Annotated in this window: 59 protein-coding genes and 1 pseudogene (2 of these 60 cut by a window edge); 33 read left to right on the forward strand and 27 right to left on the reverse strand. The window is 61.6% G+C overall.

The annotated features are described in order from the left end of the window. Window positions 1-180, forward strand: the 3' end of a protein-coding gene (locus tag FX984_RS18280) for a class I adenylate cyclase (protein ID WP_108573445.1). It extends 2,661 nt beyond the left edge of the window; only the last 180 of its 2,841 coding nucleotides appear in the window; its start codon lies off the left edge, out of view; its stop codon occupies window positions 178-180. Here FX984_RS18280 and rnk read toward each other — a convergent pair. The 3 genes from rnk to cyaY all read right to left on the reverse strand — a co-directional run bounded on the left by rnk (window position 177) and on the right by cyaY (window position 1,272). Then, window positions 177-587 carry a nucleoside diphosphate kinase regulator gene (gene rnk, locus FX984_RS18285; protein WP_043293860.1) on the reverse strand — a complete coding sequence of 137 codons (411 nt, stop codon included), beginning with the start codon at window positions 585-587 and terminating at the stop codon, window positions 177-179. The two genes, FX984_RS18280 and rnk, sit on opposite strands and share 4 nt — an antisense overlap. Window positions 588-718: 131 nt before the next feature. Beyond that, window positions 719-937, reverse strand: a complete 219-nt coding sequence (locus FX984_RS18290; protein ID WP_027608322.1) for a DUF1289 domain-containing protein — start codon at window positions 935-937, stop codon at window positions 719-721. A 2-nt stretch (window positions 938-939) separates the two neighbouring features. Then, a complete protein-coding gene (gene cyaY, locus FX984_RS18295) occupies window positions 940-1,272 on the reverse strand; it encodes an iron donor protein CyaY (RefSeq protein WP_027608321.1) in 333 nt (110 codons plus the stop codon). Between the two features lie 238 nt (window positions 1,273-1,510). Between cyaY and lptM the strand changes: the two genes are divergently transcribed. From lptM to FX984_RS18325, 6 genes are read left to right on the forward strand one after another with little or no spacing between them, the layout of a single operon-like run. Then, window positions 1,511-1,681, forward strand: coding sequence for an LPS translocon maturation chaperone LptM (gene lptM, locus FX984_RS18300; protein ID WP_010207449.1), 171 nt, complete (start codon window positions 1,511-1,513; stop codon window positions 1,679-1,681). A gap of 9 nt (window positions 1,682-1,690) precedes the next feature. Continuing rightward, on the forward strand, window positions 1,691-2,938 hold the full coding sequence (gene lysA, locus FX984_RS18305; RefSeq protein ID WP_092355839.1) for a diaminopimelate decarboxylase: 1,248 nt from the start codon (window positions 1,691-1,693) through the stop codon (window positions 2,936-2,938). 3 nt (window positions 2,939-2,941) lie between these two features. Continuing rightward, window positions 2,942-3,772, forward strand: coding sequence for a diaminopimelate epimerase (gene dapF, locus FX984_RS18310; protein WP_027608319.1), 831 nt, complete (start codon window positions 2,942-2,944; stop codon window positions 3,770-3,772). 13 nt (window positions 3,773-3,785) lie between these two features. Next, a complete protein-coding gene (locus tag FX984_RS18315; protein ID WP_027608318.1) occupies window positions 3,786-4,505 on the forward strand; it encodes a DUF484 family protein in 720 nt (239 codons plus the stop codon). A gap of 2 nt (window positions 4,506-4,507) precedes the next feature. After that, a complete protein-coding gene (gene xerC / locus FX984_RS18320; RefSeq protein ID WP_027608317.1) occupies window positions 4,508-5,407 on the forward strand; it encodes a tyrosine recombinase XerC in 900 nt (299 codons plus the stop codon). After that, the gene (locus tag FX984_RS18325) at window positions 5,404-6,099 is read left to right on the forward strand and encodes an HAD family hydrolase (RefSeq protein ID WP_027608316.1); all 696 of its coding nucleotides are present in this window, start codon (window positions 5,404-5,406) and stop codon (window positions 6,097-6,099) included. Before xerC ends, FX984_RS18325 begins: the two co-directional genes overlap by 4 nt. A gap of 195 nt (window positions 6,100-6,294) precedes the next feature. On the opposite strand, the gene sutA is transcribed toward FX984_RS18325, so the two are convergent. The 4 genes from sutA to glnK all read right to left on the reverse strand — a co-directional run bounded on the left by sutA (window position 6,295) and on the right by glnK (window position 9,060). Next, window positions 6,295-6,621, reverse strand: a complete 327-nt coding sequence (sutA, locus tag FX984_RS18330) for a transcriptional regulator SutA (protein WP_027608315.1) — start codon at window positions 6,619-6,621, stop codon at window positions 6,295-6,297. Between the two features lie 102 nt (window positions 6,622-6,723). Further along, complete coding sequence (locus FX984_RS18335) at window positions 6,724-7,149, reverse strand: secondary thiamine-phosphate synthase enzyme YjbQ (protein ID WP_027608314.1); 426 nt, start codon at window positions 7,147-7,149, stop codon at window positions 6,724-6,726. 199 nt (window positions 7,150-7,348) lie between these two features. Next, window positions 7,349-8,686 carry an ammonium transporter gene (locus FX984_RS18340; protein WP_027608313.1) on the reverse strand — a complete coding sequence of 446 codons (1,338 nt, stop codon included), beginning with the start codon at window positions 8,684-8,686 and terminating at the stop codon, window positions 7,349-7,351. 35 nt (window positions 8,687-8,721) lie between these two features. Next, the gene (gene glnK, locus FX984_RS18345; RefSeq protein WP_002555808.1) at window positions 8,722-9,060 is read right to left on the reverse strand and encodes a P-II family nitrogen regulator; all 339 of its coding nucleotides are present in this window, start codon (window positions 9,058-9,060) and stop codon (window positions 8,722-8,724) included. 422 nt (window positions 9,061-9,482) lie between these two features. Between glnK and FX984_RS18350 the strand changes: the two genes are divergently transcribed. Then, the gene (locus FX984_RS18350; RefSeq protein ID WP_027608312.1) at window positions 9,483-9,743 is read left to right on the forward strand and encodes an accessory factor UbiK family protein; all 261 of its coding nucleotides are present in this window, start codon (window positions 9,483-9,485) and stop codon (window positions 9,741-9,743) included. Window positions 9,744-9,957: 214 nt separating this feature from the next. Then, the gene (locus tag FX984_RS18355; RefSeq protein WP_092355842.1) at window positions 9,958-11,454 is read left to right on the forward strand and encodes a YifB family Mg chelatase-like AAA ATPase; all 1,497 of its coding nucleotides are present in this window, start codon (window positions 9,958-9,960) and stop codon (window positions 11,452-11,454) included. Window positions 11,455-11,513: 59 nt separating this feature from the next. Here FX984_RS18355 and FX984_RS18360 read toward each other — a convergent pair whose 3' ends face one another. Then, on the reverse strand, window positions 11,514-13,490 hold the full coding sequence (locus tag FX984_RS18360) for a methyl-accepting chemotaxis protein (protein WP_027608310.1): 1,977 nt from the start codon (window positions 13,488-13,490) through the stop codon (window positions 11,514-11,516). A 178-nt stretch (window positions 13,491-13,668) separates the two neighbouring features. Next, window positions 13,669-14,589 (reverse strand): LysR substrate-binding domain-containing protein, encoded by a 921-nt coding sequence (locus FX984_RS18365; RefSeq protein WP_027608309.1) that lies wholly within the window; start codon window positions 14,587-14,589, stop codon window positions 13,669-13,671. 152 nt (window positions 14,590-14,741) lie between these two features. On the opposite strand from FX984_RS18365, the gene FX984_RS18370 reads away from it, so the two are divergent. Then, a complete protein-coding gene (locus FX984_RS18370; protein WP_027608308.1) occupies window positions 14,742-16,154 on the forward strand; it encodes a NorM family multidrug efflux MATE transporter in 1,413 nt (470 codons plus the stop codon). Here FX984_RS18370 and FX984_RS18375 read toward each other — a convergent pair. Further along, window positions 16,151-17,824 (reverse strand): putative bifunctional diguanylate cyclase/phosphodiesterase, encoded by a 1,674-nt coding sequence (locus FX984_RS18375; protein WP_027608307.1) that lies wholly within the window; start codon window positions 17,822-17,824, stop codon window positions 16,151-16,153. The two genes, FX984_RS18370 and FX984_RS18375, sit on opposite strands and share 4 nt — an antisense overlap. Window positions 17,825-18,078: 254 nt before the next feature. On the opposite strand from FX984_RS18375, the gene rep reads away from it, so the two are divergent. After that, window positions 18,079-20,088, forward strand: coding sequence for a DNA helicase Rep (gene rep, locus FX984_RS18380; RefSeq protein WP_027608306.1), 2,010 nt, complete (start codon window positions 18,079-18,081; stop codon window positions 20,086-20,088). A gap of 58 nt (window positions 20,089-20,146) precedes the next feature. After that, window positions 20,147-20,719, forward strand: coding sequence for a xanthine phosphoribosyltransferase (locus FX984_RS18385; RefSeq protein ID WP_025856334.1), 573 nt, complete (start codon window positions 20,147-20,149; stop codon window positions 20,717-20,719). Window positions 20,720-20,788: 69 nt separating this feature from the next. Here FX984_RS18385 and FX984_RS18390 read toward each other — a convergent pair whose 3' ends face one another. From FX984_RS18390 to dadA, 6 genes are all read right to left on the reverse strand, one after another. Further along, window positions 20,789-22,711 carry an acetyl-CoA hydrolase/transferase C-terminal domain-containing protein gene (locus tag FX984_RS18390; RefSeq protein ID WP_092488220.1) on the reverse strand — a complete coding sequence of 641 codons (1,923 nt, stop codon included), beginning with the start codon at window positions 22,709-22,711 and terminating at the stop codon, window positions 20,789-20,791. Window positions 22,712-22,847: 136 nt separating this feature from the next. Beyond that, window positions 22,848-23,258 carry a c-type cytochrome gene (locus FX984_RS18395; protein ID WP_043293857.1) on the reverse strand — a complete coding sequence of 137 codons (411 nt, stop codon included), beginning with the start codon at window positions 23,256-23,258 and terminating at the stop codon, window positions 22,848-22,850. A gap of 181 nt (window positions 23,259-23,439) precedes the next feature. Further along, window positions 23,440-23,988, reverse strand: coding sequence for a cupin domain-containing protein (locus tag FX984_RS18400; protein ID WP_003176893.1), 549 nt, complete (start codon window positions 23,986-23,988; stop codon window positions 23,440-23,442). A 116-nt stretch (window positions 23,989-24,104) separates the two neighbouring features. After that, the gene (alr, locus tag FX984_RS18405; protein WP_065926701.1) at window positions 24,105-25,178 is read right to left on the reverse strand and encodes an alanine racemase; all 1,074 of its coding nucleotides are present in this window, start codon (window positions 25,176-25,178) and stop codon (window positions 24,105-24,107) included. Between the two features lie 79 nt (window positions 25,179-25,257). Further along, window positions 25,258-25,611 (reverse strand): RidA family protein, encoded by a 354-nt coding sequence (locus tag FX984_RS18410; protein WP_027608302.1) that lies wholly within the window; start codon window positions 25,609-25,611, stop codon window positions 25,258-25,260. After that, complete coding sequence (dadA, locus tag FX984_RS18415) at window positions 25,583-26,884, reverse strand: D-amino acid dehydrogenase (protein WP_027608301.1); 1,302 nt, start codon at window positions 26,882-26,884, stop codon at window positions 25,583-25,585. The genes FX984_RS18410 and dadA overlap by 29 nt, the downstream gene beginning before the upstream one ends. Window positions 26,885-27,040: 156 nt before the next feature. Between dadA and FX984_RS18420 the strand changes: the two genes are divergently transcribed. Continuing rightward, complete coding sequence (locus tag FX984_RS18420) at window positions 27,041-27,529, forward strand: Lrp/AsnC ligand binding domain-containing protein (protein ID WP_003176896.1); 489 nt, start codon at window positions 27,041-27,043, stop codon at window positions 27,527-27,529. Here FX984_RS18420 and FX984_RS18425 read toward each other — a convergent pair. Continuing rightward, window positions 27,526-27,879 (reverse strand): YkgJ family cysteine cluster protein, encoded by a 354-nt coding sequence (locus FX984_RS18425; protein ID WP_098480721.1) that lies wholly within the window; start codon window positions 27,877-27,879, stop codon window positions 27,526-27,528. The genes FX984_RS18420 and FX984_RS18425 overlap by 4 nt on opposite strands. 115 nt (window positions 27,880-27,994) lie before the next feature. On the opposite strand from FX984_RS18425, the gene FX984_RS18430 reads away from it, so the two are divergent. Beyond that, window positions 27,995-29,287 (forward strand): NAD(P)/FAD-dependent oxidoreductase, encoded by a 1,293-nt coding sequence (locus tag FX984_RS18430; RefSeq protein WP_146476968.1) that lies wholly within the window; start codon window positions 27,995-27,997, stop codon window positions 29,285-29,287. On the opposite strand, the gene FX984_RS18435 is transcribed toward FX984_RS18430, so the two are convergent. Beyond that, window positions 29,288-29,512, reverse strand: a complete 225-nt coding sequence (locus FX984_RS18435; protein ID WP_146477008.1) for a DUF1127 domain-containing protein — start codon at window positions 29,510-29,512, stop codon at window positions 29,288-29,290. 165 nt (window positions 29,513-29,677) lie between these two features. Between FX984_RS18435 and FX984_RS18440 the strand changes: the two genes are divergently transcribed. Both FX984_RS18440 and FX984_RS18445 read left to right on the forward strand, forming a co-directional pair. After that, window positions 29,678-31,102 (forward strand): aminotransferase-like domain-containing protein, encoded by a 1,425-nt coding sequence (locus tag FX984_RS18440; protein WP_092355848.1) that lies wholly within the window; start codon window positions 29,678-29,680, stop codon window positions 31,100-31,102. Between the two features lie 62 nt (window positions 31,103-31,164). Further along, window positions 31,165-32,730: a phospholipase D family protein gene (locus tag FX984_RS18445; RefSeq protein ID WP_146476966.1), complete on the forward strand. Its 1,566-nt coding sequence runs from the start codon at window positions 31,165-31,167 to the stop codon at window positions 32,728-32,730. A 12-nt stretch (window positions 32,731-32,742) separates the two neighbouring features. Here FX984_RS18445 and FX984_RS18450 read toward each other — a convergent pair whose 3' ends face one another. After that, window positions 32,743-33,885 carry an MFS transporter gene (locus tag FX984_RS18450; RefSeq protein ID WP_146476964.1) on the reverse strand — a complete coding sequence of 381 codons (1,143 nt, stop codon included), beginning with the start codon at window positions 33,883-33,885 and terminating at the stop codon, window positions 32,743-32,745. A gap of 147 nt (window positions 33,886-34,032) precedes the next feature. Then, window positions 34,033-35,526, reverse strand: a complete 1,494-nt coding sequence (locus tag FX984_RS18455) for an aldehyde dehydrogenase (protein ID WP_027608295.1) — start codon at window positions 35,524-35,526, stop codon at window positions 34,033-34,035. Between the two features lie 230 nt (window positions 35,527-35,756). Between FX984_RS18455 and FX984_RS18460 the strand changes: the two genes are divergently transcribed. After that, window positions 35,757-36,119, forward strand: coding sequence for a cupin domain-containing protein (locus FX984_RS18460; RefSeq protein ID WP_027608294.1), 363 nt, complete (start codon window positions 35,757-35,759; stop codon window positions 36,117-36,119). A gap of 69 nt (window positions 36,120-36,188) precedes the next feature. Here the strand turns inward: FX984_RS18460 and rpmG are convergent, their stop codons facing one another. Beyond that, window positions 36,189-36,344 (reverse strand): 50S ribosomal protein L33, encoded by a 156-nt coding sequence (gene rpmG, locus FX984_RS18465; protein ID WP_003176906.1) that lies wholly within the window; start codon window positions 36,342-36,344, stop codon window positions 36,189-36,191. 11 nt (window positions 36,345-36,355) lie between these two features. Beyond that, window positions 36,356-36,589 (reverse strand): 50S ribosomal protein L28, encoded by a 234-nt coding sequence (gene rpmB, locus FX984_RS18470; protein ID WP_003176907.1) that lies wholly within the window; start codon window positions 36,587-36,589, stop codon window positions 36,356-36,358. Between the two features lie 458 nt (window positions 36,590-37,047). On the opposite strand from rpmB, the gene FX984_RS18475 reads away from it, so the two are divergent. After that, window positions 37,048-38,640 (forward strand): ABC transporter substrate-binding protein, encoded by a 1,593-nt coding sequence (locus tag FX984_RS18475; RefSeq protein ID WP_092355854.1) that lies wholly within the window; start codon window positions 37,048-37,050, stop codon window positions 38,638-38,640. Window positions 38,641-38,668: 28 nt separating this feature from the next. Here the strand turns inward: FX984_RS18475 and radC are convergent, their stop codons facing one another. Beyond that, window positions 38,669-39,343, reverse strand: coding sequence for a RadC family protein (gene radC / locus FX984_RS18480; RefSeq protein WP_027608292.1), 675 nt, complete (start codon window positions 39,341-39,343; stop codon window positions 38,669-38,671). A 143-nt stretch (window positions 39,344-39,486) separates the two neighbouring features. Between radC and coaBC the strand changes: the two genes are divergently transcribed. From coaBC to argB, 4 genes and pseudogenes are all read left to right on the forward strand, one after another. After that, window positions 39,487-40,695 (forward strand): bifunctional phosphopantothenoylcysteine decarboxylase/phosphopantothenate--cysteine ligase CoaBC, encoded by a 1,209-nt coding sequence (gene coaBC / locus FX984_RS18485; RefSeq protein ID WP_027608291.1) that lies wholly within the window; start codon window positions 39,487-39,489, stop codon window positions 40,693-40,695. A gap of 5 nt (window positions 40,696-40,700) precedes the next feature. Continuing rightward, window positions 40,701-41,156, forward strand: coding sequence for a dUTP diphosphatase (dut, locus tag FX984_RS18490; protein ID WP_027608290.1), 456 nt, complete (start codon window positions 40,701-40,703; stop codon window positions 41,154-41,156). 240 nt (window positions 41,157-41,396) lie between these two features. Further along, window positions 41,397-42,818: pseudogene (locus FX984_RS18500) on the forward strand (phosphomannomutase/phosphoglucomutase); the annotation flags it as partial. A gap of 18 nt (window positions 42,819-42,836) precedes the next feature. Next, the gene (gene argB, locus FX984_RS18505; RefSeq protein WP_015886532.1) at window positions 42,837-43,742 is read left to right on the forward strand and encodes an acetylglutamate kinase; all 906 of its coding nucleotides are present in this window, start codon (window positions 42,837-42,839) and stop codon (window positions 43,740-43,742) included. 62 nt (window positions 43,743-43,804) lie between these two features. Here the strand turns inward: argB and pyrE are convergent, their stop codons facing one another. Beyond that, complete coding sequence (gene pyrE / locus FX984_RS18510; RefSeq protein WP_027608288.1) at window positions 43,805-44,452, reverse strand: orotate phosphoribosyltransferase; 648 nt, start codon at window positions 44,450-44,452, stop codon at window positions 43,805-43,807. 82 nt (window positions 44,453-44,534) lie between these two features. On the opposite strand from pyrE, the gene crc reads away from it, so the two are divergent. Further along, on the forward strand, window positions 44,535-45,314 hold the full coding sequence (gene crc / locus FX984_RS18515; protein WP_003195493.1) for a catabolite repression control protein Crc: 780 nt from the start codon (window positions 44,535-44,537) through the stop codon (window positions 45,312-45,314). Window positions 45,315-45,372: 58 nt separating this feature from the next. On the opposite strand, the gene FX984_RS18520 is transcribed toward crc, so the two are convergent. Together FX984_RS18520 and rph are read right to left on the reverse strand one after the other, a co-directional pair. Then, entirely contained in the window at window positions 45,373-45,741 is a 369-nt protein-coding gene (locus FX984_RS18520) for a DUF4870 domain-containing protein (RefSeq protein WP_027608287.1), read from the reverse strand. Window positions 45,742-45,763: 22 nt separating this feature from the next. Continuing rightward, the gene (gene rph / locus FX984_RS18525; RefSeq protein ID WP_027608286.1) at window positions 45,764-46,486 is read right to left on the reverse strand and encodes a ribonuclease PH; all 723 of its coding nucleotides are present in this window, start codon (window positions 46,484-46,486) and stop codon (window positions 45,764-45,766) included. 204 nt (window positions 46,487-46,690) lie between these two features. Between rph and FX984_RS18530 the strand changes: the two genes are divergently transcribed. The 6 genes from FX984_RS18530 (at window position 46,691) to FX984_RS18555 (ending at window position 51,987) form a co-directional block, all read left to right on the forward strand. After that, a complete protein-coding gene (locus FX984_RS18530) occupies window positions 46,691-47,554 on the forward strand; it encodes a YicC/YloC family endoribonuclease (RefSeq protein WP_098480717.1) in 864 nt (287 codons plus the stop codon). A gap of 10 nt (window positions 47,555-47,564) precedes the next feature. Then, on the forward strand, window positions 47,565-48,185 hold the full coding sequence (gene gmk, locus FX984_RS18535; RefSeq protein ID WP_027608284.1) for a guanylate kinase: 621 nt from the start codon (window positions 47,565-47,567) through the stop codon (window positions 48,183-48,185). A gap of 167 nt (window positions 48,186-48,352) precedes the next feature. Further along, window positions 48,353-48,616 carry a DNA-directed RNA polymerase subunit omega gene (gene rpoZ, locus FX984_RS18540; RefSeq protein ID WP_003176920.1) on the forward strand — a complete coding sequence of 88 codons (264 nt, stop codon included), beginning with the start codon at window positions 48,353-48,355 and terminating at the stop codon, window positions 48,614-48,616. Window positions 48,617-48,676: 60 nt separating this feature from the next. Further along, a complete protein-coding gene (spoT, locus tag FX984_RS18545; protein ID WP_005792489.1) occupies window positions 48,677-50,782 on the forward strand; it encodes a bifunctional GTP diphosphokinase/guanosine-3',5'-bis pyrophosphate 3'-pyrophosphohydrolase in 2,106 nt (701 codons plus the stop codon). A 24-nt stretch (window positions 50,783-50,806) separates the two neighbouring features. Beyond that, a complete protein-coding gene (locus FX984_RS18550) occupies window positions 50,807-51,187 on the forward strand; it encodes a RidA family protein (RefSeq protein WP_003176922.1) in 381 nt (126 codons plus the stop codon). 56 nt (window positions 51,188-51,243) lie between these two features. Further along, entirely contained in the window at window positions 51,244-51,987 is a 744-nt protein-coding gene (locus FX984_RS18555) for a hypothetical protein (protein WP_092355863.1), read from the forward strand. A gap of 29 nt (window positions 51,988-52,016) precedes the next feature. On the opposite strand, the gene FX984_RS18560 is transcribed toward FX984_RS18555, so the two are convergent. Next, window positions 52,017-52,868: an SDR family oxidoreductase gene (locus FX984_RS18560; RefSeq protein WP_098480716.1), complete on the reverse strand. Its 852-nt coding sequence runs from the start codon at window positions 52,866-52,868 to the stop codon at window positions 52,017-52,019. Window positions 52,869-53,057: 189 nt separating this feature from the next. Between FX984_RS18560 and exbB the strand changes: the two genes are divergently transcribed. The 4 genes from exbB to FX984_RS18580 form a co-directional block, all read left to right on the forward strand. Then, entirely contained in the window at window positions 53,058-54,038 is a 981-nt protein-coding gene (gene exbB / locus FX984_RS18565; protein WP_027608281.1) for a tonB-system energizer ExbB, read from the forward strand. A gap of 6 nt (window positions 54,039-54,044) precedes the next feature. Beyond that, window positions 54,045-54,470: a TonB system transport protein ExbD gene (gene exbD, locus FX984_RS18570; RefSeq protein WP_003195519.1), complete on the forward strand. Its 426-nt coding sequence runs from the start codon at window positions 54,045-54,047 to the stop codon at window positions 54,468-54,470. After that, the gene (locus tag FX984_RS18575) at window positions 54,467-55,216 is read left to right on the forward strand and encodes a TonB family protein (protein ID WP_027608280.1); all 750 of its coding nucleotides are present in this window, start codon (window positions 54,467-54,469) and stop codon (window positions 55,214-55,216) included. Before exbD ends, FX984_RS18575 begins: the two co-directional genes overlap by 4 nt. A 142-nt stretch (window positions 55,217-55,358) precedes the next feature. After that, window positions 55,359-55,464 carry the start of a hydrogen peroxide-inducible genes activator gene (locus FX984_RS18580; protein ID WP_015886540.1) on the forward strand. The gene runs 815 nt beyond the window's last position, so the window shows 106 of its 921 coding nt (coding positions 1-106); its start codon is at window positions 55,359-55,361; its stop codon lies off the right edge, out of view.

The raw sequence follows: 55,464 nt of genomic DNA on the forward strand, positions 1-55,464 counted from the left end.
TTTGCGGTGGTCGCCCAGGAAATCGTCGGGCAACGCCGGGAAACCGAGCGCTACCGCTGCTACATCACCGACCTCGACCTGTCGGGGCTGCTCGGTGATGTGCAAAGCCCAAGCAATTTGTACCTGCGCTACAAGGCCGAGCTGGAGCTCGCGCTGAATGAGGCGCTGAGCCAGGTCTAGAGAGGGAAGGCGCCGCCATCCTCGGGCTGACCATCAACACTGAGCAGCTCAAGCTTGAGGGTCTTGCCGCCCGGTGCCGGCCAATCGATGTGCTGGCCTACCTGCAGGCCAAGCAAGGCACTGCCCACCGGGGCCAGGACCGAAATCTTGCCTTCATCGGCATTCGCATCTTTCGGGTAGACCAGGGTCAGGTGGTAGTCCTTGCCGCTGCCTTGCTCACGGCAATGCACGCTGGAGTTCATGGTCACGACCGTTGCAGGCACTTCATCGTGGCCAACCACTTCTTCGGCGCGGTCGAGTTCGGCTTGCAGTGCAATAACGCCCGGCTGCGTCTCGTCCATACGGTCGATCAATTGCTCAAGACGCTGCACATCAAGACGGGTGAGGATGATGGAAGGTGCGGTCATGATTCAGGCAGACTCCTTTTTTCTGCACAAAAAAGCAAAACCCCGCCAGGAAAAGGCGGGGTTCTCACGGGCCTCGATGAGTTGAGGCGTATCCGGACACTACCACAGCACCGTAAATAAACAAGACGGGCTCAAGGCGCGGCCTTGCGTTGCTCGGCCTGGGCCACGATCACTCGGCGCCGCTGATCATCGGCGGAGCGCCATTCGCGGATGTCTTCCACATGGCGGAAGCAGCCGAGGCAGACTTTTTGCTCGTCCAGGCGACACAAACTGATACAAGGTGACGGCACCGCCGGGCTGACATTACTGAACAGCGGCTTGGGCGGGCGTACGGGCGCAGGCTGGGTCACGGTCAGATCTCGTCGAAATCCAGCTCGGCGCCGGTATATTCGTGGACCAGGCGCGCGAGCATCTCGCCCAGCAACTCTTCACTCTTGTCGCACTGCCATTTGCCGCTTTCTTCGTCGTAGTCGAAGTGGACGCCACCGGAGCGCGCCGCCAGCCACAGCTGCCGCAGCGGTTCCTGACGGCTGAAGATCAGTTGCTGGCCGCTCTCGAACTTGACGGTCAACACCCCGGCCGAGTTTTCCAGATCCACGTCCAGGCCGCTGTCGTCGAAAATATCTTCCAGCGCCTGCTGGGTCGCATCCACCAGGTCGTGAAAACGGGCTTCGGTCAAACTCATTGTGGCAACCTCAAAAGTGTCTGGTTTTGCTCAAGCGCCGCACGATACGGGCGAGCCCCGCCGATTGCAAAGGATACCGATTTCAACGCGATTGACGGCGTGAAATATCCTCAACCAGCGTAGTCCGCTTCCCTGCCATCTCGGCAAACCCCCGCCGGACGGGTATTTCAGCGCATAGGCAAGCTGGCGGGTGGTCGGTATACTCGGGCGCAATTAATGCATATTCAAGGATTTCGCCATGAAGCGCCTGATCTCTTCCCTTGCTGCGCTCGTCGCGGTCGCTTGCCTCGTTAGTGCCTGTGGTCAAAAAGGCCCGCTGTACCTGCCCGATGACAGCAAAGACCCGAATGAACAGGCGCAATCGTCGCAAAAGCCCTCCAAAGCGCATAAGCACGACACCTACGAATAAGGGAGCTCCATGGACGCTTTTAACTACCGGGACGGCGAGCTGTTCGCGGAAGGCGTGGCGTTGTCCGCGATTGCCCAGCGCTTTGGGACCCCGACCTACGTGTACTCCCGTGCGCATATCGAAGCCCAATACCGCTCGTTCACCGACCCTCTCGATGGCGTACCGCACCTGGTGTGCTACGCAGTCAAGGCCAACTCCAACCTGGGTGTACTGAATGTCCTGGCGCGCCTGGGCGCCGGTTTCGATATCGTCTCCCGTGGCGAGCTGGAACGGGTCCTGGCCGCCGGCGGCCAGGCCGACAAGATCGTGTTCTCCGGCGTCGGCAAGAGCCGCGAAGACATGCGCCGAGCCCTGGAAGTCGGCGTACATTGCTTCAACGTAGAGTCCACCGACGAGCTGGAACGCCTGCAAGTCGTCGCGGCCGAGATGGGCGTTCGTGCGCCGATCTCACTGCGCGTCAACCCGGACGTCGATGCCGGCACCCACCCGTACATTTCCACCGGTCTCAAAGAGAACAAGTTCGGCATCGCCATTGCCGACGCCGAAGACGTGTACATCCGCGCCGCCCAGCTGCCGAACCTGGAAGTGCTGGGTGTCGACTGCCATATCGGCTCGCAACTGACCACACTGCCGCCGTTCCTGGATGCCCTCGACCGCCTTCTGGCATTGATCGACCGCCTGGGCGAATGCGGCATCTACCTGCACCACATCGACCTCGGTGGTGGCGTGGGCGTGCGTTATCGCGATGAAGAGCCACCGGCGATCGCCGACTATATCCAGGCCGTGCGCGAGCGCATCGAAGGCCGCGACCTGACGCTGATGTTCGAGCCGGGCCGTTATATCGTCGCCAATGCCGGCGTGCTGCTGACCCAGGTCGAGTACCTCAAGCACACCGAGCACAAGGATTTCGCCATCGTCGACGCGGCGATGAACGACCTGATCCGCCCGGCGCTGTACCAGGCCTGGATGAATGTCACCGCCGTGACGCCTCGCAACAGCGAAGCACGCGCCTATGACATCGTCGGCCCGATCTGCGAGACCGGCGACTTCCTGGCCAAGGATCGTCAACTGGCCCTGGAAGAAGGCGACCTGCTGGCCGTGCATTCGGCCGGTGCCTACGGGTTTGTCATGAGTTCCAACTACAACACCCGCGGACGTACCGCCGAGGTGCTGGTGGACGGTGATCAAGCGTTTGAAGTGCGTCGCCGCGAGACGGTAGCCGAGTTGTATGCTGGCGAAAGCCTGCTGCCGGAGTAAGCCATGCTGCTGCGTTTTACCAAGATGCACGGGCTGGGCAATGATTTCATGGTCCTCGACCTGGTCAGCCAGCACGCACACATCCTACCCAAGCACGCTAAACAGTGGGGCGACCGGCATACCGGGATCGGCTTCGACCAATTGCTGATCGTCGAGGCGCCAAGCAACCCGGAGGTGGATTTCCGTTATCGGATCTTCAACTCCGACGGCTCCGAAGTGGAACAGTGCGGCAACGGTGCGCGCTGCTTTGCACGCTTTGTGCTGGACAAGCGCCTGACCGCCAAGCGGCAGATTCGCGTCGAGACCAAGAGCGGCGTGATCGAGCTGGATATCCGCAGCGACGGCCAGATCAGCGTCAACATGGGCGCGCCACGCCTGGTGCCGGCGGATATCCCGTTCCAGGCGACCGAGCAGGCCGCCAGCTACCCGCTGGACGTTGACGGCCAGACCGTCGACATCGCTGCCGTGTCCATGGGCAACCCCCATGCGGTGCTACGGGTCAACGACATCAACAATGCCCCCGTGCATGAACTGGGGCCGAAGATCGAACACCACCCGCGTTTTCCGGCGCGGGTCAATGTGGGCTTTTTGCAGGTGATCGACCGTTCCCGTGCGCAATTGCGCGTGTGGGAGCGCGGTGCCGGCGAAACCCAGGCCTGCGGTACCGGTGCTTGCGCCGCTGCCGTGGCCGCGATCAGCCAGGGGTGGATGGATTCGCCCCTGTTGATCGACCTGCCCGGTGGACGCCTGTCCATCGAGTGGGCAGGCCCTGGCCACCCGGTGATGATGACCGGGCCGGCCTCGCGCGTATACGAAGGACAGGTCCGTCTATGAGTGAGCCAAGCCAATGACCGATAAGCCTCAAGTACCCGCACAAGCAACAACCCCGAGCGAAAGTCTGGAGGCCGCTGCCGTCGCGGCGTACCTTGAGGCTAATCCGGACTTCTTCGTCGAACACGAAGAACTGCTCCCGGCCCTGCGCATCCCCCACCAGCGCGGCGACACCGTGTCGTTGGTGGAGCGACAGATGAAGATCCTGCGCGAGCGCAATATCGAAATGCGCCACAAGCTCTCGCACCTGATGGACGTCGCCCGCGACAACGACCGTCTGTTCGAGAAAACCCGCCGCCTGATTCTTACCCTGATGGACGCCACCAGCCTGGAAGAAACGGTCATCGCCGTGGAAGACAGCCTGCGCCAGGACTTCCAGGTGCCGTTTGTCAGCCTGATCCTGTTCAGCGACAACCCGATGCCGGTGGGTCGCTGGGTCAGCGGCGGCGACGCGCAAACCGCGATCGGCGGCCTGCTTTCCGAAGGCAAGACCATCAGCGGCACCCTGCGCGAGCACGAGCTGGACTTCCTGTTCGGCGCCGAACAGCGCAAGCAGATCGGCTCTACCGCCGTCGTCGCCCTCAGCCATCAAGGCCTGCACGGCGTACTGGCCATCGCCAGCCGCGATCCCGCGCACTACAAGAGCTCGGTGGGCACTTTGTTCCTCACCTATATCGCCGAAGTACTGGGCCGCGTCCTACCGCGCCACACCACCGCCCTGCGCGCGGTGCGCTAGCCATGGAACGGCAACTGGACGCTTACTGCGCTCACCTGCGTAACGAGCGCCAGGTGTCACCCCATACCCTGGAGGCTTACCGACGGGACTTGAACAAGGTCCTGGCGTATTGCGAAAAGCAGCAGGTCACCAGCTGGAAGGCCTTGGATATCCAGGGCCTGCGCAGCCTGATCGCACGGCTGCACCAGGCGGGCCAGTCCTCGCGCAGCCTGTCGCGACTGCTGTCGGCGGTGCGTGGCCTGTATCACTACCTCAATCGCGAAGGCCTCTGCGACCACGACCCGGCCAACGGCCTGGCCCCGCCGAAAGGCGAGCGACGCCTGCCCAAGACCCTGGACACCGACCGTGCCTTGCAATTGCTCGATGGCGCCGTGGAGGACGATTTCCTCGCCCATCGCGACCAGGCGATCCTCGAACTGTTCTACTCTTCAGGCCTGCGCCTATCGGAGCTGACAGGCCTGAACCTCGATCAACTGGACCTGGCCGACGGCCTGGTGCAAGTGCTCGGCAAAGGCAGCAAGACTCGGGTGCTGCCGGTGGGCAGGAAAGCCCGCGAAGCCCTGCAACTCTGGCTGCCGCTGCGCGCCCTGGCCAACCCGGTGGACGACGCAGTGTTTATCAGCCAGCAAGGGCGGCGCCTGGGGCCACGCGCCATCCAGATACGGGTCAAGGCTGCCGGCGAGCGCGAGCTGGGGCAGAACCTGCATCCACATATGCTGCGGCACTCATTTGCCAGCCATATGCTGGAATCGTCCCAGGACCTGCGCGCCGTGCAGGAACTGCTTGGCCATTCCGACATCAAGACCACGCAGATCTATACCCATCTGGACTTCCAGCACCTGGCAACGGTCTACGACAGCGCCCATCCACGGGCCAAACGCATCAAGGACGGCGACTCATGAACATCAAGCTGATCACCTTCGACCTGGACGACACGCTCTGGGACAACGTACCCGTCATCATCAGCGCCGAAGCGTCGATGCGCGAATGGCTGGCCACCCATGCCGCCAAGGTGGGCGACCTGCCCCTGGAGCATTTCGCCAGCCTGCGCCAACAAGTGCTGCAACGGCATCCCGAACTCAAACACCGCATCAGTATCCTGCGCCATCGGGTGTTGATACATGCGTTTGAAGAGGCCGGTTATCCACAGCCCGAGGCCACGGAAATGGCCGATGTGTGTTTCGAAGCGTTCATTCACGCCCGCCATCAGCTCACGCCTTTCCCTGAGGCCGAGCCGATGCTGCAAGCGCTGCGCCAGCACTTTCTGCTGGGTGTGATCACCAATGGCAATGCCGATGTGCAGCGTGTTGGCCTGGCGGACTACTTTCACTTTGCGCTACGCGCTGAAGACATTGGCATCGCCAAGCCGGATGCCCGGCTGTTCCACGAAGCGCTGCAGCGCGGCGGAGTAGATGCCAGTGCGGCAGTGCATGTTGGCGACCACCCCGGGGACGACATTGCCGGGGCGCAGCAGGCGGGGCTGCGGGCGGTGTGGTTCAACCCGTCGGGCAAGGTGTGGGAAGGGGATAAACTCCCGGATGCACAGATTCGCAGCCTGACGGAGTTGCCGGCGTTACTTCGCAGCTGGCAGTAACACGGGTGAGAAAAATGTGGGAGGGGGCTTGCTCCCGATAGCGGTGTATCAGTCTCCAGATATATTGACTGACCTACTGTAATCGGGAGCAAGCCCCCTCCCACACTTGATTGGGGGTCACTTGTAGCCGGTTATTACAGGCATGAAAAAACCCGCAGCGACGGCGGGCTTTTTCTTACAAGCAGGTGGCTGACCTTAGATAGGTCGGCTGCCGTACTTGTTATCCGGCTTCTTGGGCGGGTCTGCAACCACATTGGGCTCGACTTCGACCACTTTGCCGCCTTTGGCAAGAAACTCTTCCATCGCACGGGCCAGGGCATCGCGCTCTTTGTTCTTGGCCTCAACGCTCGGCAATTCGTCTACCGAAACAGCAGCCTTGGCTTTGCCCTTGGCCGCTGGAACAGGAGCGTCATCACCACCGTCGTCCTCAGCAACGTCTTCCGCCGCCGCTTCAAGACCTTCTTCGGTGTCGTCTTCGTCACCTACTTCGAGTTCGTCGTTTTCCAGATCATCGTCGCTCATGTTCTACCTCATGACTTGCGAAAAGCAGATTAGTTATAGCCCAGCTTCGCCCTCTGTCGAGGTTGCCGGAAAAAAATCAACATCCACCGGATAACCAGTGGCTTATGCCCCATCACCGTGCAGGGTGGCGAGGACTTTACGAGCACCGCCATGATCACGGTGCTCGCCCAGATAAACACCTTGCCAGGTCCCCATCGCCAAGCGGCCGGCCTTGACCGGCAAACTCAGCTGGCAGCCCAGGAGACTGGCCTTGAAGTGCGCCGGCAGATCATCCGGACCTTCGTCGTTGTGTTCGAACCCGGCGCAGCCTTGCGGCACCAGCGAGTTGAAGAAACGCTCGAAGTCACGACGAACCGCCGGATCGGCATTCTCGTTGACCGTCAACGAGGCCGAGGTGTGCTGCAGCCACAGGTGCAACAGGCCCACGCGGCAGGCCTTCAGCTCAGGCAAGCCGGCAAGCAACTCGTCAGTCACCAGGTGAAAGCCCCGGGGCTTGGCCCGCAGGGTAATCAGGGTCTGTTGCCACATACAGTTCTCCGCCCATCGGCGCGCATTCTAGCGCGCTCTGGGAAAAAACAAAGTGCCGAATACGCCTACGTGCCTGTAAGACATTCGCACGCTGGAAAGTGCATGACAAACTCTGCGCAAAAACCGGCACAGCTTGTTATGACTGACAAACGCCAGGCAAAAAAATGCCCGGCAAGCCGGGCATCTTTTTTTCGCGTACTTACAGGTTGTAGCCGCGTTCGTTGTGTTGCGCCAGGTCGAGGCCGACAGCCTCTTCCTCTTCGGTAACCCGCAGGCCCATGACCGCGTCCAGCACCTTGAGGATGATGAAGGTGACGATGGCGGTATAGATCACGGTGAAGCCGACACCTTTGCACTGGATCCAGACTTGAGCTGCGATGTCAGTCACGGTGCCGAAGCCGCCCAATGCAGGGGCTGCAAACACACCGGTGAGGATCGCACCGACGATACCGCCGATACCGTGCACGCCGAATGCGTCCAGGGAGTCGTCGTAGCCCAGCTTGCGCTTGAGGCTGGTGGCGCAGAAGAAGCAGATCACACCGGCCACCAGGCCGATCACCAGGGCGCCCATCGGACCAACAGTGCCGGCGGCCGGTGTAACGGCGACCAGGCCAGCCACTACACCCGAGGCGATGCCCAGTGCGCTTGGCTTACCGTGAGTGATCCACTCGGCGAACATCCAGCCCAGGGCTGCAGCAGCGGTAGCAATCTGAGTCACCAGCATCGCCATGCCGGCGGTGCCGTTGGCCGCAGCCGCAGAGCCGGCGTTGAAGCCGAACCAGCCGACCCACAGCATGGCCGCACCCACCAGGGTGTAACCCAGGTTGTGAGGCGCCATTGGAGTGGTCGGGAAGCCTTTACGCTTGCCGAGCACGATGCACGCCACCAGGCCAGCGACACCGGCATTGATGTGCACCACGGTGCCGCCGGCGAAGTCCAGCACGCCCCAGTCCCACAGCAGGCCACCGTTGCCGCTCCACACCATGTGGGCGATTGGCGCATAGACCAGAGTGAACCAGATAGCCATGAAGATCAGCATGGCGGAGAACTTCATGCGTTCGGCGAACGCACCGACGATCAGCGCCGGGGTGATGATGGCGAAGGTCATCTGGAAGGTGATGAACACGGCTTCCGGGAACAGCGCAGCCGGCCCGGTGATGCTGGCCGGGGTCACACCCGCCAGGAACGCCTTGCCCATGCCGCCGAAGAAGGAGTTGAAGTTGACCACACCCTGTTCCATACCGGTGGTATCGAACGCGATGCTATAGCCGTAGACAACCCACAGGATGCTGATCAGGCCGGTGATGGCGAAGCACTGCATCATCACCGACAGAATATTTTTGGAGCGCACCATGCCGCCGTAGAACAGCGCCAGGCCTGGAATGGTCATGAACAGCACCAGCGCGGTGGATGTGAGCATCCAGGCGGTGTCACCGGAGTTGAGGACTGGAGCAGCCACTTCGTCTGCCGCCATGGCCAGGCTTGGCATTACGATGGACAACAGGGCTCCGAGCCCTGCGAATTTACGCAGAGTCATATTGTTTTCTCCTGGGGCGTTGGGGGTTTGGCGGCTTAGATTGCGTCGGTATCGGTTTCGCCGGTACGGATGCGAATAGCCTGTTCCAGATTGACCACGAAGATCTTGCCATCACCGATCTTGCCGGTGTTGGCGGCCTTGGTTATCGCCTCGATAACCCGGTCAAGATCCTTGTCGTCAATGGCGACATCAATCTTCACCTTCGGCAGGAAATCGACTACATATTCCGCGCCGCGATACAGCTCGGTGTGACCCTTCTGCCGACCGAAGCCCTTGACCTCAGTAACGGTAATGCCCTGCACGCCGATCTCGGACAACGACTCGCGTACATCGTCCAACTTGAACGGCTTGATGATGGCAGTGACTAGCTTCATGAAAACTCTCTCCCGAATTGGTGGACTTGCCCCAGGAAAACAAACCCGTCTCAAGTCTAAGCGCAGTGCCTGGCTTTGTAACGCATCGTCGCAAGGGCAGTTGCCATTGCGACGCCAGCGAACCACTGGTGACGAAACCTGTACCCCTGATCCGTCGGCGCACTGCATTCGTCACAGCGACTGCATCAGTGCATGGGTCATGATCGTCTAAGCAGAAACCTTGCCAGCTCCGTAAAAATCACTGAAATCAGTCCTTTGCTCACCTAGGCCCACCAACGGGGCCATCCGGCGCCTGCAATGCGCACGAAAACGGTGCATCACCGCCCGGCCTGATGCGCGAAAAGCGTGCGACCCAGGCCGTGAAAAAGACTATAGACGCTGCGTGATACACTGCCCGCCAACAGTTTTCCGGAATATTTCCCATGCTCGCGCCCAAAGACCTCCTCGACGCCCTGAGCGGCCACGCCTCTCGCCTGTTCAGCGGCGACACCCCGCTGCCCCGCAATGAAATCGAAAGCCAGTTCAAGGCCTTGCTGCAAAGCGGTTTCAGCAAGCTCGACCTGGTGAGCCGGGAAGAGTTTGATAGCCAGATGGTAGTTCTCGCCCGCACCCGTGCGCGGCTGGAGAGCCTGGAAGCGAAAGTGGCAGAGCTGGAAGCGCGGTTGACCCCTCCTGCCGAATAAATGCGCTCAGTGTGGGAGGGGGCTTGCTCCCGATGGCGGTGTGTCAGCCGGTATCAATGCTGACTGACCCCCCGCTATCGGGAGCAAGCCCCTCCCACATTCGCTCTACCTTTTGCTCTGGATACGTTCTGTAAAACCTCCCCGCCTCGCTCTTCCCTACCTCGTCTACCCTTGAAAAACCGCAGGAAGCGGCCTCCCCTTTCAAGGAACGAGCATGTCCCTCGCCATCGTCCACAGCCGCGCCCAGATCGGCGTCGAAGCCCCTGCCGTCACCGTTGAAGTGCATATGGCCAATGGTCTGCCGTCCCTGACGCTGGTGGGCCTGCCCGAAACCGCGGTCAAGGAAAGCAAGGACCGGGTGCGCAGTGCCATTCTCAACTCTGCGCTGCAATACCCCGCTCGCCGGATCACCCTCAATCTCGCGCCCGCCGACCTGCCCAAGGACGGCGGGCGTTTTGACCTGGCGATTGCCCTGGGGATCCTGGCGGCCAGTGTGCAGGTGCCGGCGTTGACGCTCGATGACGTGGAATGCCTGGGGGAGTTGGCGCTGTCCGGCGAGGTGCGGGCGGTAAAAGGCGTGTTGCCGGCCGCGCTGGCGGCGCGCAAGGCCGGGCGCACCGTGATAGTGCCGCGAGCGAATGCCGAAGAGGCGTGCCTGGCGTCGGGGTTGAAGGTGATTGCGGTGGACCACCTGCTGCAAGTGGTGGCGCACCTGAATGGACATGTGCCGATCGAGCCTTACACGTCCGATGGCCTGCTGTACTTGAACAAGCCCTATCCGGACCTGAGTGAAGTCCAGGGCCAGCTCGCGGCCAAGCGAGCGTTGCTGATCGCGGCAGCGGGGGCGCATAACCTTTTGTTCAGTGGGCCGCCCGGCACCGGCAAGACCCTGCTCGCCAGCCGCCTGCCAGGTTTATTGCCGCCGTTGAGCGAACAGGAGGCGCTGGAGGTTGCCGCGATTCAATCGGTTGTAAGTCTGGCGCCGCTGAGCCATTGGCCCCATCGACCGTTTCGCCAACCGCATCACTCGGCATCCGGCCCGGCACTGGTGGGCGGCGGCTCGAAACCACAGCCGGGAGAAATCACCCTGGCTCATCATGGGGTGCTGTTCCTGGATGAGCTGCCGGAATTTGATCGCAAGGTGTTGGAAGTGCTGCGCGAACCGCTGGAGTCGGGGCATATCGTGATTTCCCGCGCTCGCGACCGAGTGAGTTTCCCGGCGCGCTTCCAACTGGTCGCGGCGATGAACCCCTGCCCTTGCGGTTATATGGGCGAACCCAGCGGGCGCTGTCGTTGTACGCCGGAACAGATTCAGCGGTATCGCAACAAGCTCTCGGGGCCGCTGCTGGACCGGATTGACTTGCACCTGACCGTGGCGAGGGAAACGACGGCACTGAACCCGATCCAACAGGCGGGCGAGGATACCGCCCACGCCTCAGCGCGGGTCGCCCAGGCTCGCGAGCATCAGCAAAAGCGCCAGGGCTGTGCGAATGCCTTTCTTGATCTGCCGGGGCTGCGCGAGCACTGCAAGCTCGCGAAGGTGGATGAAAGCTGGCTGGAAACGGCCTGTGAACGACTGACCCTATCGCTGCGCGCGGCCCATCGACTGCTCAAGGTGGCACGCACGCTGGCGGATCTGGACCAGATAGAGACCATCACCCGCGACCACCTGAAAGAGGCCCTGCAATACCGCCCGGCGGCGATCACTTAAGCTTGGCGCAAAGCCAAATGTGGGAGCGACAGGCCTCCCACATTGTGTACAGCAGTGGCTCAGCGAAAGCGATCCACCTCATGGCGCAGGCTCGCCGCCAACGTCTCCAGTTCCTTGGCGGTAATCGCCAGGTTGGACACCACTTCGCGTTGCTCACTGTTGGCCAGCGCGATGCTCTGCAGGTTGCTGCTGAGCAGGGTCGCGGTGCTGCTCTGCTCCTGGGTGGCCGTGGTGATGGCCGCGAACTGCTGACCGGCCGAGCGGCTTTGCTCGTCGATACGCGCCAGGGCCGAGGCCACGTCGGCGTTGCGCGACAGGCCTTCCTGCATCAGCGCGTTGCCTTGCTCCATGGTGCTGATGGCGTTGCCGGTTTCCTTCTGGATGCTCTGGATCATGCCGGAAATTTCATCGGTGGCCTCACGGGTACGCGACGCCAGGTTACGTACTTCGTCGGCCACCACGGCAAACCCACGGCCCTGCTCCCCTGCACGGGCGGCTTCAATGGCGGCGTTGAGCGCCAGCAAGTTGGTCTGTTCGGCAATCGAGGTGATCACGCCGACGATCCCGCCGATTTCCTGGGAGCGCTGGCCGAGGGTGTTGATCACCGTGGCCGTGCTGTTCAGGGCGGTGGCAATGTGTTCCAGGGACGACGACGCTTCCTGCATCGAGGTGCGGCCAATGCGGGTCTGCTGGGCGTTTTCCTGGGCCAGGCGTTCGGTATTGCCCATGTTGTCGGCGATATTCAACGACGTCGCGCTGAACTCCTCTACCGCGCCGGCCATGCTGGTGATCTCGCCGGACTGCTGCTCCATGCCCTCATAGGCACCGCCGGACAAACCGGACAAGGCCTGGGCGCGGCTGTTGACCTCTTCGGCTGCGTTACGGATATGGGAGACCATGGTCGACAGCGCTTCGCCCATCTGGTTAAAGCTGCGTGCCAGTTGGCCGATTTCATCATGGCTGGACACGCTCAAGCGTGCGCTCAGATCGCCCGCACCCAGGGCCTCGGCTTGACTCACCAGGTCACTCAGGGGCTGCAACTTGCTGCGCAGCAGCCAGACCGTGGCGCCTACTGCCAGCAACATCGCCAACACACTGCCGATCACCAGGCGGATCCCCACGGCCCAGGTTACCGCGCGGATTTCAGCTTTCGGCATGCTCGCGACCACGGCCCACGGGCCGCCTTCGAACGGTACCGAAACGCTATAGAAGTCTTCGTTCTTGTCGCTCCAGAAGCGGCCTTTGCCGGGGGTCTTGGCCAGGTCCAGCATCACCGGCACCGATTGATCCAACGCCTGCACGCCGGCGGGTGCCACCAGCCAGTGCTTTTGCTCATCCAGCAGTGCAAGGGAGCCGGTCTGGCCAATTCGGAAGCGCTTGAGGTTTTCGAATTGGGCATTCTGCGCATCGGTGTAGTCAAAACCGATGAACAGCACGGCGATAACCTTACCGCCGCTGTCACGCACCGGGCTGTACTGGGTCATGTAGGAACGATCGAACAACACCGCCCTGCCGATGTAGGTCTGCCCACCCACAACGCGCTGGTAGGCCGGGCCCTGACGGTCGAGGACGGTGCCGATGGCGCGGTTGCCATCCTGCTTGGTCAGGGACGTGCTGATACGGATGAAGTCGTCGCCACTGCGCACAAATACGGTGGCCACGCCGCCAGACATTTGCTTGAACTCGTCCACCTCATCAAAGTTGTTGTTCAACACCTCGTTGCCCAGGTACAGGCTGGGCGTCTGAACACCGGCCACGCTCACGGGTTGGTCCACATGCACGCTCAACCCGGCACCGAAACGTTTTTCAAACAGCCCGCTCAAACGCTGGGTGCTCTCGCGCAAGGTGCCGTGGAAGGTATTGAGTTGGTCGGCGAGCAGGCGCGCCTCGCTGGCCAGGTGCTCCTCGCGGGTGTCGAGGTTGGCGGAGTCAAGGGAACGCAAGGCAAACACCGTACTGCCGCTGATAACGACAGCCAGAATCACGGCTAACGCGAGGCCTAACTGGGAGGCAATCCGGGCGCGAGGTTGAGACATGACAGCTCCTGGCCGAGGCCAGGATCATCCTGATCTCATAGCGCTGCTCGGCAAATTATCTGATGGGAAACGTTGGTGCACGATAGTTCCAACACACCTACTTCGGCTGGCCGCAGCAATACTTGAGCGCTTCACAGGGGTATCACGCAAACGGTTGCGAACCAACGCCGCCAAGCATTCAGTCGAGGCGTTCGACCGCAGGCAACACCATCGCCTGCACCTCGCCTTGCAGAAATTCCGCCAGCCGTCGCAAGCGCTCGCCGCCAGGGCGGGTTTTTGGCCAGACCAGGTAGTAATTTTCCCCACTGGCCACCGCCGTCGGCCACGGCAGGCTCAATCGTCCTTGGGCGACGTCCTCGGCCACCATCAGCAAATCGCCCATGGACACGCCATAGCCCCGCGCAGCGGCGATCATGCCCAGCTCCAGGGTGTCGAACACCTGCCCGCCCTTGAGCGACACCTGGGACGACAGCTGCATGCGCGCCAGCCAATTGCGCCAGTCGCGCCGGTCGGGCGTGGGGTGCAGCAATTCGGCGGTGGCCAGGCGCGCGGCGTCCCAAGGCCCATCCTCCAGCAGGTTCGGCGCACCGACAGGAATCAACAGCTCCGGAAACAGGTAACTGGCCTCCCAATCCACTGGAAAACGCCCATCGCTCAGCAGCACCGCACAGTCGAAAGGCTCCTGATTGAAGTCCACCTCGTCCACGCTCATCCAGGCGCTGGTCAGTTGCACCTCATTGCCCGGCTGCAGCGCCCGGAAGCGGCTGAGTCGCGCCAGCAGCCAGCGCATGGTCAATGTGGAGGGGGCCTTCATGCGCAGGATGTCATCTTCGGCATTCAAGGTATGGCAGGCGCGCTCCAGCGCCGCGAACCCTTCGCGCACACCGGGCAACAATAGACGCGCCGCTTCAGTGAGCTGCAAGGTGCGGCCATTGCGCTGGAACAGCCGGCAGGCGAAATGCTCTTCAAGCGTGCGGATATGTCGGCTCACCGCACTTTGGGTGATCGACAACTCCTCGGCCGCGCGGGTGAAAGAACTGTGTCGGGAGGCCGCTTCAAACGCGCGCAAGGCATAAAGAGGAGGAAGACGACGAGACATGAGGAAAGCTCCGACAGCGCAATACTGAAACCCTACCAGAATCAATCAAGCATGAGTTTTAATCATGCAAACGATCGCATTTATCCCTTTGTGCAATGGGCTGAGAGCGCCGAGAATCAACCCTTCCCCAACCCTCTGACTTTTTGAGCGTGATGATCATGCAGCATCCGGCACGTACCGAACTCTGGGCCATTCTGCGGCTGTCAGGGCCGTTGATTGCCTCACAGTTGGCGCACATGCTGATGGTGTTGACCGACACCCTGATGATGGCGCGCCTGAGCCCCGAAGCCCTGGCCGGTGGCGGCCTGGGTGCCGCAAGCTATTCGTTCGTCGCGATTTTCTGCATCGGCGTGATTGCCGCCGTGGGCACCTTGGTTGCGATCCGCCACGGCGCGGGCGATATCGAAGGCGCCACCCGCCTGACCCAGGCCGGGCTGTGGCTGGCCTGGCTGATGGCCCTGGCGGCGGCCCTGCTGCTGTGGAACCTCAAGCCGGTGCTGCTGATGTTCGGCCAGACCGAAACCAACGTGCACTCGGCCGGGCAATTTCTGACCATGCTGCCGTTTGCCCTGCCCGGCTACCTGAGCTTCATGGCCCTGCGCGGTTTTACCAGCGCCATCGGCAAAGCCACTCCGGTGATGGTGATCAGCGTCGGTGGCACGGTGGTCAACTACCTGCTCAACCACGCGCTGATCGAAGGCATGTTCGGCTTGCCCAAGCTCGGCTTGATGGGCATCGGCCTGGTCACGGCGATTGTCGCCAACAGCATGGCGCTGGCGTTGATGTGGTACATCCGCAGCAACCGGGCCTACGCCGCCTACCCGCTGAGTACCGGGCTGCTGCGCCTCAACACCCAATATCTGCGCGAGTTGTGGCGCCTGGGCCTGCCGATCGGCGGCACCTATGCGGTGGAGGTCGGGCTGTTTGCCTTTGCAGCCCTGTGCATGGGCACCATGGGCAGCACGCAGTTGGCAGCGCACCAGATCGCCCTGCAAATCGTATCGGTGGCCTTTATGGTGCCGGCGGGGATGTCCTACGCGGTGACCATGCGCATCGGCCAGCATTATGGCGCCGGGCAGTTGCTGCAGGCACGCATGGCCGGGCGTGTCGGCATAGGCTTTGGCGCGGCGATAATGCTGGGATTCGCGGCGGTGCTGTGGCTGTTTTCCGAGCCGCTCATAGGACTGCTGATCGACCACGACAACCCGGCGTTCCACGACGTGATCGTCCTGGCCGTGAGCCTGCTGGCCGTCGCCGCGTGGTTCGAGCTGTTCGACGGCGTGCAGACCATCGCCATGGGTTGCATTCGCGGGCTCAAGGACGCCAAGACCACGTTCCTGATCGGTGCGGGCTGCTACTGGTTGATTGGCGCACCCTCGGCCTGGCTGATGGCCTTCACGTTGGGCTGGGGGCCAACCGGCGTGTGGTGGGGCCTGGCACTGGGACTGGCCTGCGCCGCGATAAGCCTGACCTGGGCGTTTGAAGCGAAGATGAAGCGGATGATTCGCCGGGAAGGCCCGGCGCCCGAAGCCGACATCGGCTTTCAGGCGGTACAGGCCGACTAGAGCCCCTCGCTCACTCGGGTGTGCTTGCCGTCGCCGAAGGTCAGGTATTCCACCAGCTCCGGCAACGGCAGCGGCTTGCTGATCAGGTAACCCTGGGCCTGGTCGCAGCCGAACAGCCGCAACAGCGCCAGTTGCTCGGGGGTTTCCACACCTTCGGCCACCACTTCCAGATTGAGGTTGTGCGCCAGATTGATCATGGCGTGCACCAGCTTGCGGTTTTCCTCACGCTCTTCCATGCCGCCGACAAAGCTCTTATCGATTTTCAACAACGCAATCGGCAGGCTGTTGAGGTGCACGAACGAAGAAAAACCGGTGCCGAAGTCATCCAGGGAAAACCGCACACCCAGGCGACCAAGGGCGTCCATGGTCTGCTTGACCAGGTCACTGCGGCGCATCACCGCGGTTTCGGTCAGTTCGAACTCCAACCATTGCGCTTCCACGCCGCGCTCGCTGATCAGCCGGCTCAGTGTAGAAAGCAACTGGCTGTCCTGGAACTGGCGAAACGACAGGTTGACCGCCATGTGCAGCGGCGGCAGGCCGCGTTCACGCAGGTCTTGCATGTCACGCAGGGCTCGGGAAATCACCCAGTAACCCAACGGTACAATCAGGCCGCTCTGTTCGGCCAGGGGCACGAATTCACTCGGCGGCAACAGGCCGCGCTCGCCGTGGCGCCAGCGCACCAGGGCTTCCAGGCCGACGATATGCCCGTCGTCGAGGTCGAGGCGCGGCTGGTAGTGCAGCTCCAGCTCATCACGGCGCAAGGCACGGCGCAGCTCGCTTTCCAGGTCGGCCAGGCTGCGCGCGTTGCGGTTGATACGTTCGTTAAAGATATGAAAGGTACAGCCCTGGGTGCTCTTGGCTTGCTGCATGGCGATATGGGCATGCCACATCAGCGGGTCGGCGCCGGCACGGGCGCGGGCATGGGCCACGCCCAGGCTGCAGCCGATCAGCAGGCTTTCGCCATCCACCCAATACGGCTCGGCCATGGCTTCGGTGATGCGCTCGGCCATCCACTCCGCACGCTGGGGCGCGCGGCGCGTATCGATCAGCAGGGCGAATTCGTCGCTGCCCAGGCGCGCCAGTTGATCGCCGGCTTCCAGCTGGCTCTTGAGCCGCGAGACCACTTGCAGGATCAGGCGGTCGCCGGCCTGGTGGCCGAGGGCATCGTTGGCATGGCGGAAATTATCGAGGTCCAGGTGACCGAGGGCCAGGCCGCGACCTTCGTTCTCGGCCAACCGTGCGGCCAGCAGGGTCTGGAAGCCCTGGCGGTTGGCGATGCCGGTGAGCGGGTCCTGCTCGGCCAGGCGTTGCAGGGTGTTTTCCAGCACCCCCCGCTCCCGCACATGGCGCAGGCAACGACGCAACGTGTCGGCGTCCAGCGCATTGCGGATCAGCCAGTCACTGACGCCCAGTGGCGAAACCAGCGGCTCCTGTTCCAACAACAACACGCACGGCAAGCTGCAACGGCCAGGGCCGGGTTGCAGGCTGGGCATGGTCAACAGCACTGCGCTGTCGTCGTCATCGAACAGACGACTCACCGAGTCCCAGTTTGGCGCGCTGATCAGCACAGCCCCATCGCCCATCGGCGCCAGGCACTCGCGCAACAACGCTGCCCACTCAGGCGTATCGGCCAGCAGCAGCAAACGCAAGGGTTCGACAGGCGTAGACAAGCTAGCTCCCTAGACTCTGCAAAAATTCGTTGGCGGCGGGCATTATGACGTGCGGCCTGATAATCACCAATGATAGGGGTTATCAAATACGCAGGCTGTAAGCAATTGTCTAAAAACCCCGACATCCTGCGGCAAAGTAGCAAAACCGGCAAATTTAGATCGAGTGGTACGTCACACCGTCGATCCAGGGCAGCAGAATCTTGCCAGCCTGTTAAAATGCCCGCCCTTTTGAACAACGACTCCCTGAATTCCGTATGTCCCGACTCAATCCCCGGCAGCAAGAAGCCGTGAACTACGTCGGCGGCCCTCTATTGGTGCTCGCCGGTGCAGGTTCCGGCAAGACCAGCGTGATCACCCGCAAGATCGCGCACCTGATCCAGAACTGTGGCATCCGCGCCCAGTACATCGTCGCCATGACTTTTACCAACAAGGCCGCGCGGGAAATGAAGGAGCGTGTCGGCACCCTGCTCAAGGGTGGCGAAGGCCGTGGCCTCACGGTATGTACCTTCCACAACCTGGGCCTGAACATCATCCGCAAGGAGCATGTGCGGCTGGGCTACAAGCCGGGCTTCTCGATCTTCGACGAGACCGACGTCAAGGCCCTGATGACCGACATCATGCAGAAGGAATACGCGGGCGACGACGGCGTCGACGAGATCAAGAACATGATCGGCGCCTGGAAAAACGACCTGATCCTGCCGCCAGAAGCCCTGGAAAACGCGCGCAACCCCAAGGAACAGACCGCTGCCATTGTCTACACCCACTACCAGCGCACGCTCAAGGCGTTCAACGCGGTGGACTTCGACGACCTGATCCTGCTGCCGGTAAAGCTGTTCCAGGAACACGCCGACATCCTCGAAAAGTGGCAGAACAAGGTGCGTTACCTGCTGGTGGACGAATACCAGGACACCAACGCCAGCCAATACCTGCTGGTGAAGTTGCTGATCGGTACGCGCAACCAGTTCACCGTGGTGGGCGACGACGACCAGTCGATCTACGCCTGGCGCGGCGCCCGCCCGGAAAACCTGATGCTGCTCAAGGACGACTACCCGTCCCTGAAAGTGGTGATGCTGGAGCAGAACTACCGCTCCACCAGCCGCATCCTGCGTTGCGCCAACGTGCTGATCTCAAACAACCCCCACGAGTTTGAAAAACAACTGTGGAGTGAGATGGGCCACGGCGATGAGATCCGCGTGATCCGCTGCCGCAACGAAGACGCCGAAGCCGAGCGCGTGGCGGTGGAAATCCTCAGCCTGCACCTGCGCACCGACCGCCCCTACAGCGACTTCGCGATCCTGTATCGCGGCAACTACCAGGCCAAGCTGATCGAGCTGAAATTGCAGCACCACCAGGTCCCGTATCGGCTGTCAGGTGGCAACAGCTTTTTCGGACGCCAGGAAGTGAAGGACCTGATGGCCTACTTCCGCCTGATCGTGAACCCGGACGACGACAACGCCTTCCTGCGGGTGATCAACGTGCCGCGCCGCGAGATTGGTTCCACCACCCTGGAAAAGCTCGGCAACTACGCCACCGAACGCAAGATCTCGATGTACGCCGCCACCGACGAAATCGGCCTGGGCGAACACCTGGATACGCGTTTCACCGATCGCCTGTCACGCTTCAAGCGCTTCATGGACAAGGTACGTGAACAGTGCGCCGGCGAAGACCCGATCAGCGCCCTGCGCAGCATGGTCATGGACATCGACTATGAAAACTGGCTGCGCACCAACAGTTCCAGCGACAAGGCCGCGGATTACCGCATGGGTAACGTCTGGTTCCTGATCGAAGCGTTGAAGAACACCCTGGAAAAAGACGAAGACGGCGAAATGACCGTCGAAGACGCCATCGGCAAGCTGGTGCTGCGCGACATGCTCGAGCGCCAGCAGGAAGAGGAAGACGGCGCCGAAGGTGTACAGATGATGACCTTGCATGCGTCCAAGGGCCTGGAATTTCCCTACGTGTTCATCATGGGCATGGAAGAGGAAATCCTCCCGCACCGCTCCAGCATCGAGGCCGACACCATTGAGGAAGAACGGCGCCTGGCCTACGTGGGCATTACCCGCGCACGTCAGACACTGGCCTTCACCTTTGCCGCCAAGCGCAAGCAATACGGCGAAATCATCGATTGTGCCCCCAGCCGTTTCCTGGACGAGCTGCCGCCGGATGACCTGGCCTGGGAAGGCAATGACGACACCCCGACCGAGGTGAAGGCCGTTCGCGGCAACACCGCCCTGGCGGATATACGCGCGATGTTAAAGCGCTAGAATCGACTACTTTTTAATCTACTTTCGGCGCACAACCCGCCATTAGAGGAAGCTTTCCGTGGAAGCACTGCACAAGAAAATTCGCGAAGAAGGCATCGTGCTTTCCGATCAGGTACTCAAGGTCGACGCCTTTCTGAATCACCAGATCGACCCGGCCCTGATGAAACTGATCGGCGACGAATTCGCCGCGCTGTTCAAGGATTCGGGCATCACCAAGATCGTCACCATTGAAGCGTCGGGCATCGCACCGGCGATCATGACGGGCCTGAACCTGGGCGTGCCGGTAATTTTCGCCCGCAAGCAGCAGTCCCTGACCCTGACCGAAAACCTGCTGTCGGCGACGGTGTATTCCTTCACCAAGAAAGTCGAAAGCACCGTGGCGATCTCGCCGCGTCACCTGACCAGCAGCGACCGCGTACTGGTGATCGATGACTTCCTGGCCAACGGCAAGGCATCCCAGGCGCTGATTTCGATCATCAAGCAGGCCGGTGCGACCGTTGCCGGCTTGGGGATTGTGATCGAGAAGTCGTTCCAGGGTGGTCGTGCGGAGTTGGATGCGCAGGGTTATCGGGTCGAGTCGCTGGCGCGGGTGAAGTCGCTGGAAGGTGGCGTGGTTACCTTCATCGAGTAATCGTTGCCTGCACGCGGTTAAACATGTGGGAGAGGGCTTGCCCCTCCCACATGTTGACCTGTGTTGATTTTAGTGTGCGGTTGCTTGTAAGCCAGCGAGCAATAGGCGCTGATAGAGATCCTCCTTCAAACCCTCCGGCGAATCCAACCCCATCCGCTTCAGATGCTCGGGAAACGCCTGGGGCTCCGGTGCATCCAGCGCTGCCTTGCCCAGCTCCAGAATCTCCGTCAGCTTGAATTTGCTCTTGAGCCAGTTCAAGGCGCGCAACAGGTCCCGCTCTTCGTCAGTGAAGTCGCTGCCCAGCGGATATTCCGGGAACAAACGCCGATGCCGCGCCTGGATACCCTGGAGCCGCTCCGGCGTGTTGTCGCCAAAGCGCGGATCCAGCTGGAAATCCTTGGGCAACTTGCCGGCCTTTTGCGCCTGTTCGATCAAGTCGGCCTGGAAGCGTGAGTCGGTGATGTTGAGCAACGCCTCGATCACCTTGGCATCCGTCTGCCCACGCAGGTCGGCAATACCGTACTCCGTGATGACGATGTCCCTCAGGTGGCGGGGAATGGTGCAATGCCCATACTCCCAGACGATATTGGAACTGACCTCACCCGCCGACTCACGCCAACTGCGCAGGATCAGGATTGAGCGCGCGCCCTCCAGCGCATGCCCCTGAGCCACAAAGTTGTATTGCCCGCCTACGCCGCTGAGCACGCGACCATCCTCCAACTGGTCGGCCACGCCTGCGCCCAGCAACGTCACCGTGATCGCGCTGTTGATAAACCGTGCATCCTGGCGCTGCAGGCGCTTGAGTTCTTCCTGGCCGTACAGCTCGTTGATGTAACTGATGCGGGTCATGTTGAATTCCAGGCGCTTGGCGTGGGTCATCTCCTGCAAACGCTGGTAAAAACTGCGCGGCCCGAGGAAGAACCCGCCATGGATCGAAACGCCATCGGGTTGTGCCGCATCATCCAGCAAACCGGCGTTGGCTTGTTCCTGGGTGGCCACATCCGGGTAGACCTTGCGCCGGATAATCCCCGCATCCGCCAGCACCAGCAGGCCGTTGACGAACATTTCGCTGCAACCGTAGAGGCCACGGGCGAAGGGCTCGACACCGCCTTCACGGCTGATCAGCGGGGCCCACTGGTATACATCGATGTCCGTCAGCAGCAGTCGATAGGCTTCGTTGTCCGCTTGGCGCGCCAGCAACGCGGCGGTCAGCGCATCCCCCATGGAACCGATGCCGATCTGCAAGGTGCCGCCGTCGCGCACCAGGGTGCTGGCATGCAAGCCGATGAAATGGTCCTGGAACCCCACCGGCATGTTCGGTGTGGAGAACAGTGTGGTGCTGTCCTTTGCATCGATCAGGTAGTCGAACGCGTCCATGCCCAACTCCGAGTCGCCCGGCATGTAGGGCAACTCGGTGTGAACCTGGCCAACAATCAAAACGGTTTCGCCCGCTTCACGGCGCTTGGCGATCATGGGCAGCAGGTCGAGGGTGATGTCGGGGTTGCAGCTCAGGCTCAGGCGATCCGGGTGTTCGGCGCTGCTCGCGACCAACTGCGCCACCAGGTTCAGGCCGGCGGCGTTGATGTCGCGGGCGGCGTGGCTGTAGTTGCTGCTGACGTAGTCCTGCTGGGCCGACGTGCTGTGGAGCAGACTACCGGGCTGCATGAAGAACTGCTGCACATGGATATTCTTCGGCAGGCTGTCTGAGTGCAGCGCGGCGAGAAACTCCAACTCTGGGTAATCACCAAACACCCGCTCGATAAAGGGTTCGAGGAAACGCTTCTGCAAGCCATCGCCCAAGGTGGGGCGGCCCAGGCTCAGCGCGGTGTAGATCGTCAGCGCCCGCTCCGGCAGCTTGGCGATACGCCGGTACAGTGCATTGGCAAACAGGTTGGGCTTGCCCAGCCCCAGGGGCATGCCCATGTGGATATGCGCCGGTAGCCGCGCGAGTACATCGTCAACTGCTTGCTCGATTGAACACAACTGCACCATCCGACCCTCCTGAACATTCCATGATTAGGGGTTGGACAGAGAATGGCGGGTCTTTGCTGCAAAGAACAGCCTCGAAACACACATCACACCCACAAAAAAGCCGCTCGTAAGCGGCATTTTTGACGAAGATCGACGGTTACAGACCGGACATCTTCTTGATCGCGCCCTTCAGGTCATCATCCGAGCAATCCGCACAGGTGCCTTTTGGCGGCATGGCGTTGATACCGGTGATGGCCTTGGCCAGGATGCCATCAAGGCCGCCCTGGTGGTCGGCGCGTTCTTTCCAGGCGGCGGTGTCGCCGATTTTCGGCGCGCCCAGCAGCCCGGTACCGTGGCATGCGTTGCAGTGCTTGGCGATGATGTCGTCGGGCGTCTTCGCAGCGCCCCCGCCCGCAGCTACCGCCACTTCCATGCCCTTGCACTCCTGGCCCTGGACGCACACCTGGCCAACCGGCTCCAGGCGCTTGGCAATGTCATCGTTGGTCGCAGCTTGAGCGCTGACAGCCCATAGGGCCAGTACGGTTGCTGGTGCAGCCAGCATTTTCATAATTAGATTCACGCGTTCACCCTCAATGGTGGCTATTCACGCCTGCGGCCACGGTTTCGCAGGCGGCGAAAGTATAACGGTTAGCCCGTCCGGCCGAAACAACCCTATTAAATAAAGGGAGATTCAGTCTCGCGGAATGCTGCTCGGGAGCCTCTGCAACGCTGGCAGGACGCCTCTTTTGTTAGAAGTTCGCGGGTGTGGCTGCGCTGATTAGTCGCGCCGGCACATCGAACGGATTACGGAAACGATGGGGCTTGGTGCTTTCAAAGTAGTAGCTATCGCCGGCTTCGAGCACAAAAGTTTCAAGACCGACCACCAACTCCAAACGGCCTTCCACCAGAATCCCGGTTTCCTCGCCCTCGTGGGTGAGCATTTCTTCGCCTGTATCGGCGCCAGGCGGGTAGATTTCATTGAGGAACGCAATTGCCCGGCTCGGGTGCGCACGGCCCACCAGCTTCATGGTGACGGCGCCATCAGAGATGTCGATCAGCTCATTGGCTTTATAGACGATCTGCGTCGGTATTTCCTGGAGGATCTCCTCGGAAAAGAACTCGACCATGGACATGGGGATGCCGCCCAGCACCTTGCGCAAGGAACTGATCGAGGGGCTGACGCTGTTTTTTTCGATCATCGAAATGGTGCTGTTGGTGACACCCGCGCGCTTGGCGAGCTCACGCTGGGAAAGACCCTTCAGCTTACGGATGGATTGCAGTCGTTCGCCGACGTCCAATGCGGGAGCCTCCTAGGATTCAGGCGTTGTTGTAATTGAGCGTTATCATGGCGACAGCGTTCAGTATTTACAACACTTGGGCCTAAATCCCAGGGAGTTGTGTTCGTCCCTGACGGTCAAGCGCCGGAATAGAGCCTTGGCACACGACGCAGGTTGCAGAATATCTGGTACGGGATGGTCTCGGCGGCGGCGGCGACGTCACTGGCGAGGATATTTTTGCCCCACAACTCCACCGTGGAACCAAGCCCCGCCTCCGGGACGTCCGTCAGGTCGATGCACAGCATGTCCATGGACACGCGCCCCAGCAATTGGCTGCGCTGCCCCGCCACCAGCACCGGCGTGCCGGTGGGCGCATGGCGCGGGTAGCCGTCGGCATAGCCCATGGCAACCACGCCGATACGCATCGGTTTGGGCGTGATGAACCGGGCGCCGTAGCCTACCGGCTCGCCGGCTGGCAGTTCACGCACACAGATCACTTTCGATTCCAGGGTCATCACCGGCTGCAAACGCGCGGCCAAGGCCTGGTCCTCACCAAACGGTGTGGCGCCATACAGCATGATGCCCGGGCGTACCCAGTCGCTGGATACGCTCGGCCAGCCCAGCACCGACGGCGAGTTGCGCAGGCTGACCTCAGCCACCAGGCCCTGGCGCGCCGCATCGAACACCGCCACTTGCTCGTTGCTGCTGACGCAATCGAGTTCATCGGCGCGGGCAAAATGGCTCATCAACACAATCTTCGCGACTTTGCCGCTGGCCAGCAGGCGCTGGTAAGCCTCGTGGTAATCCTTGGGGTGCAGGCCAACGCGGTGCATCCCCGAATCGAGCTTGAGCCAGATGGTCAGCGGCGCGCTCAACCGGGCCTGTTCGATGGCCTCCAGTTGCCACAGCGAATGCACCACGCACCAGAAATCATGCTCGACGATCAGCGGCAACTCGTCGGCTTCGAAAAAACCTTCGAGCAGCAGCACTGGCGCGCGAATACCCGCGGCGCGCAGCTCCAGCGCCTCCTCGATGCACGCCACGGCAAACCCGTCGGCCTCGGCTTCCAGCGCCTGGGCAACGCGTACGGCACCATGGCCGTAGGCGTCGGCCTTGACTACGGCGAGGGCCTTGGCCCCCGTGACTTCACGGGCCAATTGGTAGTTGTGGCGCAGGGCTTGGAGGTCGATCAGGGCACGGGCAGGACGCATGGCGGCAGGCTTCTAGGCGGCAAAGTGAAGAAAAACCGGCGCCGACCAACAGCGTCAGCACCGGGAGAGGGATCGTTGTTTAAGGCAGCGCGGCCACAACGGACAGCTCTACCAGGATTTCCGGTTCGCACAGCTTGGCCTCAACCGTGGCGCGGGCCGGGGCGACGCCTTTGGGCAGCCACTTGTCCCACACCGCGTTCATGCCGGCGAAATCGGCGTCGATGTCTTTCAGGTAGATCGTCACCGACAACAGCTTGGTTTTGTCGGTGCCGGCCAAGTCCAGCAAACGCTCGATATTGGCCAGGGTTTCACGGGTCTGCTGTTCAATCCCGGCGCTCATGTCGTCACCGACTTGCCCGGCCAGATACACGGTACCGCTGTGAACGACGACCTGGCTCATGCGCTCATTGGTGAGCTGGCGCTGGATTGACATGTTTTGCGGACTCCTGGTGGTTGCCATAACGGGAAATATCGAGACCTTCGGCGCTGATCTGCGGCGTTTTCTTCGCCATCAGGTCGGCCAACAGGCGACCGGAGCCGCACGCCATGGTCCAACCGAGGGTGCCATGGCCGGTGTTGAGGAACAGGTTCTTGAACGGCGTGGCACCGACAATCGGCGTGCCGTCGGGTGTGGTCGGGCGCAGGCCGGTCCAGAACGTGGCTTCGGCCAGATCGCCGCCTTGAGGATAAAGGTCGTTGACGATCATCTCCAGGGTTTCACGCCGACGCGGGTTAAGCGACAGGTCAAAACCGGCTATTTCAGCCATGCCGCCGACGCGGATGCGGTTGTCGAAACGGGTGATGGCGACCTTGTAGGTCTCGTCGAGAATGGTCGACGTCGGCGCCATCGCCGAGTTGGTAATCGGCACCGTCAGCGAGTAGCCCTTGAGCGGGTACACCGGCGCCTTGATCCCCAGCGGCTTGAGCAGCTTCGGCGAGTAGCTGCCGAGGGCCAGCACGTAGCGGTCGGCGGTCTCCAGCTTGCCGTCGATCCATACGCCGTTGATGCGGTCGCCGGCGTAGTCGAGGCGCTGGATGTCCTGTTCGAAGCGAAAATCCACACCCAACTGCTTGCACATGTCGGCCAGGCGGGTAGTGAACATCTGGCAGTCGCCGGTCTGGTCGTTGGGCAGGCGCAGGGCACCGGCGAGGATATCGGTGACGCTGGCCAGGGCCGGCTCAACACGGGCGATACCGGCGCGGTCGAGCAGTTCGAACGGCACGCCGGACTCTTTCAACACGGCGATGTCCTTGGCGGCGCCATCCAACTGGGCCTGGGTACGGAACAACTGGGTAGTCCCGAGGCTGCGGCCTTCGTAGGCGATGCCGGTTTCAGCACGCAGCTCATCAAGGCAGTCACGGCTGTACTCGGACAGGCGCACCATGCGCTCCTTGTTCACCGCATAACGGCTGGCGGTGCAGTTGCGCAGCATCTGCGCCATCCACAGGTATTGGTCAATATCCGCCGTGGCCTTGATCGCCAACGGCGCGTGGCGTTGCAGCAACCACTTGATGGCCTTGAGCGGCACGCCCGGCGCGGCCCATGGCGAAGCGTAGCCTGGGGACACCTGGCCGGCGTTGGCGAAACTGGTTTCCATGGCAGCAGCGGGCTGACGGTCGACCACAACCACTTCAAAGCCGGCCCGCGCCAAATAGTAGGCACTGGTCACCCCAATGACACCGCTACCCAAGACCAGAACGCGCATTTTTATACCCTCATCGCGGGCTTGGCCGCTGACGTGTGTTATTCAAGCAATGATGGGCGCAGTATAAAAAGCAATCGCCAGTGCATTTCACTATATAAATGCCTATATTTGGCGACAATTCTCGGCAAAAACCCTTTTTACAGAGGCGTATCCCCTATGCGTACCAACACCCAGACCAAGAGGGAGCTGGACAAGATCGACCGCAACATCCTGCGCATCCTGCAAACCGATGGGCGAATTTCGTTCACCGAGCTGGGGGAAAAGGTCGGGCTCTCCACCACGCCGTGTACAGAGCGGGTGCGACGGCTGGAGCGCGAGGGGATCATCATGGGTTACAACGCGCGGCTCAATCCCCAGCATTTGAAGGGAAGTTTGCTGGTATTTGTCGAGATCAGCCTCGATTACAAATCCGGCGACACCTTTGAGGAGTTCCGCCGCGCCGTGCTGAAACTGCCCCATGTGCTGGAATGCCACCTGGTCTCGGGGGACTTCGACTATCTGGTGAAAGCGCGGATTTCCGAGATGGCCTCGTACCGCAAATTGCTCGGCGACATCCTGCTCAAGTTGCCCCATGTGCGGGAATCGAAGAGCTATATCGTGATGGAAGAGGTCAAGGAGAGCCTCAACCTGCCTATTCCCGATTAAACCAGCACCTGCCGAGTGCTCGCCATGTATTCATGGACCTGCTTTTCCACCCGTGGATGAATCAGCTCTACGGGCCCCCGCCCATTGGGGCATGGCAAGGTCTTCGTGGTGCCGAACAGCCGACAGATCAGCGGCCGTTCGTCATACACGGTGCAGCCGTTGGGCCCCAGGTGCACACAGTTCAGCTCGTCCATCGCCGCGTCCTGCTCGGCAGCGGTCTTGCGTGGCAGGCGCGACATTTCCTCGGGCGAAGTGGTGACCGGCCCACAGCAGTCGTGGCAGCCGGGGACGCACTCGAACGAAGGAATCTGACGGCGAAGCGCACTGATTTTCTGACTGTTGCAACTCATCGAAACAGGTACCGAACGGCGAATAGAGGTGGATTCTGAAGCAAAACGCCCTGCGCAGACAGCTTCGTCCGACCGCTGTATCCTGCGTCAAATTTTCCAAACAGGGATGCTCCCCATGACTGCCAGCGCCCGGCACACCGCTTCCTACTACGCCGCCAGCAGCGTGCCGCAACCCGATTACCCGGCGTTGACGGGCGAAGTAGGCGCGGACGTGTGCGTGATCGGCGGCGGTTTCTCCGGCCTCAATACGGCCCTGGAGCTGGCTGAGCACGGCTTCAGCGTGGTGCTGCTGGAGGCGCGCAAGATCGCCTGGGGCGCCAGCGGGCGCAATGGCGGCCAGTTGATTCGCGGCGTCGGTCATGGCCTGGAGCAGTTCACCAACGTGATCGGCACCGATGGCGTGCGCCAGATGAAGCTGATGGGCCTGGAAGCCGTGGAGATCGTGCGTGAACGTGTCGAACGCTACCAGATCCCCTGCGACCTGACCTGGGGCTACTGCGACCTGGCCAACAAGCCTCGCGACCTGCAAGGCCTTGCCGAAGACGCCGAAGAACTGCGCAGCCTGGGCTATCCCCACGAAGTGCGCCTGCTGCAGGCGAGCGACATGGGCAGCGTCATCGGCTCCGACCGCTATGTGGGCGGCATGATCGACATGGGTTCCGGCCACCTGCATCCATTGAACCTGGCTCTCGGCGAAGCCGCCGCCGCGCAGCAATGGGGTGTGCAGTTGTTCGAACAGTCGGAAGTCACGCGCATCGACTACGGCCCCGAGGTCAAGGTGCACACCGCCCACGGCACTGTGCGCGCCAAGACCCTGGTCCTGGCTTGCAATGCCTACCTCAATGGACTGAATCCGCAGTTGAGCGGCAAGGTGCTGCCCGCCGGCAGCTACATCATCGCCACCGAACCGTTGAGCCAGGCCCAAGCCGCCAACCTGCTACCGCAGAACATGGCCGTGTGTGACCAGCGCGTGACGGTGGATTACTTCCGGCTGTCCGCCGACCGTCGCCTGTTATTCGGCGGCGCCTGCCACTACTCCGGACGCGACCCCAAGGACATCGGCGCCTACATGCGGCCAAAGATGCTGCAGGTGTTCCCACAGCTGGCCGACGTGAAGATCGATTACCAATGGGGCGGCATGATCGGCATCGGCGCCAACCGCCTGCCGCAGATCGGCCGCCTGGCGGACCAGCCCAACGTGTATTACGCCCAGGCCTACGCAGGCCACGGCCTCAACGCCACGCACCTGGCGGGCAAGCTGCTGGCCGAAGCCATCAGTGGCCAGCAGCAGGGACGTTTCGACCTGTTCGCCCAGGTGCCGCATATCACCTTCCCCGGCGGCCAGCACCTGCGCTCGCCGCTGCTGGCCTTGGGAATGCTCTGGCACCGCCTCAAAGAGCTGGTCTGATCAATCGCGCCAGAAGGGTTTCAGGCCTTCCTGGCGGGCTTGCTCCGAGGTCAATCCAACATCGCGCAATTGCTCGCGAGTCAAGTGCAGCAAGGCCTTGCGCGTATGGCGGCGGTGCCAGAACAGGCTCCAGCGGCTGATCTCGCGCGGCGACGTCGCCCGCTCTTGCCCAGCCTGCAATTCCTGACTGTGTAACGTCAGCCACACATCGCTCATGCCGTTCATTTTGCTGCCCCTCATTTGCCTGTTGCCATGAGTGGCTAGAATGAGCGAGCAGGCAAAACCATTACAGATTCAACTCACCTTTATTAAATCCATACAGATACTGCCCCTGTGCGGCTGAATCCTGTATTTTCCCTCTATCTGTACTGGTCACCTGGAGCGACCGCCATGACGCTTTACGTCAACCTCGCCGAATTGCTGGGCACGCGTATCGAACAGGGGTTCTATCGCCCTGGCGATCGACTGCCGTCCGTACGCGCCTTGAGCGTGGAGCACGGGGTCAGCCTGAGCACCGTGCAGCAGGCGTATCGACTGCTGGAAGACAATGGCCTGGCGATGCCCAAGCCCAAGTCCGGCTACTTTGTACCGGTAGGTCGGGAGTTGCCGGCACTGCCGGAGGTCGGCCGCCCGGCTCAGCGCCCGGTGGAAATATCGCAGTGGGACCAGGTACTGGAATTGATTCGCGCAGTCCCGCGCAAAGACGTCATACAGATGGGTCGCGGCATGCCGGATGTATTGTCGCCCACCCTCAAGCCCCTGCTGCGCAGCCTGGCGCGTGTCAGCCGGCGCCAGGATTTGCCGGGGCTGTATTACGACAATATCCTCGGCTGTATGGAACTGCGCGAGCAAATCGCCCGGCTGTCATTGGATTCCGGCTGCCAACTGACGGCCGAGGACATCGTGATTACCACCGGCTGCCATGAGGCGCTGTCCGCCAGCATCCACGCCATCTGCGAACCGGGCGATATCGTCGCGGTGGACTCGCCCAGTTTCCACGGGGCCATGCAGACCCTCAAGGGTTTGGGCATGAAAGCCCTGGAAATCCCCACCGACCCGATCACCGGCATCAGCCTCGAAGCCCTGGAACTGGCGCTGGAACAGTGGCCGATCAAGGTCATCCAGCTGACCCCCAACTGCAATAACCCCCTGGGCTACATCATGCCGGAAGCGCGCAAACGCGCATTGCTGACCCTGGCCCAGCGCTTTGACGTGGCGATCATCGAAGACGATGTGTATGGCGAACTGGCCTACAGCTACCCACGCCCGCGTACCATCAAATCCTTCGACGAAGACGGTCGTGTGCTGCTGTGCAGTTCGTTCTCCAAGACCCTGGCGCCAGGCCTGCGCATTGGCTGGGTGGCTCCGGGCCGGTACCTGGAGCGGGTACTGCACATGAAGTACATCAGCACCGGCTCCACCGCCACCCAGCCGCAGATTGCAATTGCCGAGTTTCTCAAAGGGGGGCATTTCGAACCGCATTTGCGACGAATGCGCACGCAATACCAGCGTAATCGCGACCTGATGCTCGACTGGGTCAGCCGCTACTTCCCGGCCGGCACCCGCGCCAGCCGCCCCCAAGGCAGTTTCATGCTGTGGGTAGAGCTGCCGGAAGGTTTCGACACCCTCAAGCTCAACCGCGCGCTGGTGGAACAAGGCGTACAGGTGGCTGTGGGAAGCATCTTTTCCGCGTCGGGCAAGTACCGTAACTGCCTGCGCATGAACTACGCTGCCAAGCCCACCGCCCAGATTGAAGAGGCCGTGCGCAAAGTCGGCGCTGCCGCGATGAAGATGCTGGCCGAAACGGTGGACTGACCTTTCGCGAGAAATCGCCGTCATATGTCGACAACCGCCCTGACCTGGACACGACTCCCTTGATGATTCGACGGCTTTTACCGTTTTTCCTGCTGGGAGCCCTGGCCCTGAGCGGCTGCGCCACGGTGAGTACCCCGCGCATACCCAGCGACGCCCTGCCGGCCGCCCAGTCGTCGTTCGGCCGCTCGATCCAGGCCCAGGCCGCGCCTTACCAGGGCCGTTCAGGTTTTCGCCTGCTGCCCAACAGCAGCGAAGCCTTCATGGCCCGCGCCGAGCTGATCCGCAATGCCCAGACCAGCCTTGACCTGCAGTACTACATCGTCCACGACGGCATCAGCACGCGCATGCTGGTGGATGAACTGCTCAAGGCCGCCGACCGTGGCGTGCGCGTGCGCATCCTGCTGGATGACACCACCAGCGACGGCCTCGACCAGATCATCGCCACCCTCGCCGCCCACCCCAAGATCGAGATTCGCCTGTTCAACCCCCTGCACCTGGGGCGCAGCACCGGTGTGACGCGCGCCATGGGCCGCCTGTTCAACCTGTCGCTGCAACACCGGCGCATGCACAACAAGCTGTGGCTGGCGGACAACAGCGTGGCCATCGTCGGTGGGCGCAACCTGGGGGATGAGTATTTCGACGCCGAGCCCAACCTGAACTTCACCGACATCGACATGCTCAGCGTGGGGCCGGTGGCCGAGCAACTCGGGCACAGTTTCGATCAGTACTGGAACAGCGCCCTGAGCAAACCCATTGATGATTTTGTCTCCAATACGCCTTCCAAAGGTGACCTGGCCGCCGCGCGCCTGGGCCTGGAGGCGTCGCTGGCCGAATCGCGCCAGCAGAAGCACGCGCTGTACGCGCGCCTGCGCACCTACCAGACCCAGCCGCGCATGGACATCTGGCGCCGCGAACTGATCTGGGCCTGGAACCAGGCGTTGTGGGACGCACCCAGCAAGGTGCTGTCCAAGGCCGACCCGGACCCGCACCTGCTGCTGACCACGCAACTGGCCCCGGAGCTGGAAGGCGTCAACCATGAACTGATGATGATCTCGGCGTACTTCGTGCCGGGACAGCCCGGGCTGGTGTACCTGACGGGGCGCGCCGACGCGGGCGTATCGGTGAGCTTGTTGACCAACTCCCTCGAAGCCACCGACGTGCCTGCCGTACATGGCGGCTATGCACCGTACCGCAAGGCGCTGCTGGAGCACGGGGTAAAACTCTACGAGCTGCGCCGCCAACCGGGTGACGGCAGCGGCAGCGGCCCGCACCTGTTTCGCCGAGGCACGTTCCGCGGCTCGGACTCGAGCCTGCACAGCAAGGCGATGATCTTTGATCGGCAAAAATCGTTTGTCGGTTCCTTCAATTTCGACCCGCGCTCCGTGCTGTGGAACACCGAGGTCGGCGTGCTGGTGGACAGTCCCGAGCTGGCGGAACACGTACGCAATCTCGCCCTGCAAGGCATGGCGCCGGCCCTGAGCTACGAGGCGAAACTGCAGGACGGCAACGTGGTATGGGTGACCGAGGACAACGGCCAACTGCACACCCTGACCCGTGAGCCGGGCAGTTGGTGGCGACGGTTCAATGCCTGGTTCGCCACCTCGGTCGGCCTGGAGCGCATGCTCTAGGAACAGCGAGGATCAAGCGGGCTGAGCAGCACCAAACGCGCCTTGGCGCAGCAACAGCACCACCAAACCCAAGGCCCCGGCCGCCATCAGCCACGGCAGCGCGTGCCCGCTGATCCATTGGCTGCCGGCGCCGGCCACCAGCGGGCCGATCAGGCAACCGATGCCCCACAACTGCGCGATGTGGGCATTGGCACGCACCAGCGCATCGTCACGATAACGCTCGCCGATCAGAATCAGCGACAACGTGAACAACCCGCCGGCACTGGCGCCGAACAGCACCCATATTGGCCAGATCAGCAGCGTGTGCATCAGCAACGGAACCGCCAGGCTCGATGCCAGCAACAGCAGTGCGCAACTCAAAAACAGCGTGCGTCGTGGCAGGTAATCCGCCAGCGCACCGATGGGCAGTTGCAGCAGCGCGTCACCGACCACCACCGTGCTGACCATCGCCAGGGCAATTTCGGCAGTGAAGCCCTGTTGCAGGCAATACACCGGCAGCAGCGTCAGGATCATCGCCTCAAACGCGGCGAACAGCGCCACCGCCCAGGCAATCGCCGGCAGGCTCAGGCAGAAGCGCCACAGGTCCGCGAAGGTCACGCTGAACGATTCGGCACTGGGCGCACCAGAGCGACCCAGCAATGCCAACGGAGCCACCACCAGCAGGCCAACGCCGACCCAGAAACCATAGTCATGGTCGGTACCGATCAGGCCCAGCAGCAACGGGCCCGAGAGCTGGCTCAAGGCATAACTGCAGCCATACAGCGCCACCAGCCGGCCACGCCACTGCTCCACCACCAACTGGTTGATCCAGCTTTCACCGAGGATAAACACGATGGTCAGGATCACCCCGATCATCAGGCGCAACGCCAGCCATATCGGGTAGCTGGGCAGAATGGCCAGCAAACCGATGGATACCGCACCCGCCCACAGGCACAGACGCATGAGATTCGCGGTGCCGAGCCAGGCGGCCAGGCGGCTGGAGACCTTGGCACCGAGCAATACGCCGAAGGCCGGCATGGCGGCCATTACGCCAATCGCGAAACTGCCGTAGCCCCAGCCCTCCAGGCGCAGGGAGACCAGCGGCATGCTGACGCCCAGGGCCAGGCCGACACTGAGCACCGAGGCCAGGACGGCGAAATAGGTCGCCCAACGCATTGCCACGCTCCTGTGGATAATCATGGGTTCACACAAAACAGTGTGGGAGGGGGCTTGCTCCCGATTGCGGTGGATCATTGAGCACTGTTAGTGCCTGACACACTGCTATCGGGGCAAGCCCCCTCCCACATTTGCCTGCGGTGTTGCTTAGAGCTTGATCCAGGTCGCCTTCAGCTCGGTGTACTTGTCGAACGCATGCAGCGACTTGTCGCGACCATTACCCGACTGCTTGAAGCCGCCAAACGGTGCGGTCATGTCGCCGCCATCGTATTGGTTGACCCACACGCTACCGGCACGCAGGGCCTTGGCGGTGAGGTGCGCCTTGGAAATATCCGATGTCCACACCGCAGCAGCGAGGCCATATTGGGTGTCGTTGGCGATCTTGATCGCTTCTTCGGCGCCGTCAAAGGTGATCACTGACAGCACTGGGCCGAAGATCTCTTCCTGGGCGATTCTCATGGCGTTGGTTACACCGTCGAAAATCGTCGGTTCGACGTAGGTGCCGCCCGTCTCTTCCAGGATGCGCTTGCCACCCGCCACCAACTTGGCGCCGTCAGTGTGGCCGGCTTCGATGTACGACAGCACGGTGTTCATCTGCTGGGTGTCCACCAGGGCACCGACGTTGGTCGCCGGGTCCAGCGGGTTGCCGGGCTTCCAGCCCTTGAGGGCCTCGATCACCAGCGGCAGGAAGGTGTCCTTGATCGAACGTTCCACCAGCAGGCGCGAACCGGCAGTGCAGACTTCACCCTGGTTGAAGGCGATGGCGCTGGCAGCGGATTCGGCGGCGGCTTGCAGGTTCGGAGCATCGGCAAAAACGATGTTCGGGCTCTTGCCGCCGGCTTCCAGCCATACACGCTTCATGTTCGATTCGCCGGAGCGGATCAACAGTTGCTTGGCGATCTTGGTCGAACCGGTGAACACCAGTGTGTCGACGTCCATGTGCAGCGCCAGCGCATTGCCGACGGTGTGGCCGTAGCCCGGCAGCACGTTGAACACGCCTTTCGGAATACCGGCTTCAACGGCCAGGGCCGCGATGCGGATGGCGGTGAGCGGGGATTTTTCGGACGGTTTGAGGATCACCGAGTTACCGGTGGACAGCGCCGGGCCGAGTTTCCAGCAGGCCATCATCAGCGGGAAGTTCCACGGCACGATGGCACCCACCACGCCGACCGGCTCGCGGGTCACCAGACCCAACTGATCGTGCGGGGTGGCTGCGACTTCGTCGTAGATCTTGTCGATTGCCTCGCCGCTCCAGCTCAGGGCATTTGCCGCGCCGGGTACGTCAATGTTCAGGGAGTCACTGATCGGCTTGCCCATGTCCAGGGTTTCGAGCAGCGCCAGTTCTTCGGCATTGGCCTTGAGCAGCGCGGCGAAACGGATCATGGTGGCTTTGCGTTTGGCCGGCGCCAGGCGCGACCAGACACCGGAATTGAAGGTGGCGCGGGCGTTTTCTACGGCGCGCTGGGCATCGGCGGCGTCACAACTGGCAACACTGGTCAGCAGGCGGCCATCGACCGGGCTGATGCATTCGAAGGTGTCGCCGGAAACAGCGGCGGTGTATTCGCCATTGATGTAGGCGCGGCCTTCGATCTTCAGATCCTTGGCGCGTTGTTCCCAGTCGGCACGGGTCAGGGTGGTCATGCGAGTGTCCTCCTCTTATTGAATACAAGGGCCAGGCGATGTCCCCCGGCAGCCTCAAAGAATGCTTGCCCGCCAGCCAGCTGTTCGGCTCAAAGGCAGCTGCCACCCTAAACCAGCGGCCAGGGATGTTTCAATATATTTGACATAACCGCGGTAAACGCCCTTGCGATGTTCATTTTAATAAACATAGACTTTGGGCTCTCCAACCGCAGGCCAGACGGGACACGCACATGAGCATCCAGGACATCGTCGATTTCAGCCAGGCCAACACCGCCCCAGACCGCTACCGCCCTGCCGCGGAAAAAATCCTCAAGGGCGATCCCGAACAAACGGTGTACAACCATTACAACAGCCCGTGCGGCCAGATGAACGCCGGGGTCTGGGAAGGAGAGGTCGGGCAGTGGCAGGTCAACTACAGCGAGCATGAGTATTGCGAGATCGTGCAGGGCGTCTCTGTATTGCGCGACGCCGAGGGCAATGCGAAGACCTTGCGTGCCGGCGACCGCTTCGTGATCCCCGCCGGCTTCAGCGGCACCTGGGAAGTGCTGGAGCCGTGCCGCAAGATCTATGTGGTGTTCGAGCAGAAGGCCTGATCAACAAACGCCAGGCAAAAAAAAGCCCGTATCGTGAGATACGGGCTTTTTCACAAGGAGGAAAATCAATTACTTGATTTTGCCTTCTTTGTAGATCACGTGCTTGCGAACGCGCGGGTCGAACATTTTCTTTTCGAGCTTGTCCGGGGTAGTACGCTTGTTCTTGTCGGTAGTGTAGAAGTGACCAGTACCGGCGCTAGAGATCATTCGAATCAATTCACGCATGATAGAGCTCCTTAGATCTTGCCAGCGGCGCGGATTTCGGCCAGCACGACAGTGATGCCACGCTTGTCGATAATACGCATGCCTTTGGCAGATACACGCAGGCGAACAAAACGTTTCTCTTCTTCAACCCAGAAGCGGTGATGCTGCAGGTTCGGCAGGAAACGACGACGGGTTTTGTTATTTGCGTGGGAAATGTTATTCCCAGTCACCGGACCCTTACCGGTAACTTGACAGACTCTCGACATGCCTCAGCCCTCTAAAACCACATGCCCAACCCGGCATGGGTTGGCCGCTTAATCTCTCAGTCATTTGGCGCCAGGCGCCGCGTTTCTTTAGGGTCTTACCGGCTACACCTACAAGCGAAGGAACCGGGCCCCTAGAAAAGAGCGCTGCTTTATACCAGAAAGACCCATGTGCAACAACAGCCCGTGTATTTTTACCGGCGTAAATCTCGGCGACAGACGCCCGAACCGTTGCCAGGAGGGGCCGCTGTAACAGCCGACCGCTCGTCGCACAGAATGATTTACAGCGCTCGCGCGCGCAGTAAAGCGCACAGCGAAACGCGCTGGGGTGCCATCAAAACAGCATTTGAGGCAAAAGCACAGGCAAAAATGGGCTAGTCATTTATCAACCAGACCACTACGGTAGGGCTTTTCCAGACTGCACTCGCAGATGGGCCTTCGATCTGCAAAGGAAACCGAACATGCGCCTCGCTGCCCTACCGCTATTGCTAGCCCCTCTATTTATCGCGCCGCTGGCCTCTGCCGCCAGCACCTTGAGCGTCTGCACCGAGGCCAGCCCCGAAGGGTTCGATGTGGTGCAATACAACTCGCTGACCACCACCAACGCCTCGGCCGATGTGCTGATGAACCGCCTGGTGGACTACGACGCGGCCAGCGGCAAACTGGTGCCCAGCCTGGCTGACAGCTGGGACGTCTCGCCGGATGGCCTGACCTATACCTTCAAGCTGCACCCGGACGTGAAATTCCATCGCACCGAGTATTTCACCCCAAGCCGCACCCTGACCGCCGAAGACGTGCGCTTCAGCTTCGAACGCATGCTCGACCCGGCCAATCCGTGGCACAAGATCGCCCAGAGCGGCTTCCCCCACGCCCAGTCCCTGCAATTGCCAACGCTGGTCAAGAAGATCGATGCCCTCGACCCGCTGACCGTGCGCTTTACCCTCGATCACGCCGACTCCACCTTCCTCGCAGCCCTGAGCATGGGCTTTGCCTCGATCTACCCGGCGGAATACGCCGACAAACTGCTCAAGGCCGGCACGCCGGAGAAGCTCAACAGCCAGCCGATCGGCACCGGGCCGTTCATCTTCAGCCGTTTCCAGAAAGATGCCGTGGTGCGCTACAAGGCCAACCCGGACTATTTCGCCGGCAAACCGGCTGTGGATAACTTGATCTTCGCAATTACTCCGGACGCCAACGTACGCCTGCAGAAACTGCACCGCAACGAATGCCAGATCGCCCTGTCGCCCAAGCCCCTGGATGTGGGCGAGGCCGAAAAGGACCCCGCACTCAAGGTAGAAAAAACCGCAGCGTTCATGACCGCGTTCGTGGCCATCAACAGCCAGCACCCGCCCCTGGACAAGCCCGAGGTGCGCCAGGCCATCAACCTGGCCTTCGACAAGGGCAGCTACCTCAAGGCGGTGTTTGAAGGCACCGCCGAAGCCGCCAACGGCCCGTACCCGCCCAATACCTGGAGCTACGCCAAAGACTTGCCGGGTTATCCACAGGACCTCGCCAAGGCCAAGGCCTTGCTGGACCGTGCCGGCCTCAAGGACGGCTTCAAGACCACCCTCTGGACGCGCCCCACCGGCAGCCTGCTGAACCCTAACCCGAACCTCGGCGCGCAACTGCTGCAGGCGGACCTGGCCAAGGTGGGCATCCAGGCCGAGATCCGCGTGATCGAATGGGGCGAGCTGATTCGCCGCGCCAAAGCGGGTGAACACGACCTGCTGTTCATGGGCTGGGCCGGTGACAACGGCGACCCGGATAACTTCCTGACCCCACAGTTTTCCTGCGCGGCGGTTAAATCCGGCACCAACTTCGCCCGCTACTGTGATCCGGCGCTGGACAAGCTGATCAGCGCCGGCAAGACCACCAGCGAACAAGGTGTACGCAGCAAGCTGTACCAGCAGGCCCAGGCGCAGATCCAGCAACAGGCGCTGTGGTTGCCGCTGGCGCACCCGACGGCGTTCGCCCTGGCGCGCAAGAACGTCGAGGGCTACCAGGTGAGCCCCTTCGGGCGCCAGGATTTCTCGAAGGTCAGCGTCAAGCCCTGAGAACCAGGCCCGCCCCCAGGGGGCGGGCTTACATCCACCCATATTCCGCCATCGACAACGGATCACCGTCCCCCACGATGACGTGATCCAGTACCCGCACATCCACCACTTCCAAGGCCTTTTGCAGCAGCTTGGTCAATTTTCGATCAGCCGCGCTGGGCTCCACGCTCCCGGAAGGATGGTTGTGACACAGAATCAACGCCGCTGCGTTATAGGCCAGGGCGCGCTTGACCACTTGCCGCGGGTAGACCACGGCAGCGTCGATGGTCCCCTCGGACAACACTTCGAACCCCAGCACCCGATGCTTTGAATCGAGAAACAGACAGCCGAAAACTTCATGGGGCTCATGGCGCAACAGCGACTTGAGGTAATTGCGCACGGCCACCGGGCTTTCCAGCACCGAATCGCTGCGCAGGCGCTCGGCCATATGGCGCCGGGACATTTCCAGTACCGCCTGCAACTGCGCAAACTTCGCAGGCCCCAAGCCCAACTGCTGGCTGAACACCGCCTGGCTGGCTTCCAGCAGCGGGCGCAAACCGCCAAATTGCGCCAGCAGATGGCGCGCCAGGTCCACCGCGCTCCTGCCGGTTACGCCGGTGCGCAGGAAGATCGCCAGCAATTCAGCATCGGACAGACTCGCAGCACCCCACTCCAAAAGCTTCTCTCGCGGCCGCTCTGCCGCCGGCCAATCACGAATACTCATTCCACCTCCCTGTGCATGTGCGCCGCTGTTGCGGGGCGGGCGCTGTGTTATCGTAGGCCCTCTTTTTTGCGTGCGATTTCACCTGGGGAGGGGGCATCGCAGGCGTCACTGAACTGGCTTCACTGAACTGGAAAGGCAAACCAATGCAGCGTCTGTATCGGAAACGCATCGTTCTCGGCGTCGGCGGCGGCATTGCCGCCTACAAGAGCGCAGAGCTGGTCCGCAGGCTTCTCGACCAGGGCGCCGAAGTGCGCGTGGTCATGACCCGCGGCGGCAGTGAGTTCATTACTCCGCTGACCATGCAGGCCCTGTCCGGACACCCGGTTCACCTGGACCTGCTGGACCCGGCAGCCGAAGCCGCCATGGGTCATATCGAACTGGCCAAATGGGCCGACCTGGTACTGATCGCCCCTGCCACCGCCGACCTGATCGCGCGCCTGGCGCAAGGCATCGCCGATGACCTGCTGACCACCCTGGTACTGGCCACCGACGCCACCGTCGCCATCGCCCCGGCCATGAACCAGGCCATGTGGCGTGACCCGGCGACCCAGGCCAACACCCAGCTCCTGCAAAGCCGTGGCCTCAAGGTGTTCGGCCCGGCCTCCGGCAGCCAGGCCTGCGGCGATGTCGGCATGGGCCGCATGCTCGAGGCCACCGACCTGGCATTGTGCGCCGCCGAATGCTTCCAGCACCTGGCCCTGACCGGCCGGCACGTGCTGATTACGGCAGGCCCGACCCAGGAAAACATCGACCCGGTACGCTACATCACCAACCATAGCTCAGGAAAAATGGGCTTTGCCTTGGCGGAAGCCGCGGTCGAGGCAGGCGCACGCGTTACCCTGATCACCGGTCCGGTGCACTTGCCGACTCCCGATCGCGTCACGCGAATCGACGTAGTCAGCGCCCGGGACATGCTGGCCGCCTGTGAGGCCGCCATTCCCTGTGACCTGTTTATCGCTTCGGCAGCGGTTGCAGACTACCGCCCGGAAGTCGTCGCCCCGCAAAAGCTCAAGAAAGACCCTACGAGCGGCGACGGCCTGCTCCTGCAAATGGTGCGCAACCCGGACATCCTGGCCACCATTGCCACGCGTCCGGACCGCCCGTTCAGTGTCGGCTTTGCCGCCGAGACCGAGCACCTGCTCGACTACGCCGCACGCAAACTGAAAGACAAAAACCTCGACCTGATCGTTGCCAATGATGTCGCCAACCCGAGCATCGGCTTCAACAGCGAGGAAAACGCCTGCAGCGTGATCGACCGCGAGCTGCACGCCACTCTTTTCGCCCAGACCAGCAAAGGCAAGATTGCCCGCCAACTGATCTCTTTTATCGCCCAACGGCTGAACCAGGTTTAATTTCCATGCACGCTTTGCAAGCCAAGATCCTCGACCCCCGCATCGGCACCGAATTCCCGCTGCCGGCCTACGCCACCCCAGGTTCCGCCGGCCTGGACCTGCGCGCCATGCTCAAGCAAGACACCGTCCTTGAGCCGGGCCAGACCGTCCTGATTCCCACCGGCCTGTCGATCTACGTCGGCGACCCGGGCCTGGCTGCGCTGATCCTGCCGCGCTCCGGCCTGGGCCACAAACACGGTATCGTGCTGGGTAACCTGGTAGGCCTGATCGACTCGGACTACCAAGGCGAGTTGATGGTGTCGTGCTGGAATCGTGGCCAGACGGCGTTCAACATCGCTGTCGGCGAGCGCATTGCCCAGCTTGTACTGGTGCCGGTGGTGCAGGCGCACTTCGAACTGGTGCAGGATTTTGACGAAACCCAACGCGGCGCAGGTGGCTTTGGGCATTCCGGCAGTCACTGACTACGCTGAACCTGGCCGGGCACCTTTGCCCGGCTCGATGCCCCCGCAAGGCTTTTCAGGATGAAGAATGCGCGGACTTTATCAGCGAGATTTCCCATTTGAAATCAATGCATTACGCAGAAATAAAGACAGGGGCCAAGCTCCGATGGCACTTTTGCACCACGAACTCTCTGCCGAAAACACCGTCATACCCTTCAGTTTGAGCCTGCCGGTCAGCCACATTAAGGCCAGCCTTGCCCCCTTGAGATGGAGTTTCCCCCCGCGATGAGTACCGCAGCCCGAGTAGCCCCGACATTCCCCGACAGCATCTTTCGCGCCTATGACATTCGTGGCGTAGTCCCCAAGACCCTGACCGCCGAAACCGCCTACTGGATTGGCCGCGCCATTGGTTCCCAGAGCCTGGCCCAGGACGAGCCGAACGTCTCGGTCGGTCGTGACGGTCGCCTGTCCGGTCCGGAACTGGTGGAACAACTGATCCAGGGCCTGGCCGACAGCGGCTGCCATGTCAGCGATGTGGGCCTGGTGCCCACTCCCGCGCTGTACTACGCCGCCAATGTACTGGCCGGCAAATCCGGGGTAATGCTGACCGGCAGCCATAACCCGTCGGACTACAACGGCTTCAAGATCGTCATCGCCGGCGACACCCTGGCCAACGAACAGATCCAGGCCCTGCACACCCGCCTGAAGACCAACGACCTGACCAGCGGCAAAGGCAGCATCACCAAAGTTGACATCCTGCAGCGCTACTCTGATGAAATCACCGGCGACGTCAAACTCGCACGCCGCCTCAAAGTGGTGGTGGACTGCGGCAACGGCGCGGCCGGCGTAATCGCCCCGCAGCTGCTCGAAGCCCTGAACTGCGAAGTGATCCCGCTGTTCTGCGAGGTCGATGGCAACTTCCCCAACCACCACCCGGACCCAGGCAAACCGGAAAACCTGGTGGACCTGATCGCCAAGGTCAAGGAAACCGGTGCTGACGTCGGGCTGGCCTTTGACGGCGACGGCGACCGCGTAGGCGTGGTGACCGAAACCGGCGAGATCGTATTCCCGGACCGCCTGCTGATGCTGTTCGCCCGCGATGTGGTGGCGCGCAACCCGGGTGCCGAGATCATTTTCGACGTGAAGTGCACCCGCCGCCTCACCCCGTTGATCAAGGAATATGGCGGCCGTCCGCTAATGTGGAAGACCGGTCACTCGTTGATCAAAAAGAAAATGAAGGAAACCGGCGCACTGTTGGCCGGCGAAATGAGCGGCCACGTGTTCTTCAAGGAGCGCTGGTTCGGGTTTGACGACGGCATTTACAGCGCCGCCCGTCTGCTGGAGATCCTCAGCAAGGAAAAATCCACCGCCGAAGAGCTGTTTCAGACCTTCCCGAATGATATTTCTACGCCAGAGATCAATATCCATGTGACCGAGGAGAGCAAATTCAGCATCATTGACGCACTGCACGATGCGCAATGGGGCGAAGGCGCCCACCTGACCACCATTGATGGTGTGCGAGTCGATTACGCCAAGGGCTGGGGCCTGGTTCGCGCATCCAACACCACACCGGTGCTGGTGCTGCGTTTCGAGGCGGATACCGAGGCTGAGTTGCAGCGCATCAAGGACGTGTTCCACGCCCAGTTGAAACGTGTTGCCCCTGATCTCCAATTACCGTTCTGATTTTTACCGGAGCCCTGAATGACCCTCGAACGCGAAGCCGCTGCCAACACCGCCAAGGTCCTGTCCGAAGCGTTGCCTTACATTCGACGCTACGTCGGCAAGACGCTGGTGATCAAGTACGGCGGCAATGCCATGGAAAGCGACGAGCTGAAAACCGGCTTTGCCCGCGACATCGTGTTGATGAAAGCCGTGGGGATCAACCCCGTGGTGGTCCACGGCGGCGGCCCGCAGATCGGCGACCTGCTCAAGCGCTTGTCGATCGAGAGTCACTTCATCGATGGCATGCGCGTCACTGACGCGCAGACCATGGACGTGGTGGAGATGGTCCTCGGCGGCCAGGTGAACAAAGACATCGTCAACCTGATCAACCGTCACGGCGGCAGCGCCATTGGCCTGACCGGCAAGGACGCCGAGCTGATCCGCGCGAAAAAACTGACCGTTACCCGTCAGACGCCGGAAATGACCCAGCCGGAAATCATCGATATCGGCCAGGTAGGCGAAGTGATCGGCATCAACACCGACCTGCTGAACCTGCTGGTCAAGGGCGACTTCATCCCGGTGATCGCGCCGATCGGCGTGGGTGCCAACGGTGAGTCCTACAACATCAACGCCGACCTGGTGGCGGGTAAGGTGGCCGAAGCATTGAAGGCTGAAAAGCTGATGCTGCTGACCAACATTGCCGGCCTGATGGACAAGGAAGGCAAGGTGCTGACCGGTTTGACCACTCAACAAGTGGACGAACTGATCGCCGACGGCACCATCTACGGCGGCATGCTGCCGAAGATCCGTTGCGCGCTGGAAGCGGTGCAAGGCGGCGTCGGCAGCTCGCTGATCCTGGATGGCCGGGTGCCGAATGCAATCTTGCTGGAAATCTTCACCGATACGGGTGTGGGCACGCTGATCAGTAATCGCAAGCGCCCTTAAAACGCTGAAAACAAAAAGCCCCGCTCAACCTGGTTGAGCGGGGCTTTTTTATGGTTCGGCGATTACTGAACGCCGAACTGCTCGCGATACGCCTTAACTGCCGGCAAGTGCTGCTTGAGCTGCGGATCGTCTTCCAGGAACTGCAACACCTGGTTCAGCGACACGATGCTGACCACTGGAATACCGAAATCACGCTCCACTTCCTGGATCGCCGACAACTCACCGTTGCCACGCTCCTGGCGGTTCAGCGCGATCAGCACACCGGCGGCCTTGGCGCCGTCCTGGGACGCGATGATCTGCATCACCTCACGGATAGCCGTACCGGCCGTGATCACGTCATCGATGATCAATACATCGCCGGTAAGCGGCGCGCCCACCAGGCTGCCGCCTTCGCCATGGGCCTTGGCTTCCTTGCGGTTGAAGCACCATGGCAGATCGCGCCCATGATGTTCCGCCAGGGCCACGGCCGTTGCAGCCGCCAGGGGGATGCCCTTGTAGGCCGGGCCAAACAGCACGTCGAAGGAAATACCGCTTTCAACGATGGCTGCCGCGTAGAAACGCCCCAGCTGAGCCAGGGCCGAACCCGAGTTGAACAAGCCGGCATTGAAGAAATACGGGCTGGTGCGCCCGGACTTGAGGGTGAACTCACCGAAGCGCAAAACCCCGCGATCGATGGCAAAACGAATGAAATCGCGTTGATACGCCTGCATGAAAAAAGCCTCAGATACCACGGATTTAGCTAATTAGGTAGACGGCGTGTATCATACACGCACGCGATTTTTGGGGCCATTTATGCGGATCATCAGTGTGAACGTTAATGGTATTCAGGCTGCAGTCGAGCGTGGTTTGCTCAGTTGGCTGCAAGCTCAGAATGCCGACGTCATCTGCCTGCAGGACACCCGCGCCTCCGCCTTTGAACTGGACGACCCAGCCTTCCAACTGGATGGCTACTTCCTTTATGCCTGCGATGCCGAAGTGCCCACCCAAGGTGGCGTGGCTTTGTACTCGCGGTTGCAACCCAAGGCGGTCATCAGCGGCCTCGGCTTCGAGACAGCCGACCGCTACGGGCGCTACCTGCAAGCCGATTTCGACAAGGTCAGCATCGCGACCTTGCTGCTTCCTTCGGGGCAGAACGGCGATGAAGACTTGAACCAGAAGTTCAAGCTAATGGACGATTTCGCCCGTTACCTGGATAAACAGCGACGCAAACGTCGCGAGTACATTTACTGTGGCTCGCTGTACGTGGCGCAACAGAAGCTGGATATCAAGAACTGGCGTGACAGCCAGCAATCCCCGGGCTTCCTGGCGCCGGAACGGGCCTGGATGGACGAGATTGTCGGCAACATGGGCTATGTGGATGCGCTGCGCGAAGTCAGCCGCGAAGGCGACCAGTACAGCTGGTGGCCAGACAATGAACAGGCTGAGATGCTCAACCTGGGCTGGCGCTTCGACTACCAGTTGCTGACCCCGGGTCTGCGCCGGTTCGTGCGCAGTGCACGCCTGCCGCGCCAGCCGCGCTTCTCGCAGCACGCGCCGCTGATCGTGGACTACGACTGGACACTGACCATCTAGGGTCTTTATCCAGGCACAAAAAAACCGACATCGCTGTCGGTTTTTTTGTGGGTGTTGATTATTTGACCAGGCGCCAGGTCAAGGGATAGCGATAGGCGATCCCTTTGTTGGCTTTGATTGCGCCGATGATCGTCAGCACCACGCTTGCGATGACCAGGGCCGTCATCAGGAAAAACCCAATGACCGCGAAGGCCAGCACGATGCAAATGATCCAGGCGATGGCTACGGTGATCTGGAAATTCAGTGCCTCCTTGCCCTGGTCGTCAATGAACGGATCCACTTCTTTTTTCATCTGCCACAGGATCAGCGGCCCCACGACGCTGCCGAAGGGGAATACAAACCCCAGGAACGCAGCAAGATGGCACAACATTGCCCCCTGACGCACCTCGTAGGAAGGCGTAGGCACCGGCATTTGGCTGTCATTCATGGCGCTTCTCCTTGAGGCGTACTCAGTCAGCCAGTGCGGCGTTCTGCAGTTCGAAGATCTCAGTCATGCCTTTCTGGGCCAGGGCCAGCATGGCGTTCAGCTCGGCCGGCTGGAATGGCGCACCTTCGGCGGTGCCCTGCACTTCGATGAAACCACCGGTGCTGGTCATCACTACGTTCAGGTCGGTCTCGGCAGCCGAGTCTTCCAGGTAATCCAGGTCCAGCACCGGCTCGCCCTGGTACATGCCCACCGATACGGCGGCGATCATCTGCTTCAGTGGGTCGCCGCCTTTCAGGCCGCCGCGCTTCTTGATGACTTTAAGCGCATCGACCAGCGCCACCATGGCGCCGGTGATGGACGCGGTGCGCGTACCGCCATCGGCCTGGATCACGTCACAGTCGACGTAGAGGGTCACGTCGCCCAGCTTGGTCATATCCAGGGCCGCGCGCAGGGAGCGCCCGATCAGGCGCTGGATTTCCAGGGTACGGCCGCCTTGCTTGCCACGGCTGGCTTCACGCTGGTTACGCTCGCCGGTGGCGCGTGGCAGCATGCCATATTCGGCGGTCAGCCAACCCTGGCCCTGGCCCTTGAGGAAGCGCGGCACGCCATTTTCAACGCTGACGGTGCAGATAACCTTGGTATCGCCAAACTCGACCAGTACGGATCCCTCGGCGTGTTTGGTGTAGTTGCGGGTGATGCGGATCGAGCGGAGCTGATCGGCAACGCGACCACTTGGACGTTTCATAGGGGGTACCTGTACTGAGGACGAAAAACTGCCGAGCATTATAGAGCCGCGAGCCGATTCGGGGCACTGCTAAAAATCTGCTTACGAATGCCCAGGGTTTGGGCGCGCCCGCCCCACTGCGCTACAATCCCGCGCCTTCGCAGCCTGTCGGCTTCAATTTACCCATCAGCCCGCTTTCGCGGGACTGCATCGCGAGGTACCTCCATGGTGCACAGCATGACCGCCTTTGCCCGCGTCGAAAAAGCCGGCGCCCAAGGCACCCTGAGCTGGGAACTGCGCTCGGTCAACAGCCGCTACCTGGAGCCGCACCTGCGCCTGCCGGAATCCTTCCGCGACCTCGAAGGCGCCGTGCGTGAGGCACTGCGCCAGGGCATCTCCCGCGGCAAGCTGGAATGCACCCTGCGTTTTACCGAAGAAACCACCGGCAAGCCGCTGCAGGTAGACCGCGAGCGCGCTGCGCAACTGGTCGCCGCGGCCGAAACCGTCGCCGGCCTGATCAAGCAGCCCGCCGCACTGAACCCTCTGGAAGTGCTGGCCTGGCCCGGCGTGCTGGTGGCCGACGCCTCCGATCCGCAAGCCCTCAATGCCGAAGCCCTCGCCCTGTTCACCCAGGGATTGAAGGAACTCAAGGCTGGCCGCGAGCGTGAAGGCGCCGAACTGGCCCGACTGATCAACGAGCGCCTGGCGTCGATCGAAGCAGACGTGGTCACCTTGCGCGAGCTGGTACCGCAGATGCTCGCCACCCAACGCCAGAAGATCCTGGACCGCTTCACCGACATGAAGGCCGACCTCGACCCCGTGCGCCTGGAGCAGGAAATGGTGCTGCTCGCGCAGAAGAGCGATGTCGCCGAAGAACTGGATCGCCTGAGCACCCACATCCTCGAAGTGCGCCGCGTGCTCAAGTCCGGCGGCGCCGCTGGTCGGCGCCTGGACTTCCTGATGCAGGAACTCAACCGCGAAGCCAATACACTGGGCTCCAAGGCTTTCGATCCGCGCAGCACCACGGCGGCGGTCAACCTCAAGGTGTTGATCGAGCAGATGCGCGAACAAGTACAGAATATTGAGTAAGGCAACCTCCATGACCCATAGCACCGGCACCCTGTACATCATTTCCGCCCCTTCGGGCGCGGGCAAGAGCAGCCTGGTCAAGGCCCTGACCGACGCTGACGAGCAGATTCGCATCTCGATCTCCCACACCACCCGCGCCATGCGTCCGGGCGAGGTGAACGGCGTGCACTATCACTTCGTCGAGCGCACCGAGTTCGTCAAGATGATCGAGCATGGCGACTTCCTCGAGCGCGCCGAGGTGTTCGGCAACCTCTACGGCACCTCGCAGAGCCACCTGCAGCAGACCCTGGACGAAGGCCACGACCTGATCCTGGAAATCGACTGGCAGGGTGCCGAGCAAGTGCGCCAGCTGATGCCCAAGGCACGCTCGATCTTTATCCTGCCGCCGTCGCTCGAAGCCTTGCACCAGCGCCTGACCAACCGTGGCCAGGACAGCGACGAGATCATCGAAGGCCGCATGCGGGAAGCTGTCAGCGAAATGAGCCACTATGTCGACTACGACTACCTGATCATTAACGACGATTTTTCCCACGCGCTGGATGACCTGAAGGCGATTTTCCGCGCCAATCAGCTCCAGCAAAAGCGTCAACAGCAGCGTTTCGGCAAATTACTCGCCGAACTGCTCGGCTGATTGGCCCTTCCCAAAACCGCTGCAAGGGCTTTACATTGGCGCTTGCAGCGGTTTTGCGAGGGTCTGCGAAAAATCAGCGCTTCCCTAAACGCTGGTGATTTTTTAAACTGCTCAGTCCGCTCGCCCAACCGGGCAGCGCGCATCTTGCATTCGCTCCGAGGAATACCATGGCCCGCGTAACCGTTGAAGACTGCCTAGAACACGTGGATAACCGCTTTGAGCTGGTCATGCTCTCTACCAAGCGTGCCCGTCAACTGGCCACTGGCGGCAAAGAGCCTCTGGTCCAGTGGGAAAACGACAAGCCTACCGTTGTAGCCCTGCGTGAAATCGCTGAAGGCCTGATGAGCTACGAGTTCATCGCCAACGCTGAAATCGTTGAAGACGAACCGCTGTTTGCAGCGTTCGAGGACGAGTCCAACGAGGCCGTCTAAGCCTATGCCTGGTCGACGTAGCACGGCGCGGGGTCACAGCCTTCGGCAGGAGTTCACACTTTGCCGAGCATAGACGCCCTCGCCGATCGCTTATCGGCCTACCTCGGCCCCGACCAGGTCAACCTGGTCCGCCGAGCGTATTTCTACGCCGAACAAGCCCACGACGGCCAACGCCGCCGAAGCGGTGAGGCGTATGTCACCCATCCCCTTGCGGTGGCAAATATCCTGGCCGACATGCACATGGACCATCAGAGCCTGATGGCCGCGATGCTGCATGACGTGATCGAAGACACCGGCATTGCCAAGGAAGCGCTCAGTGCGCAATTTGGCGAAACCGTGGCCGAACTGGTCGACGGGGTCAGCAAACTGACCCAGATGAACTTCGAGACCAAGGCCGAAGCCCAGGCGGAAAACTTCCAGAAAATGGCCATGGCCATGGCCCGGGACATCCGGGTGATTCTGGTCAAGCTGGCCGACCGGCTGCACAACATGCGCACGCTGGAAGTGCTGTCCGGCGAAAAACGCCGGCGCATCGCCAAGGAAACCCTGGAAATCTACGCGCCCATCGCCAACCGGCTGGGCATGCACGCCATTCGTATCGAGTTCGAAGACCTCGGCTTCAAGGCCATGCACCCGATGCGTTCGGCGCGCATCTACCAGGCCGTCAAGCGCGCCCGGGGCAATCGCAAGGAAATCGTCAACAAGATCGAAGAGTCCCTGAGCCATTGCCTGGCGATCGACGAGATCGAGGGCGAGGTCAGCGGCCGGCAGAAGCATATCTACGGCATCTACAAGAAGATGCGCGGCAAGCGCCGGGCCTTCAACGAGATCATGGACGTGTACGCGTTCCGCATCATCGTGGACAAGGTCGATACCTGCTATCGCGTCCTCGGTGCGGTACATAATTTGTACAAACCCCTGCCGGGGCGCTTCAAGGACTACATCGCCATTCCCAAGGCCAACGGCTATCAATCGCTGCATACCACGCTGTTCGGTATGCACGGGGTGCCGATCGAGATCCAGATCCGCACCCGGGAAATGGAAGAGATGGCCAACAACGGCATCGCCGCCCATTGGCTGTACAAATCCAGCGGCGACGAGCAGCCCAAAGGCACCCATGCCCGCGCCCGCCAATGGGTCAAGGGCGTGCTGGAAATGCAGCAACGTGCCGGCAACTCCCTGGAATTCATCGAAAGCGTGAAGATCGACCTGTTCCCGGACGAGGTCTACGTGTTCACGCCCAAAGGCCGGATCATGGAGCTGCCCAAAGGCTCCACTGCGGTCGACTTTGCCTACGCGGTACACACCGACGTCGGCAACAGCTGCATTGCCTGCCGGATCAACCGGCGCCTGGCCCCGCTGTCGGAACCGCTGCAAAGCGGCTCCACTGTGGAGATCGTCAGCGCACCGGGCGCGCGCCCGAACCCGGCGTGGCTGAACTTCGTGGTTACCGGCAAGGCGCGCACACACATCCGCCACGCACTGAAACTGCAGCGCCGCTCCGAGTCCATCAGCCTGGGCGAGCGCCTGCTGAACAAAGTGCTCAACGGTTTCGACAGCGCCTTGGACAAGATTGCCCAGGAGCGCGTGCAAGCGATGCTCCACGAGTATCGCCAGGAAACCATCGAGGACCTGCTGGAAGATATCGGCCTGGGCAACCGCATGGCCTACGTGGTCGCCCGCCGCCTGCTGGGTGAAGGCGAACAACTGCCAAGCCCGGAAGGCCCGCTGGCGATTCGCGGCACCGAGGGCCTGGTGCTCAGCTATGCCAAATGCTGCACGCCGATCCCTGGCGACCCGATTGTCGGCCACCTGTCGGCCGGCAAGGGCATGGTCGTTCACCTCGACAACTGCCGCAACATCACCGAGATCCGCCACAACCCGGAAAAATGCATCCAGCTCTCGTGGGCCAAGGATGTCACCGGCGAATTCAACGTCGAACTGCGCGTGGAGCTGGAACACCAGCGCGGCCTGATCGCCCTGCTGGCCAGCAGCGTCAACGCGGCCGACGGCAATATCGAGAAAATCAGCATGGACGAGCGCGATGGTCGCATCAGCGTGGTCCAGCTGGTGGTCAGCGTGCATGACCGCGTGCATCTGGCCCGCGTGATCAAGAAACTGCGCGCCTTGACCGGTGTGATCCGCATCACCCGCATGCGTGCGTAGCCCATCCATTACAAGGAGTCATTCATGACCAAGACCGTTATCACCAGCGACAAGGCCCCAGCCGCCATCGGTACTTACTCCCAGGCCATCAAGGCGGGCAACACCGTCTACATGTCCGGCCAGATTCCGCTGGACCCAAAGACCATGGAACTGGTGGAAGGCTTCGAAGCCCAGACCGTACAGGTCTTCGAAAACCTCAAGTCCGTGGCCGAAGCTGCCGGCGGCTCGTTCAAGGACATCGTCAAGCTGAACATCTTCCTCACCGACCTGAGCCACTTCGCCAAGGTCAACGAGATCATGGGCAAGTACTTCGAACAACCGTACCCAGCCCGTGCCGCCATTGGTGTGGCCGCCCTGCCAAAGGGCGCGCAGGTTGAGATGGACGCAATTCTGGTCATCGAGTAAAACACCCGGCGCAGCCTCCACAGGCTGCGCCGACTTCGTTTTAAAAGGATTTCATGATGCGCAAAGCGCTTGTAGCCTCTTCGTTGCTCGCCCTGTTGCTCGGCGGCTGCGCCAGCAACCCTGCCAACCAGGATGTGAGCGGCACCTGGATCAACCAGGTCGCCATCGATGCGGCAGCCAAGGGCGGCCCTTTGCGTGAAGCGCTGCAAAGCTATGGCCCGAACCTCGAGTGGGAGGTCAACCCCAAGGCTTCGCAGGCACGTTACTACAACGGTTTTGAAGTCGCCGAAGGCAAGTTGCTCGGCGAACAGTCCGGTGCCTGGAGCGTCGACTTCTACGGCAGCTCCGCCACTGAACTCAAGCGCAAAGGCAGGCAACTGCTGCAAGTGGCCAACGACAACGAGCCCGAGCAGCTCTTTGCCCGCGCCAAGGAACCTGCACCGGACGGTGCGCCGCTGGGTGCCAACTTCGAACGCGCCCTGTACGCAGCCTATATGGGCGGCGACTGGAAGATCACCGACGGCTTCGGCAACGGTGCCACCGTCCAGTTCCAGCCTGACGGCAAGGTCGCCGGTCTGCCCAATGTTGATCGGTACTCTCTGTGCCTGGCCGGTGACTGTGCCTCCATGAGCGGCGGCTACGACAGCATGTGGCTGCAGCTCAACGGCGTGGGCAACCCGTGGATCTTCATGCGCAAAGGCAAGCAGCTGGAGATCTTCCAGGCGATCAACACCGCACAGGCGGACGAAGTGCCTCAGTTCACTCCCGGGCCGCGTCAATGGCTGCTTGAAAAGCAATAGCAGTCATCACCCACATTTTTAACCGCATTTCAGCCTTTAAGAATGGCTGCGTACCCTTCGCGGTAGCTCGCATACGTGGGCGTCCACCCCAGCGCCTTTATCCGGGCATTGCTGCATTGCTTGCTGCCCGCACGCCGCACACTCGCGTCCTCGGACCACTCAGTGACGCCCAGGTAGTCACGCAGCCAGGCCACCACCTCGGCCAAGGGCGCCGGTGCGTCATCGACGCCGATATAGACCTTATCCAGCGAACCGCCCTGCTCCACGTGGCGTAGCAAAAATGCCAGCAAGCCCGCCGCATCATCGGCGTGTATACGGTTGCCATATAAAGGTGGATCAAGCGCTACACGGTACCCCTGGCGCACCTGGGTCAGCAGCCATTCGCGACCAGGACCGTAAATGCCGGTCAACCGCACGACGCTCGCAGGAATGCCACTGTTAAGTGCCACCTGCTCGGCCTCCAGCATGACTTGCCCGGAATAACCCTTGGCCTGTGTTTCGGAGGTTTCGTCGACCCACTCGCCATTCTGCTGCCCGTACACACTGCTGCTGGATACAAACAGCAGGTGCTTGGGCTCCTGGCCGTAATCCTTCAGCCACTCCAGCACGTGCTGCAGACCTTGCACGTAAGCGGCGCGATAACCGGCCTCATCGTGGTCGGTGGCGGCGGCGCAGTACACCAGGTAATCCACCCCGCCGATCGGCCAGGTGTCAGGGCAATCCTTGTTGAACAGGTCGCCGGCAATGCCGATCACCCCCTCGGGCAGGCGCGAAATATCGCGCCGCAGGCCATGAACCTCCCATTCCGAGGCCAGCAATTGGCTAGCCAGCCGACTACCCACATCGCCACATCCGGCAATCACAACAGAAGGCACAGACATCATAAAACTCCGTTCTTAAAGGTCTAGATTAGCCCTCGCAGCAGACCGGCGGCCAGAAAAAGGGCAAATAAAGTTACTGTATTACTTCTGTTAACAAGAATTACTTGCAATAATAACCGCCCATTTGTCCTCGACCCCTTTGGGTCTGGAAGGACGATCACTCATTTTCTTCTCTCAGGTCCGGCCAGCATGACACGTAATACAACCCCCGCTTCGCCAACCACGCTTCACAGCCCATCCCGCGCCTGGCGTGCGATTGCTGCGATGCTGTTCAGCGTACTGCTGGCGCCGACCGCCGCATTCGCTGATGCCACCGCCCCGGCTACCCCGGCCGCCGCCGAGCACAATGCTGCGGCTCCAACCGCACCCGCTGCTGCCCCCGCGGCCACCGACCCGGCCCAGGCTGCATCCCCAGCCGCCGCCGACGAAACCGGTGTCGTGCTGGAAGAAGACAACACCCTGGGCATGGCCCACGACCTGTCGCCATGGGGTATGTACCAGAATGCTGACGTGGTGGTGAAAGCCGTGATGATCGGCCTGGCCATCGCGTCGATCATTACCTGGACCATCTGGATCGCCAAAGGCTTCGAGCTGCTGGGTGCCAAGCGCCGTCTGCGCGCTGAAATCGTCCACCTGAAGAAAGCCACCACCCTCAAGGAAGCCAGCGAAAGCGCGACCAAGAAAGGCACCCTGGCAAACACCCTGGTGCACGACGCACTGGAAGAAATGCGCCTGTCGGCCAACACCCGTGAAAAAGAAGGCATCAAGGAGCGCGTGGCGTTCCGCCTGGAACGCCTGGTTGCAGCCTGCGGCCGTAACATGAGCAGCGGCACCGGCGTGCTGGCGACCATCGGCTCCACCGCGCCGTTCGTCGGCCTGTTCGGTACCGTCTGGGGCATCATGAACAGCTTCATCGGCATCGCCAAAACCCAGACCACCAACCTCGCCGTCGTCGCCCCCGGCATCGCCGAAGCCCTGCTGGCAACCGCCCTGGGCCTGGTCGCCGCGATTCCTGCGGTAGTGATCTACAACGTCTTCGCCCGTTCGATTGCCGGCTACAAGGCCCAGGTATCGGATGCGTCGGCAGAAGTCCTGCTGCTGGTCAGCCGCGACCTCGATCACCTGCCTACCGAGCGCAGCTCGCAACCGCACATGGTGAAAGTGGGGTAATCGGCCATGGGCCTGCATTTGAATCAAGGCGACGACGAACTCGTCGAGAACCACGAAATCAACGTCACGCCGTTTATCGACGTGATGCTCGTGCTGCTGATCATCTTCATGGTGGCCGCTCCATTGGCCACCGTGGACATCAAGGTTGACCTGCCCGCCTCCAGCGCCAAGCCTGCGCCGCGGCCGGAGAAACCGATCTTCCTCAGCGTCAAGGCGGACCAACGCCTGTTCCTGGGCGAAGAAGAAGTCAAGGCCGAAACCCTGGGGCCGGTGCTCGATGCCAAGACCCAAGGCAAGAAGGACACGACGATCTTCTTCCAGGCCGACAAAGGCGTGGACTACGGCGACCTGATGAGCGTGATGGATGCCCTGCGGGCAGCCGGCTACCTCAAGGTAGGCCTGGTCGGACTTGAGACGGCAGCCAAGAAATGATCACGACGCGCCACAAACTGACGCGTTATGGCACCAGCCTCGCCGTCGTGCTGGGCGTGCATGCCGTCGCGATTGCCATCGCGCTCCACTGGTCAGCGCCGCGCACGGTGCAGTTGCCGCCAGCGGCCATGGTCATCGACCTGGCCCCGATGCCTGCACCGCCGCCGCCGGCGCCGCCGAAAGTGGTAACGCCGCCGCAACCGCCTGCACCGGTGGAAGAGCTGCCCCTGCCGAAACTGGCCGAGGCGCCCAAGCCAACGATCCAGGTGCCCAAGCCGGTCAAGCCCAAGCCTAAACCGCAGCCGCCCAAGCCGGTGGAGAAAAAGATCGAGCCGCCCAAGGAGAAACCCTCCGAGGACCCGCCGAGCGACGCTCCGCCCACCAAGGCACCGGCTGAAAAATCGGCCCAGCCCGTACCTGGCCCGTCGCCGCAACAGATCGCCGCCAAAGCGTCCTGGGAAGGCACCCTGCTGGCACACTTGCAGAAGTACAAGAAGTACCCGCCAGGTGCCCAGGCCCGTGGCAAGGAAGGCCTGAACCGCCTGAAGTTCGTGGTGGATGGCGACGGTAACGTGCTGTCCTACGAGTTGGTGGGGCGTTCCGGCAACGCCGACCTGGACCGCGCCACCCTGGACATGATCCGTCGTGCCCAGCCGCTGCCCAAGCCGCCGGCCGACATGCTCAAGGGCGGCAGCATCGAGATCGTTGCACCGTTCGTGTACAACATCGAAAAACGTCGTCGCTGAAAATGATGGTGGCGAGGGACACCCCTCGCCACTCTCAGCAAAATCCCGCGCATTCCCCGCTCAATCCCCAGCAAAGTTCTGATAACGTGCGTCTATCGATTGCAGCCGGTATGCTTGGCCCGCAACCTCATGGACGCCCGCTATGACTCTTACAGAATTACGCTACATCGTTACCCTCGCCCAAGAGCAGCACTTTGGCCACGCGGCCGAACGCTGCCACGTCAGCCAGCCGACGCTGTCGGTGGGCG

It is taken from the genome of Pseudomonas marginalis, assembly GCF_008692035.1.
Lineage (GTDB): Bacteria > Pseudomonadota > Gammaproteobacteria > Pseudomonadales > Pseudomonadaceae > Aquipseudomonas > Aquipseudomonas marginalis.

Bases quoted from the DNA above. Each gene is read 5' to 3' on its own strand.
- lptM (WP_010207449.1), top strand. From the start codon at position 1,511: ATGAAGCGCCTGATCTCTTCCCTTGCTGCGCTCGTCGCGGTCGCTTGC.
- crc (WP_003195493.1), top strand. From the start codon at position 44,535: ATGCGGATCATCAGTGTGAACGTTAATGGTATTCAGGCTGCAGTCGAG.
- dadA (WP_027608301.1), bottom strand. From the start codon at position 26,884: ATGCGCGTTCTGGTCTTGGGTAGCGGTGTCATTGGGGTGACCAGTGCC.
- dapF (WP_027608319.1), top strand. From the start codon at position 2,942: ATGCTGCTGCGTTTTACCAAGATGCACGGGCTGGGCAATGATTTCATG.
- FX984_RS18335 (WP_027608314.1), bottom strand. From the start codon at position 7,149: ATGTGGCAACAGACCCTGATTACCCTGCGGGCCAAGCCCCGGGGCTTT.
- cyaY (WP_027608321.1), bottom strand. From the start codon at position 1,272: ATGAGTTTGACCGAAGCCCGTTTTCACGACCTGGTGGATGCGACCCAG.
- gmk (WP_027608284.1), top strand. From the start codon at position 47,565: ATGACCCATAGCACCGGCACCCTGTACATCATTTCCGCCCCTTCGGGC.
- coaBC (WP_027608291.1), top strand. From the start codon at position 39,487: ATGCAGCGTCTGTATCGGAAACGCATCGTTCTCGGCGTCGGCGGCGGC.
- dut (WP_027608290.1), top strand. From the start codon at position 40,701: ATGCACGCTTTGCAAGCCAAGATCCTCGACCCCCGCATCGGCACCGAA.
- rpoZ (WP_003176920.1), top strand. From the start codon at position 48,353: ATGGCCCGCGTAACCGTTGAAGACTGCCTAGAACACGTGGATAACCGC.
- rnk (WP_043293860.1), bottom strand. From the start codon at position 587: ATGACCGCACCTTCCATCATCCTCACCCGTCTTGATGTGCAGCGTCTT.
- FX984_RS18420 (WP_003176896.1), top strand. From the start codon at position 27,041: ATGCGTACCAACACCCAGACCAAGAGGGAGCTGGACAAGATCGACCGC.
- FX984_RS18560 (WP_098480716.1), bottom strand. From the start codon at position 52,868: ATGTCTGTGCCTTCTGTTGTGATTGCCGGATGTGGCGATGTGGGTAGT.
- rpmB (WP_003176907.1), bottom strand. From the start codon at position 36,589: ATGTCGAGAGTCTGTCAAGTTACCGGTAAGGGTCCGGTGACTGGGAAT.
- lysA (WP_092355839.1), top strand. From the start codon at position 1,691: ATGGACGCTTTTAACTACCGGGACGGCGAGCTGTTCGCGGAAGGCGTG.
- alr (WP_065926701.1), bottom strand. From the start codon at position 25,178: ATGCGTCCTGCCCGTGCCCTGATCGACCTCCAAGCCCTGCGCCACAAC.
- FX984_RS18425 (WP_098480721.1), bottom strand. From the start codon at position 27,879: ATGAGTTGCAACAGTCAGAAAATCAGTGCGCTTCGCCGTCAGATTCCT.
- FX984_RS18395 (WP_043293857.1), bottom strand. From the start codon at position 23,258: ATGAAAATGCTGGCTGCACCAGCAACCGTACTGGCCCTATGGGCTGTC.
- FX984_RS18455 (WP_027608295.1), bottom strand. From the start codon at position 35,526: ATGACCACCCTGACCCGTGCCGACTGGGAACAACGCGCCAAGGATCTG.
- FX984_RS18360 (WP_027608310.1), bottom strand. From the start codon at position 13,490: ATGTCTCAACCTCGCGCCCGGATTGCCTCCCAGTTAGGCCTCGCGTTA.
- FX984_RS18350 (WP_027608312.1), top strand. From the start codon at position 9,483: ATGCTCGCGCCCAAAGACCTCCTCGACGCCCTGAGCGGCCACGCCTCT.
- radC (WP_027608292.1), bottom strand. From the start codon at position 39,343: ATGAGTATTCGTGATTGGCCGGCGGCAGAGCGGCCGCGAGAGAAGCTT.
- FX984_RS18435 (WP_146477008.1), bottom strand. From the start codon at position 29,512: ATGAACGGCATGAGCGATGTGTGGCTGACGTTACACAGTCAGGAATTG.
- FX984_RS18440 (WP_092355848.1), top strand. From the start codon at position 29,678: ATGACGCTTTACGTCAACCTCGCCGAATTGCTGGGCACGCGTATCGAA.
- FX984_RS18365 (WP_027608309.1), bottom strand. From the start codon at position 14,589: ATGTCTCGTCGTCTTCCTCCTCTTTATGCCTTGCGCGCGTTTGAAGCG.
- FX984_RS18370 (WP_027608308.1), top strand. From the start codon at position 14,742: ATGATCATGCAGCATCCGGCACGTACCGAACTCTGGGCCATTCTGCGG.
- rpmG (WP_003176906.1), bottom strand. From the start codon at position 36,344: ATGCGTGAATTGATTCGAATGATCTCTAGCGCCGGTACTGGTCACTTC.
- glnK (WP_002555808.1), bottom strand. From the start codon at position 9,060: ATGAAGCTAGTCACTGCCATCATCAAGCCGTTCAAGTTGGACGATGTA.
- exbD (WP_003195519.1), top strand. From the start codon at position 54,045: ATGGGCCTGCATTTGAATCAAGGCGACGACGAACTCGTCGAGAACCAC.
- rph (WP_027608286.1), bottom strand. From the start codon at position 46,486: ATGAAACGTCCAAGTGGTCGCGTTGCCGATCAGCTCCGCTCGATCCGC.
- FX984_RS18430 (WP_146476968.1), top strand. From the start codon at position 27,995: ATGACTGCCAGCGCCCGGCACACCGCTTCCTACTACGCCGCCAGCAGC.
- FX984_RS18550 (WP_003176922.1), top strand. From the start codon at position 50,807: ATGACCAAGACCGTTATCACCAGCGACAAGGCCCCAGCCGCCATCGGT.
- rep (WP_027608306.1), top strand. From the start codon at position 18,079: ATGTCCCGACTCAATCCCCGGCAGCAAGAAGCCGTGAACTACGTCGGC.
- xerC (WP_027608317.1), top strand. From the start codon at position 4,508: ATGGAACGGCAACTGGACGCTTACTGCGCTCACCTGCGTAACGAGCGC.
- FX984_RS18520 (WP_027608287.1), bottom strand. From the start codon at position 45,741: ATGAATGACAGCCAAATGCCGGTGCCTACGCCTTCCTACGAGGTGCGT.
- FX984_RS18355 (WP_092355842.1), top strand. From the start codon at position 9,958: ATGTCCCTCGCCATCGTCCACAGCCGCGCCCAGATCGGCGTCGAAGCC.
- FX984_RS18340 (WP_027608313.1), bottom strand. From the start codon at position 8,686: ATGACTCTGCGTAAATTCGCAGGGCTCGGAGCCCTGTTGTCCATCGTA.
- FX984_RS18555 (WP_092355863.1), top strand. From the start codon at position 51,244: ATGCGCAAAGCGCTTGTAGCCTCTTCGTTGCTCGCCCTGTTGCTCGGC.
- FX984_RS18410 (WP_027608302.1), bottom strand. From the start codon at position 25,611: ATGTCAATCCAGCGCCAGCTCACCAATGAGCGCATGAGCCAGGTCGTC.
- pyrE (WP_027608288.1), bottom strand. From the start codon at position 44,452: ATGCAGGCGTATCAACGCGATTTCATTCGTTTTGCCATCGATCGCGGG.
- FX984_RS18390 (WP_092488220.1), bottom strand. From the start codon at position 22,711: ATGGTGCAGTTGTGTTCAATCGAGCAAGCAGTTGACGATGTACTCGCG.
- FX984_RS18450 (WP_146476964.1), bottom strand. From the start codon at position 33,885: ATGCGTTGGGCGACCTATTTCGCCGTCCTGGCCTCGGTGCTCAGTGTC.
- argB (WP_015886532.1), top strand. From the start codon at position 42,837: ATGACCCTCGAACGCGAAGCCGCTGCCAACACCGCCAAGGTCCTGTCC.
- exbB (WP_027608281.1), top strand. From the start codon at position 53,058: ATGACACGTAATACAACCCCCGCTTCGCCAACCACGCTTCACAGCCCA.
- FX984_RS18530 (WP_098480717.1), top strand. From the start codon at position 46,691: ATGGTGCACAGCATGACCGCCTTTGCCCGCGTCGAAAAAGCCGGCGCC.
- FX984_RS18325 (WP_027608316.1), top strand. From the start codon at position 5,404: ATGAACATCAAGCTGATCACCTTCGACCTGGACGACACGCTCTGGGAC.
- FX984_RS18460 (WP_027608294.1), top strand. From the start codon at position 35,757: ATGAGCATCCAGGACATCGTCGATTTCAGCCAGGCCAACACCGCCCCA.
- FX984_RS18315 (WP_027608318.1), top strand. From the start codon at position 3,786: ATGACCGATAAGCCTCAAGTACCCGCACAAGCAACAACCCCGAGCGAA.
- sutA (WP_027608315.1), bottom strand. From the start codon at position 6,621: ATGAGCGACGATGATCTGGAAAACGACGAACTCGAAGTAGGTGACGAA.
- FX984_RS18445 (WP_146476966.1), top strand. From the start codon at position 31,165: ATGATTCGACGGCTTTTACCGTTTTTCCTGCTGGGAGCCCTGGCCCTG.
- FX984_RS18575 (WP_027608280.1), top strand. From the start codon at position 54,467: ATGATCACGACGCGCCACAAACTGACGCGTTATGGCACCAGCCTCGCC.
- FX984_RS18475 (WP_092355854.1), top strand. From the start codon at position 37,048: ATGCGCCTCGCTGCCCTACCGCTATTGCTAGCCCCTCTATTTATCGCG.